The sequence below is a fragment of the Paenibacillus polysaccharolyticus genome, assembly GCF_023714295.1.
In the GTDB taxonomy this organism is placed as follows: Bacteria; Bacillota; Bacilli; order Paenibacillales; family Paenibacillaceae; genus Paenibacillus; species Paenibacillus polysaccharolyticus_A.
The window spans coordinates 288,357-346,027 of record NZ_JAMAUN010000004.1; the positions used below are offsets into that span (position 1 = coordinate 288,357).

General features: G+C 46.4%; 53 protein-coding genes and 1 other annotated feature (2 of these 54 cut by a window edge). Of the genes, 12 read left to right on the plus strand and 41 right to left on the minus strand.

Features of this window, described 5'->3' with window-relative positions:
• The 12 genes from dnaK to gpr form a co-directional block, all read right to left on the minus strand.
• On the minus strand, nucleotides 1-1,640 hold the 5' portion of the coding sequence (gene dnaK / locus M3629_RS13965) for a molecular chaperone DnaK (protein WP_251507272.1). 199 nt of this gene lie to the left of the window's left edge; the window shows 1,640 of its 1,839 coding nt (coding positions 1-1,640); the start codon lies at nucleotides 1,638-1,640; the stop codon falls past the left edge of the window.
• 130 nt (nucleotides 1,641-1,770) lie between these two features.
• Complete coding sequence (grpE, locus tag M3629_RS13970; protein WP_251507274.1) at nucleotides 1,771-2,334, minus strand: nucleotide exchange factor GrpE; 564 nt, start codon at nucleotides 2,332-2,334, stop codon at nucleotides 1,771-1,773.
• 42 nt (nucleotides 2,335-2,376) lie between these two features.
• Nucleotides 2,377-3,408, minus strand: a complete 1,032-nt coding sequence (hrcA, locus tag M3629_RS13975) for a heat-inducible transcriptional repressor HrcA (RefSeq protein ID WP_090914795.1) — start codon at nucleotides 3,406-3,408, stop codon at nucleotides 2,377-2,379.
• 173 nt (nucleotides 3,409-3,581) lie between these two features.
• Nucleotides 3,582-4,934 carry a sensor histidine kinase gene (locus tag M3629_RS13980; protein WP_251507277.1) on the minus strand — a complete coding sequence of 451 codons (1,353 nt, stop codon included), beginning with the start codon at nucleotides 4,932-4,934 and terminating at the stop codon, nucleotides 3,582-3,584.
• On the minus strand, nucleotides 4,931-5,659 hold the full coding sequence (locus M3629_RS13985; protein WP_251507280.1) for a response regulator transcription factor: 729 nt from the start codon (nucleotides 5,657-5,659) through the stop codon (nucleotides 4,931-4,933). The genes M3629_RS13980 and M3629_RS13985 overlap by 4 nt, the downstream gene beginning before the upstream one ends.
• Nucleotides 5,660-5,920: 261 nt before the next feature.
• Nucleotides 5,921-6,769, minus strand: a complete 849-nt coding sequence (locus M3629_RS13990) for a hypothetical protein (protein ID WP_251507283.1) — start codon at nucleotides 6,767-6,769, stop codon at nucleotides 5,921-5,923.
• Between the two features lie 277 nt (nucleotides 6,770-7,046).
• Nucleotides 7,047-7,517 (minus strand): N-acetyltransferase, encoded by a 471-nt coding sequence (locus M3629_RS13995; protein WP_154983214.1) that lies wholly within the window; start codon nucleotides 7,515-7,517, stop codon nucleotides 7,047-7,049.
• A gap of 117 nt (nucleotides 7,518-7,634) precedes the next feature.
• Complete coding sequence (gene hemW, locus M3629_RS14000; protein WP_145332173.1) at nucleotides 7,635-8,819, minus strand: radical SAM family heme chaperone HemW; 1,185 nt, start codon at nucleotides 8,817-8,819, stop codon at nucleotides 7,635-7,637.
• A gap of 414 nt (nucleotides 8,820-9,233) precedes the next feature.
• Nucleotides 9,234-11,048: a translation elongation factor 4 gene (gene lepA / locus M3629_RS14005; RefSeq protein ID WP_251507286.1), complete on the minus strand. Its 1,815-nt coding sequence runs from the start codon at nucleotides 11,046-11,048 to the stop codon at nucleotides 9,234-9,236.
• Nucleotides 11,049-11,194: 146 nt separating this feature from the next.
• A complete protein-coding gene (locus tag M3629_RS14010) occupies nucleotides 11,195-11,551 on the minus strand; it encodes a DUF3679 domain-containing protein (protein WP_251507310.1) in 357 nt (118 codons plus the stop codon).
• A 99-nt stretch (nucleotides 11,552-11,650) separates the two neighbouring features.
• On the minus strand, nucleotides 11,651-12,943 hold the full coding sequence (locus M3629_RS14015) for a stage II sporulation protein P (RefSeq protein ID WP_251507331.1): 1,293 nt from the start codon (nucleotides 12,941-12,943) through the stop codon (nucleotides 11,651-11,653).
• Between the two features lie 153 nt (nucleotides 12,944-13,096).
• Nucleotides 13,097-14,098, minus strand: coding sequence for a GPR endopeptidase (gene gpr, locus M3629_RS14020; RefSeq protein WP_251507333.1), 1,002 nt, complete (start codon nucleotides 14,096-14,098; stop codon nucleotides 13,097-13,099).
• 176 nt (nucleotides 14,099-14,274) lie between these two features.
• Between gpr and rpsT the strand changes: the two genes are divergently transcribed.
• A complete protein-coding gene (rpsT, locus tag M3629_RS14025; RefSeq protein ID WP_090914815.1) occupies nucleotides 14,275-14,547 on the plus strand; it encodes a 30S ribosomal protein S20 in 273 nt (90 codons plus the stop codon).
• A 183-nt stretch (nucleotides 14,548-14,730) separates the two neighbouring features.
• Here the strand turns inward: rpsT and holA are convergent, their stop codons facing one another.
• The 3 genes from holA to M3629_RS14040 all read right to left on the minus strand — a co-directional run bounded on the left by holA (nucleotide 14,731) and on the right by M3629_RS14040 (nucleotide 17,846).
• A complete protein-coding gene (holA, locus tag M3629_RS14030) occupies nucleotides 14,731-15,747 on the minus strand; it encodes a DNA polymerase III subunit delta (protein WP_251507335.1) in 1,017 nt (338 codons plus the stop codon).
• 258 nt (nucleotides 15,748-16,005) lie between these two features.
• Nucleotides 16,006-17,301, minus strand: a complete 1,296-nt coding sequence (locus M3629_RS14035) for an anti-sigma factor family protein (RefSeq protein WP_251507336.1) — start codon at nucleotides 17,299-17,301, stop codon at nucleotides 16,006-16,008.
• Nucleotides 17,298-17,846, minus strand: a complete 549-nt coding sequence (locus tag M3629_RS14040) for an RNA polymerase sigma factor (protein ID WP_154983218.1) — start codon at nucleotides 17,844-17,846, stop codon at nucleotides 17,298-17,300. The genes M3629_RS14035 and M3629_RS14040 overlap by 4 nt, the downstream gene beginning before the upstream one ends.
• Before the next feature lie 349 nt (nucleotides 17,847-18,195).
• Between M3629_RS14040 and M3629_RS14045 the strand changes: the two genes are divergently transcribed.
• Nucleotides 18,196-18,498 (plus strand): hypothetical protein, encoded by a 303-nt coding sequence (locus M3629_RS14045; RefSeq protein WP_123062602.1) that lies wholly within the window; start codon nucleotides 18,196-18,198, stop codon nucleotides 18,496-18,498.
• Nucleotides 18,499-18,701: 203 nt separating this feature from the next.
• Here M3629_RS14045 and M3629_RS14050 read toward each other — a convergent pair whose 3' ends face one another.
• The 3 genes from M3629_RS14050 to M3629_RS14060 form a co-directional block, all read right to left on the minus strand.
• Nucleotides 18,702-21,749 carry a ComEC/Rec2 family competence protein gene (locus M3629_RS14050; protein ID WP_251507338.1) on the minus strand — a complete coding sequence of 1,016 codons (3,048 nt, stop codon included), beginning with the start codon at nucleotides 21,747-21,749 and terminating at the stop codon, nucleotides 18,702-18,704.
• A gap of 184 nt (nucleotides 21,750-21,933) precedes the next feature.
• A complete protein-coding gene (locus tag M3629_RS14055) occupies nucleotides 21,934-22,455 on the minus strand; it encodes a deoxycytidylate deaminase (protein ID WP_251507340.1) in 522 nt (173 codons plus the stop codon).
• A 47-nt stretch (nucleotides 22,456-22,502) separates the two neighbouring features.
• Nucleotides 22,503-23,102, minus strand: coding sequence for a ComEA family DNA-binding protein (locus tag M3629_RS14060; protein WP_251507342.1), 600 nt, complete (start codon nucleotides 23,100-23,102; stop codon nucleotides 22,503-22,505).
• Between the two features lie 185 nt (nucleotides 23,103-23,287).
• Between M3629_RS14060 and comER the strand changes: the two genes are divergently transcribed.
• Entirely contained in the window at nucleotides 23,288-24,133 is an 846-nt protein-coding gene (gene comER / locus M3629_RS14065; protein WP_251507344.1) for a late competence protein ComER, read from the plus strand.
• Here comER and leuS read toward each other — a convergent pair.
• The 17 genes from leuS to spoVAC form a co-directional block, all read right to left on the minus strand.
• Entirely contained in the window at nucleotides 24,114-26,558 is a 2,445-nt protein-coding gene (gene leuS, locus M3629_RS14070) for a leucine--tRNA ligase (protein ID WP_251507346.1), read from the minus strand. The two genes, comER and leuS, sit on opposite strands and share 20 nt — an antisense overlap.
• A 73-nt stretch (nucleotides 26,559-26,631) precedes the next feature.
• Nucleotides 26,632-26,884: a binding site (T-box leader), on the minus strand.
• A 113-nt stretch (nucleotides 26,885-26,997) separates the two neighbouring features.
• Nucleotides 26,998-27,954 (minus strand): phosphotransferase family protein, encoded by a 957-nt coding sequence (locus M3629_RS14075; protein ID WP_251507348.1) that lies wholly within the window; start codon nucleotides 27,952-27,954, stop codon nucleotides 26,998-27,000.
• A 222-nt stretch (nucleotides 27,955-28,176) separates the two neighbouring features.
• Nucleotides 28,177-28,947 (minus strand): class I SAM-dependent DNA methyltransferase, encoded by a 771-nt coding sequence (locus M3629_RS14080; protein WP_251507350.1) that lies wholly within the window; start codon nucleotides 28,945-28,947, stop codon nucleotides 28,177-28,179.
• 212 nt (nucleotides 28,948-29,159) lie between these two features.
• The gene (locus M3629_RS14085; protein WP_251507352.1) at nucleotides 29,160-30,065 is read right to left on the minus strand and encodes a CvfB family protein; all 906 of its coding nucleotides are present in this window, start codon (nucleotides 30,063-30,065) and stop codon (nucleotides 29,160-29,162) included.
• Nucleotides 30,062-30,409 carry a ribosome silencing factor gene (rsfS, locus tag M3629_RS14090; protein WP_251507354.1) on the minus strand — a complete coding sequence of 116 codons (348 nt, stop codon included), beginning with the start codon at nucleotides 30,407-30,409 and terminating at the stop codon, nucleotides 30,062-30,064. The genes M3629_RS14085 and rsfS overlap by 4 nt, the downstream gene beginning before the upstream one ends.
• Nucleotides 30,410-30,426: 17 nt before the next feature.
• Nucleotides 30,427-30,993, minus strand: coding sequence for a bis(5'-nucleosyl)-tetraphosphatase (symmetrical) YqeK (gene yqeK / locus M3629_RS14095; RefSeq protein WP_251507355.1), 567 nt, complete (start codon nucleotides 30,991-30,993; stop codon nucleotides 30,427-30,429).
• Nucleotides 30,977-31,567, minus strand: a complete 591-nt coding sequence (locus tag M3629_RS14100) for a nicotinate-nucleotide adenylyltransferase (RefSeq protein ID WP_251507357.1) — start codon at nucleotides 31,565-31,567, stop codon at nucleotides 30,977-30,979. Before M3629_RS14100 ends, yqeK begins: the two co-directional genes overlap by 17 nt.
• A 14-nt stretch (nucleotides 31,568-31,581) precedes the next feature.
• The gene (yhbY, locus tag M3629_RS14105; protein WP_090914936.1) at nucleotides 31,582-31,875 is read right to left on the minus strand and encodes a ribosome assembly RNA-binding protein YhbY; all 294 of its coding nucleotides are present in this window, start codon (nucleotides 31,873-31,875) and stop codon (nucleotides 31,582-31,584) included.
• A gap of 76 nt (nucleotides 31,876-31,951) precedes the next feature.
• Entirely contained in the window at nucleotides 31,952-32,821 is an 870-nt protein-coding gene (aroE, locus tag M3629_RS14110; protein ID WP_251507359.1) for a shikimate dehydrogenase, read from the minus strand.
• A 51-nt stretch (nucleotides 32,822-32,872) separates the two neighbouring features.
• Nucleotides 32,873-34,000 (minus strand): ribosome biogenesis GTPase YqeH, encoded by a 1,128-nt coding sequence (yqeH, locus tag M3629_RS14115; protein ID WP_251507361.1) that lies wholly within the window; start codon nucleotides 33,998-34,000, stop codon nucleotides 32,873-32,875.
• Entirely contained in the window at nucleotides 33,997-34,524 is a 528-nt protein-coding gene (locus M3629_RS14120; protein ID WP_251507363.1) for a YqeG family HAD IIIA-type phosphatase, read from the minus strand. The genes yqeH and M3629_RS14120 overlap by 4 nt, the downstream gene beginning before the upstream one ends.
• Nucleotides 34,525-34,631: 107 nt before the next feature.
• Complete coding sequence (locus tag M3629_RS14125) at nucleotides 34,632-36,845, minus strand: DUF4129 domain-containing transglutaminase family protein (RefSeq protein ID WP_251507365.1); 2,214 nt, start codon at nucleotides 36,843-36,845, stop codon at nucleotides 34,632-34,634.
• The gene (locus M3629_RS14130; protein WP_435368227.1) at nucleotides 36,842-38,089 is read right to left on the minus strand and encodes a DUF58 domain-containing protein; all 1,248 of its coding nucleotides are present in this window, start codon (nucleotides 38,087-38,089) and stop codon (nucleotides 36,842-36,844) included. The genes M3629_RS14125 and M3629_RS14130 overlap by 4 nt, the downstream gene beginning before the upstream one ends.
• A gap of 3 nt (nucleotides 38,090-38,092) precedes the next feature.
• Nucleotides 38,093-39,049 carry an AAA family ATPase gene (locus M3629_RS14135; RefSeq protein WP_090914948.1) on the minus strand — a complete coding sequence of 319 codons (957 nt, stop codon included), beginning with the start codon at nucleotides 39,047-39,049 and terminating at the stop codon, nucleotides 38,093-38,095.
• Nucleotides 39,050-39,243: 194 nt separating this feature from the next.
• Nucleotides 39,244-39,594 carry a stage V sporulation protein AE gene (spoVAE, locus tag M3629_RS14140; protein WP_090914950.1) on the minus strand — a complete coding sequence of 117 codons (351 nt, stop codon included), beginning with the start codon at nucleotides 39,592-39,594 and terminating at the stop codon, nucleotides 39,244-39,246.
• A 5-nt stretch (nucleotides 39,595-39,599) separates the two neighbouring features.
• Nucleotides 39,600-40,616, minus strand: coding sequence for a stage V sporulation protein AD (spoVAD, locus tag M3629_RS14145; RefSeq protein WP_251507368.1), 1,017 nt, complete (start codon nucleotides 40,614-40,616; stop codon nucleotides 39,600-39,602).
• Nucleotides 40,613-41,065, minus strand: coding sequence for a stage V sporulation protein AC (gene spoVAC, locus M3629_RS14150; RefSeq protein ID WP_251507459.1), 453 nt, complete (start codon nucleotides 41,063-41,065; stop codon nucleotides 40,613-40,615). The genes spoVAD and spoVAC overlap by 4 nt, the downstream gene beginning before the upstream one ends.
• Before the next feature lie 649 nt (nucleotides 41,066-41,714).
• Here spoVAC and M3629_RS14155 point away from each other — a divergent pair.
• A complete protein-coding gene (locus tag M3629_RS14155) occupies nucleotides 41,715-42,788 on the plus strand; it encodes a M42 family metallopeptidase (protein WP_251507370.1) in 1,074 nt (357 codons plus the stop codon).
• 177 nt (nucleotides 42,789-42,965) lie between these two features.
• On the plus strand, nucleotides 42,966-43,295 hold the full coding sequence (locus M3629_RS14160) for a hypothetical protein (RefSeq protein WP_251507372.1): 330 nt from the start codon (nucleotides 42,966-42,968) through the stop codon (nucleotides 43,293-43,295).
• A gap of 279 nt (nucleotides 43,296-43,574) precedes the next feature.
• On the opposite strand, the gene M3629_RS14165 is transcribed toward M3629_RS14160, so the two are convergent.
• Nucleotides 43,575-44,282, minus strand: a complete 708-nt coding sequence (locus M3629_RS14165; RefSeq protein WP_251507373.1) for a metal-dependent hydrolase — start codon at nucleotides 44,280-44,282, stop codon at nucleotides 43,575-43,577.
• A 273-nt stretch (nucleotides 44,283-44,555) separates the two neighbouring features.
• Here M3629_RS14165 and nirB point away from each other — a divergent pair, with 273 nt between their 5' ends.
• The 4 genes from nirB (at nucleotide 44,556) to M3629_RS14185 (ending at nucleotide 49,094) form a co-directional block, all read left to right on the plus strand.
• Nucleotides 44,556-46,985, plus strand: coding sequence for a nitrite reductase large subunit NirB (nirB, locus tag M3629_RS14170; RefSeq protein WP_251507375.1), 2,430 nt, complete (start codon nucleotides 44,556-44,558; stop codon nucleotides 46,983-46,985).
• A gap of 63 nt (nucleotides 46,986-47,048) precedes the next feature.
• The gene (gene nirD / locus M3629_RS14175) at nucleotides 47,049-47,375 is read left to right on the plus strand and encodes a nitrite reductase small subunit NirD (RefSeq protein ID WP_154887965.1); all 327 of its coding nucleotides are present in this window, start codon (nucleotides 47,049-47,051) and stop codon (nucleotides 47,373-47,375) included.
• Between the two features lie 60 nt (nucleotides 47,376-47,435).
• Nucleotides 47,436-48,218: a formate/nitrite transporter family protein gene (locus M3629_RS14180; RefSeq protein WP_145332246.1), complete on the plus strand. Its 783-nt coding sequence runs from the start codon at nucleotides 47,436-47,438 to the stop codon at nucleotides 48,216-48,218.
• A gap of 246 nt (nucleotides 48,219-48,464) precedes the next feature.
• Nucleotides 48,465-49,094, plus strand: coding sequence for a YfbR-like 5'-deoxynucleotidase (locus M3629_RS14185; RefSeq protein WP_251507377.1), 630 nt, complete (start codon nucleotides 48,465-48,467; stop codon nucleotides 49,092-49,094).
• 5 nt (nucleotides 49,095-49,099) lie between these two features.
• On the opposite strand, the gene M3629_RS14190 is transcribed toward M3629_RS14185, so the two are convergent.
• Together M3629_RS14190 and M3629_RS14195 are read right to left on the minus strand one after the other, a co-directional pair.
• On the minus strand, nucleotides 49,100-49,909 hold the full coding sequence (locus M3629_RS14190) for a response regulator transcription factor (RefSeq protein WP_251507379.1): 810 nt from the start codon (nucleotides 49,907-49,909) through the stop codon (nucleotides 49,100-49,102).
• A gap of 10 nt (nucleotides 49,910-49,919) precedes the next feature.
• Nucleotides 49,920-51,809, minus strand: a complete 1,890-nt coding sequence (locus M3629_RS14195) for a cache domain-containing sensor histidine kinase (RefSeq protein ID WP_251507381.1) — start codon at nucleotides 51,807-51,809, stop codon at nucleotides 49,920-49,922.
• Between the two features lie 180 nt (nucleotides 51,810-51,989).
• On the opposite strand from M3629_RS14195, the gene M3629_RS14200 reads away from it, so the two are divergent.
• From M3629_RS14200 to M3629_RS14210, 3 genes are all read left to right on the plus strand, one after another.
• Nucleotides 51,990-53,291 carry an ABC transporter substrate-binding protein gene (locus tag M3629_RS14200; RefSeq protein WP_090914969.1) on the plus strand — a complete coding sequence of 434 codons (1,302 nt, stop codon included), beginning with the start codon at nucleotides 51,990-51,992 and terminating at the stop codon, nucleotides 53,289-53,291.
• A gap of 109 nt (nucleotides 53,292-53,400) precedes the next feature.
• Entirely contained in the window at nucleotides 53,401-54,273 is an 873-nt protein-coding gene (locus M3629_RS14205; protein WP_251507383.1) for a carbohydrate ABC transporter permease, read from the plus strand.
• A gap of 1 nt (nucleotide 54,274) precedes the next feature.
• Nucleotides 54,275-55,099: a carbohydrate ABC transporter permease gene (locus M3629_RS14210; RefSeq protein ID WP_154983235.1), complete on the plus strand. Its 825-nt coding sequence runs from the start codon at nucleotides 54,275-54,277 to the stop codon at nucleotides 55,097-55,099.
• Between the two features lie 124 nt (nucleotides 55,100-55,223).
• Here the strand turns inward: M3629_RS14210 and M3629_RS14215 are convergent, their stop codons facing one another.
• The 3 genes from M3629_RS14215 to M3629_RS14225 all read right to left on the minus strand — a co-directional run.
• Nucleotides 55,224-56,552 (minus strand): MFS transporter, encoded by a 1,329-nt coding sequence (locus tag M3629_RS14215; RefSeq protein WP_251507385.1) that lies wholly within the window; start codon nucleotides 56,550-56,552, stop codon nucleotides 55,224-55,226.
• Nucleotides 56,553-56,572: 20 nt separating this feature from the next.
• Complete coding sequence (locus tag M3629_RS14220) at nucleotides 56,573-57,208, minus strand: TetR/AcrR family transcriptional regulator (RefSeq protein ID WP_090914975.1); 636 nt, start codon at nucleotides 57,206-57,208, stop codon at nucleotides 56,573-56,575.
• Nucleotides 57,209-57,269: 61 nt separating this feature from the next.
• Nucleotides 57,270-57,671 carry the 3' portion of an ABC transporter ATP-binding protein gene (locus M3629_RS14225; protein ID WP_090914977.1) on the minus strand. It continues 366 nt past the right edge of the window, so only the last 402 of its 768 coding nucleotides appear in the window; its start codon lies beyond the right edge, outside the window — the gene reads right to left on this strand; it ends in the stop codon at nucleotides 57,270-57,272.

The window sequence follows — 57,671 nt, forward strand, 5'->3', positions numbered from 1 at the left end:
AGCACGCCTTGCAATTTTTCTTTGGCAGCATTTGCTTTTTCTACTTCGCCTGCATCTGCCTTTTCGCCAAGGTCTTTGATCGTTTTGTCTACAGAGTAGATCAATTGGTCTGCACTGTTTTTCGCTTCTACAAGCTCTTTACGTTTTCTGTCTTCCTCAGCATGAAGTTCAGCATCTTTCATCATTTGCTCAACTTCAGCATCGCTCAGACCGCTGGAAGAAGTGATCGTAATTTTTTGTGTTTTGTTTGTACCTTTGTCTGTTGCAGACACATTAACGATACCATTGGCATCGATATCGAAGCTAACTTCAATTTGCGGTACACCGCGTGGTGCTGGAGGGATATCTCCCAGCATGAAGCGACCAAGCGTTTTGTTGCCAGCAGCCATCTCGCGCTCACCTTGCAAGACATGAATCTCAACGCTAGGTTGATTGTCTGCATAAGTGGAGAACACTTGAGATTTGCTTGTAGGGATCGTCGTGTTACGCTCGATCATTTTCGTAAATACGCCACCTGCAGTTTCAATACCCAGGGACAGCGGAGTTACGTCCAGCAATACTACGTCTTTCACGTCACCAGTCAGTACGCCCGCTTGTACAGCTGCACCCAAAGCAACAACTTCGTCCGGGTTAACACCTTTGTGAGGCTCTTTACCTGTCAGTTTTTTGATTGCTTCTTGCACCGCTGGAATACGTGTGGAACCACCGACTAATACGATTTTGTCGATATCGTTAGGTGTCATGCCCGCATCGCTTAGCGCACGGCGAGTAGGTTCAAGCGTACGCTCAACCAAACCAGCAGAGAGCTCTTCGAATTTCGCACGGCTGAGGTTCAACTCCAAGTGCTGAGGAACGCCATCAGCAACTGTGATGAACGGCAGGGAAATCGTTGTAGTCAATACGCCGGAAAGCTCTTTCTTCGCTTTTTCAGCTGCATCTTTCAAACGTTGTACCGCTGCTTTATCTTTGCTCAGATCAATACCTTGATCTTTTTTGAATTCATTTACGAGATAGTCAATGATCACTTGGTCAAAGTCATCGCCGCCCAGTTGGTTGTCACCGCTAGTTGCTTTAACTTCGAAGAAACCATCGCCCAGTTCCAGGATAGATACGTCGAACGTACCGCCGCCCAGGTCATATACGAGAATGGTTTGGTCTTCGGATTTTTCCATACCATATGCCAAAGCTGCTGCTGTTGGCTCATTGACGATACGAAGTACTTCCAGACCAGCGATTTTACCCGCATCTTTAGTTGCTTGACGCTGGCTATCATTGAAATAAGCTGGAACAGTAATAACCGCTTGAGTTACCGTTTGACCCAGGTATGCCTCTGCATCAGCTTTCAGTTTTTGCAGGATGATCGCAGAGATTTCTTGTGGAGAATAATCTTTGCTGTCGATCGTTTCTTTGTGGGATGTACCCATGTGACGCTTGATGGAAATGATCGTGCGATCAGGGTTAGTGATCGCTTGACGTTTCGCTGTTTCACCAACGACACGCTCGCCATCTTTTTTGAAACCTACAACGGAAGGAGTAGTACGCGCACCCTCCGGGTTTGGAATAACTACAGCCTCGCCGCCTTCCATAACGGCTACGCATGAGTTGGTTGTTCCTAAGTCAATACCGATTACTTTGCTCATCCGAAAATTTCCTCCTCAACAATTTAAAATGTACAGGCACTTGTCAGCCTTATTGTGTTAGTTAGTAAGTGATCTGCTCTATGTGTATAAAAGCTGTATATTAAACTTCGTCCCTTAGTTCAGCCCCGGATTAAGAGCTTACTTTAACCATTGCCGGACGAAGTACTTTATCCTTCAGCATATAGCCTTTTTGAACTTCTTCCACAACGATGCCTTCTTCATGCTCATCGCTCTCCACTTGCATAATCGCTTGGTGGAATTCAGGATTAAACGGTTGTCCAACCGTTTCCATTGGAGTCAGCCCTTCGTTTGTCAGCACGGTTTCCAATTGACGCAAGATCATTTGGAATCCTTTGGCAAAAGATTCAGTTTCCGTACCTTCCGGTACCGTAGCCATAGCGCGCTCGAAATTATCCATCACTGGTATCAGTTCGGTGACCAGCTTCATCGAAGCGTATTTGGCAAGCTCTTCTTTTTCCTTCTGCGTGCGACGACGGAAGTTATCAAAATCAGCTTGCGCACGTACAAAGCGCTGCTGTGTTTCCTCAGCTTCTGCTCTCAAACGTGACAGCTCATTTTGCTCCTGGCCTGTTATCTCTTCAGCCTGTGCTTCTGCAGCTGCGGCCTCATTGACCGGTTCCTGTTCAGCGGCTGTTACTTCTTGCTCTTCTGTGAATGATTGCTCCTCTTTCAAGATGTTCACCTCCTTATAAGAATGAATCGTAATTCCCGTTGCTTATTTGAAGCGAGTCGTCAGCATCGTTGTAAGATCACGGGATAATGTATTTAGAATATGGATGACACGTGCATAATCCATACGGGTTGGTCCCAGAATTCCAATGGATCCAAGTGCCTCGCCGTCCAATGAATATGACGCTGTAATCAAGCTACAGTTCGCAAAGGCCTCATGATCATTTTCGGTACCGATTCGTACCTGAATTCCAGACCCGCCGGGCACTGGCATCATCAATTTCATTAATGTTGGTGTCTCATCTAACAAGTCCAGAATATCCTTAACCTTTTCCACATCTCTGAACTCAGGTTGTGTCAACATATTGGTAGCGCCGCTGAGGAATAGACGATTGTCATGCTCATTGTCAAACGCGCTATTAAGTACCTGCATAACTTCCTCATAACGTGTAATGTGACGCTCCATCTCTTGGCCCAGCTCGGTATAAAGACGTGACTTCAGCTTGTAGATTGGTACGCCTACCAATTTGCTGTTTAACAGACGAACCACATTCTCCATCTCAGCAACCGAAATCTCGGGTGGGATTTGAACTGTCTTGTTTTCCACCTGACCGGTGTTCGTCACAATAATCGCTACAGCTTCATTCTCATTCAGCGGGAGCAACTGGAAGTGACGCAGTGAGGTGTGGAACACCTCAGGTCCAAGCAGAATCGAAGTATAATTGGTCATATGAGACAAAATGTTGGAAGCATGCTGAATAACCTGTTCCATAACATTCAGCTTCTCTGCAAAAAATGACTTTAGATCATCCAGTTCCTGCGGCTCCACCTGATTCCAGGGAACCAAATGGTCGACATAATATCGATAACCCTTATGAGAAGGTATACGTCCAGCCGAAGTATGCGGCTGTTCGAGAAAACCCATCTCTTCAAGGTCGGCCATTTCATTACGAATCGTTGCCGGACTATATCCAACATCTCCTCTTTTGGAGATGCTTCGGGACCCTACGGGCTCAGCTGAACGGATATAGTCATCCACTATAGCGTTCAGAATCATTCGTTGACGCTCTGTTAACATGGTGAGTATTCCCTCCTTCTGACTGTACTGTCCCATGTCGTTAGCACTCCAGTTAGATGAGTGCTAATCGGTAATACAAAAATACCAAACTGACATGATCATTGTCAAGTCAGTTTGCGGAATGGGATCATCTATTTATAGTATAGGCCAATAACCTTCACTTATAACGTATATTATGCACCTTGATGCTGGATTTCTCGCTCCGCAGGATAATGTCTCAGACTGAAACGTGCCCCACCTAGCGGTGAGTCACTATACACCAAATCTGCATGGAGACGCGTTGCCAGTTGCTTGCTAATGGTTAGCCCCAATCCTGTCACACCATTATTTCCTGTATAAAAACGACGAAAAATATGCTGTCTGTCATGCTCATTCAAGCCTGGCCCATCATCATCGACATGAAAAATCCAGTCCGCGTGATCATCGGCAGAGAGTTCCAATGTTAATATCACTTGCGTTTCGGTATGGCGCACAGCATTTTGCAACAAGTTTAGCAGAATCTGAAACAATTGCTCACCTGCTGTTTCCACGATGAACGAATTGGCTTCCGCTGTCAAATGTATTCCTCGCTGAAGCGCAGTTGGCATAAGCAGATACACTGCTTCTTCCGCCATGTTTTTCAGGTCAATGACTGCCACAGGCCATTCCTCATCCACAGTTTCCAGTCTGGAGAGCTGAATCAGTTTTCCAACCATGTCAATAAGGCGTTGCGACTGGGTAGCAATAATATCAAGTCCCTGATCCGTGGAAACGACCTGATCCTGAATGGCATACACGTAACCTTGAATGGACATCAATGGTGTCTTAAGTTCATGGGATACATTTTGCAAAAACTCCAGCTGATGCCGGTGATGGTCATCAATTCTGTTACTCATTAATTGAAAGGTCTGGATCAATTCGCCGATTTCTGTATGGTCAGCCTGAAGGAATTGATCTCTGTCAGGCATGTTTGGCTCATACTTGTTAACAGCCTCTTTCAAGCGATTGAGTGGCTGTACCGTTCGCCACACGGCGAATAATCCTATCAACAGAATGACAACAAAACTTGCGGCAATCGACAGAAGGGTTGTTCGAAACAACGGAATGTACATTGCCCTGAGTGACGATAGCGGAGAATACAAGATCACTCGAAACTGTTTATGTGACAACTCAGCCTCACTGTATAGGACCTTTTTTCCATTTAAAATCATATAACCTTCGTGTGTACCTGGGAATCCTTCCAATTTCATCCCCACACGTCCCGCACTGCTTGAGGCGACAATTTTATCCTGCCCATCAATTACAAAATAGTCCGCATAAAAGAGAATATCTTTAATAAAAAAACGAAAACTGTCATTGTCCAGATCCTCCAGATCATCTACACGAATGATCTTGACAGCCTTCTTCGTTTGTCCATTTAATTGCTCTTTGACCTGATTGAGCAGAATATCATCAAAGAGGTGTATAAAAAACAGTACCGTAAACGCCACAGTAACCAGCATACTTGCAAACAAGGCGAGCAGCATTTTGCTGCGTATTGTCTTCATCGTGTATGTACAGCTGCTTTATAGCCGAACCCCCACACGGTATCAATGGTCAGTGTAGCTTGAACCTGTGCAAGCTTTTTACGAATCCGTTTCACGAGATCATCCACTACACGCACTTCACCGTAAAAATCATAATTCCAGACCTGTTGGATCAACTGTTCGCGGCTGAATGGACGATCCAGGTGTTGGGATAGAAATAACAAAAGCTCGTATTCCCTTCCGGTTAGTCCCAATTCTTCTCCACTAACATTGACACGTCGGAATTCTTCTGAAATCTGCACGTTGCCTATACTAAAATAAGACCCTTCCTTCGGCTGATGCCGCTCCGTTTCTTTTAGTTCAATCCCTTGTGATAAGCGACTGCTGTGTATCAAACGAAGCATGCCTTTCACTCTCGCAACCAGTTCACGAGGATTGAAAGGTTTGCTCAGAAAATCGTTACATCCCAATTCCAGCCCATTTAAACGATCGATTTCCTCTCCTCGAGCCGAGACCATAATAATGGGAATTTCAGTGAAGGTTCTCAGTTCCGTCAAGAGTGTAAGCCCATCAACCCCTGGCATCATAATGTCGAGAATCAAACAGTCCGGCTTTCTCAAGCGCACTTCCCCGACCAGCTCTCTGCCGTGTGCAAAGGAGGTCACTTCATATTGTTCCTTCTTCAAATAACCTGCAATAAGTTGCAAAATATACGGATCATCATCCACTACAAAAATATGCGGCATCGGCGTTCACCTCGGCATGAATATAACACTTCTGATATGTTTTTTATTAAATATGTTACTACTAATGTAACAGAGTCTGTACTCAGATTCCAAACTTCCATGAATGGCCTAAATGTAACGTTACAAACACCCAATTCAACATGAAAAAGACGGAGTTCCCTATAAGAGAGCTCCGCCTGTGTACGCCGTATATCATAATGTCACTGATGCGTTAAATTATGGACTGGATCTGGTACAGTGAGGGCATCAGAGCACAACTTCTTATTTATGGGATGAGCTTGATTTTGCTGCCTCGTTTTTGTTTGTAACATTTGTTTTGGCTGGTGCTTTCGTAGCAGATGTTGCAGCTTTATGAGTTGTCACGGTAGCTGTTTTATGAGTTGCTGTTTTTGGAGTTGTTGTTTTCACTCCAGTTTTTGGCGAAGTTGTTTTGTTTACAGTCGTCTTAGCTACTGGCGTTTTAGTTCCTACCGTTTTTTTAGCTGTTGCTTTGTGCGCTGCGATTTTGTGAGCGGCTTTTTTCGCTTTGTGTGCCGTTTGTTTTGCTTGATGCGCAGTAGCCTTTGCTGTTGCTGAAGCTTTGTGTGAAGCCTGTTTGGCGTTATGAGCCGCAGCTTTGGCTTTATGTGTCGTTGTTTTTGCTTTGTGTGTTACTGTTTTTGCTTTATGAGCAGTTTTTCTGCCCTTGTGATGCATTGCTGTTGTTTTATGAGAAGCCCTTTTTGCTTTGTGAGTCACTTTTGATTTGTGCACAGCTTTTTTCGCTTTATGCTTCGCCACTTTTGCTTTATGAGCAGCCTTTTTGGCTTTATGCGGTACTGCGCTCGCTTTGTGAGTTGTTGTTTCCTTCTTGGTTGTAGCTGTTGTTTTGGAAGGGGCCGCTTTAGCTCCTGTCGTTTTTGTCGGCGCTACAGTGGATTTGGCTGCTGGAGTGGTTGTTGATTTTGTTGTTGTAGATTTGCTCGTTGAGCTAGCCGATGCTCCAGCTTTTTGTGTTTCAGACGGTTTTACGGAATTCACAACAGGCGTTGCGGCAAAAGCACTACCTGCTCCACCAATTACACTCATCGCTGTTACCAAAGCTGCTACATGTTTTGTCCATTTTTTCATGATCGGTCACCTCATTCTTAAGATTGAGCTATCTGCATACTCCCTGCTTCGTACGTTGAAAACCTTGTTTTTATCCCTGTTCTTCAACTGTTCCACTGTGAAGTTTTTTGCAGATCGCTTATGTAAGTTCATCTTAACAAGAGGATGTGTGAGAATAATGGAATAAGTGTGTGAAAAGTATATGAAAAAACGAGCACCAAAAAAGACCACAAGCCCTTTGAAACCTTAAGTTCCTTGGGTTTGTGATCTTTATCTTTTTATTCATATAAACGTATAACTACGCTGACACATTCAGTTCTTTCAGAACCGCAATCTCGTCACAGCAATCCTGCTTGCTGCAATGAACGCAGTCCGTCCATACTTTCTCAGGGAAGATTTCTTTTTCCACAACAGCAAAACCATTTTTCAGAAAAAAGGAAACTTCATACGTGAGAGCCATCACCTTTGGAATCTGTTGTCTCTCCGCCTCTTCTACAAGCCGGTCAAGTAGACGGGACCCGATGCCAAGCCCTTTATACCCCTCTGAAATGCCCAGTGATCTTACTTCCACCAGGTCATTGCCCAGACGACATAATGAGCCGCAGCCTACGACAACTCCATCCACCTCAGCCACAATAAAATGCTCCAGCTGCCTTTGCAGTACTTCCCGTGAACGCGGAAGCATGATCCCACGCTCTGCATATCCCTTAATCATTTCAAACAGTGGTTCAACATCTTCCGGTACAGCTTTCCTGCATATAACCGACATCCAGCTCTCCTCCTATAACGACGCTTTCCGAGGAAAGCTAGCTTCGTAGTTGTTTAAATTAACACGCCCTGTAAAACAATATGAATAAATATACAACAGAGCGTATAGAATTTCAAGCTACGAATTTAGCGATATAGAGCCGATAAACTCCGCAAAAACGTCATTGCCGAACAGAATACCTTGTTCACTCAGTTTAAAGCCGTCTGCTGTCCGCTCAAGCAATCCTGCATGCAACATTTTGCCCAGCGGTTTCGCAAATACATCCTCCATGGATTCCCCGAACTGATTATGGAATCTTGAAGATGAAGCGCCCTCCAACATACGGAGTCCTACCATTAAGTAATCCTCCATCGCTTCCGCACGGCCAATCTCGAAATGATCCAAACGAGGCAGTCCCGCACGTGATGCTTCCACATAAGGATTAATCCCTTTAATGTTCATATGGCGTTCACGGCCCACGTAACCATGTGCACCTGCACCAAGTCCGTAATAATCCTCATTGCGCCAATAGGTGATATTATGACGGCTCTCGAAGCCAGGTTTGGCAAAGTTACTGATCTCATACTGTTCATAACCTGCTTCTTTCATGCGCTTCATTAATAGAAGATACATCTGCAACTCATCATCTTCATGCGGAAGAGGTAATTGATTTTTTTGGTACAGGGTATGGAAAAGGGTGTTCTCTTCTACCTTCAGGCTATAGATCGAATAGTGTTTCAGATCCAGTTCCAGCGCTTTGTCGATACTTTCATTCAACATCTCCACCGTCTGGTTTGGCAATCCAAACATCAGGTCAATCGACAGGTTATCCAGTCCCGCCTTACGTGCGTTCTCTAAACTGCGATATACATCATCTGTATTATGAATCCGGCCAATGCCCGTCAGCAGATCATTTTGAAAAGCCTGTACGCCAAAGCTGACACGGTTCACGCCGCCTTCTTTCATCGCGGCCAGCTTTTCGGCATCCGTCGTTCCCGGGTTGGCTTCCATCGAAAATTCAATATCGTCTGCCCAATTCGGGAAATAGGTTTTGACCGAACGCAGGAAATAAGCCATCTCGTCCGGTTTCAACGCGGTTGGCGTTCCGCCGCCGACAAAGATCGTTTTAATTTCGCCTGGCGGATTCGCCTTGACGGTATGCTCCATCTCCCGTTCCAGCGCCTCCAAGTATTGCATCACAGGCTGATCTTTCAGAACATAAGAATTAAAGTCACAGTAAAAACATTTATTTGTACAAAATGGAATGTGAAGGTACACCGCTTGGGGCGCACCTGTTTTCTGGTTGTGTGCTGCAAGTGTCACGGTAAGTCCCCCTTGATTTGAAAAAAGGAAAGCCAGTTGGCTTCCCTTTCAGCTAAAATGTTGATTTATATAAAGTGATCTAACAATTTACACATTCCACTCCAATGACAGAATAACCTTCCAATCGCTGTTATCCCCAGATTTTTTTGATTCCCTTTCCCAAAAGGGAAAAATCCGGTGATAAAGGCGAACGCTCCGCTTTTTCAGGTTTTTTCTGTCCTCTCCGTTAAGGTGTAAAAATAGTTCACTTTATATAGTTTGATTACCAGTAATTCGATACGCACAATCTGTGATGTACCTAAAATTAAATTATTAGAATGCATTATTAATACACACAATCTGTGATGTACCTAAAAATGCATTATTAATGCATTCTCTGATACGCAAGATCTTGATGTACCCAGAGATTGCATTTTAATCATCAATTTTCAGTACCGCCATAAATGCCTCTTGTGGCACCTCTACGTTACCCACCTGTTTCATCCGCTTCTTACCTTCCTTCTGCTTCTCCAGCAGTTTCCGTTTCCGCGAGATGTCACCGCCGTAACACTTGGCAAGTACGTTTTTACGCATCGCTTTAACTGTTTCACGAGCCACAACCTTGGTGCCCACAGACGCCTGAATCGGCACTTCAAACATTTGCCGCGGAATCAGTTCGCGCAGTTTCTCACAGATAATACGGCCGCGATTGTATGCACGATCTCTGTGAACAATAAAGGACAGAGCATCGACTTGTTCGCCGTTAAGTAGGATATCCATTTTCACCAGATTGGACTGGCGGTAACCGGACAGCTCATAGTCAAAGGAAGCATAACCTTTGGTGCTTGATTTCAACTGGTCGAAGAAGTCATATACGATCTCGGACAACGGGATCTGATATGTAATCGTAACCCGTGTTGTGTCCATATATTCCATATTGATAAATTCACCGCGTTTATTTTGGCACAGCTCCATTACCGTTCCGACGTAATCATTCGGTACGATGATTGAAGCCTTCACATAAGGCTCTTCAACGTAATCAATCCGTCCTACCTCTGGATAGTTGGATGGGTTATCAATTTGAATCTGCTCGCCGTTAGTTAGCGTTACGTGGTAAATTACGCTCGGAGCCGTTGTGATCAACGGAATGTTGAATTCACGCTCAATCCGCTCCTGAATAACGTCCATATGCAACAGTCCAAGGAATCCGCAACGGAATCCAAAGCCGAGTGCGCTGGAAGTCTCCGGCTCAAAACTGAGTGAGGCGTCGTTCAGTTGCAGCTTTTCCAATGCTTCACGCAGATCCACATAGTCCGATGTTTCAATCGGATACAGACCACAATATACCATTGGATTAATTTTACGATATCCAGGTAGTGGTTCAAGGGTTGGATTTTTCGCGTCAGTAACCGTGTCCCCGACTTGAGTATCGCCGACGTGACGGATACCCGCAACGATAAATCCTACATCCCCGACGTTCAGCTCGTCCACAATAGTCATGCGCGGCTTGAACGCTCCTACTTCGATCACTTCAAACGATTTGTTTGTGGCCATCATTTTGATTTTGGAACCCGCCTTGATTTTACCGTCAATAACACGCACATACACGATAACCCCTTTGTAAGGGTCGTAATGCGAGTCAAAAATCAGCGCTTTAAGCGGCTGGTCCGGATCACCTACAGGTGCGGGTACGCTCTGTACCACTTGCTCCAAAATTTCTTTGATCCCGATGCCGGCTTTGGCCGAAGCCAATACAGCGTTGCTGGTATCCAGTCCGATAACATCTTCAACTTCCTGCTTCACCCGATCTGGATCGGCACTTGGCAAGTCGATTTTGTTGATAACCGGCAAAATCTCAAGATTGTTGTCCAGCGCAAGATATACGTTAGCTAGTGTCTGCGCCTCGATCCCTTGTGCCGCGTCAACGACTAGCAACGCCCCTTCACATGCCGCAAGACTACGCGATACTTCATACGTAAAGTCTACGTGTCCTGGTGTGTCAATGAGATTCAACAGATACTCTTCACCGTCGTCTGCCTTGTAATTCAGGGCAACCGCTTGCAGTTTAATGGTAATTCCGCGTTCGCGTTCCAGATCCATCTGATCCAGCACTTGTTCCTGCATTTCACGCGATGTCAGCGCACCTGTGTACTCCAAGATCCGGTCCGCAAGTGTTGATTTACCGTGATCTATATGTGCAATAATTGAAAAGTTACGAATTTTACGTTGTCTTTCCCGAATGTCAGTCATTCCTTACCCCCAGAAACAGCCTAGTGTCAATCACTTCATTATAACAGTTGCTGCAAGGTGCATCAATCCCATGATGTTTTAACTTTATAATAAAGTGCACTGGATGAGTGCCTCGAAGGGTTAGTTTTCCTTTATTCCATCTGCTTCTATTCATCTACTCCGCCAAAAAGAGAGACAACCCACTTTATACCGCTGTTTGACAAGTTTTGCAGCAATCCCGCCGTTTTTTCCGCTAGCACGTCTACCGGAGCCTTGTGCTGATCTGCCCCAAGCACCTGGCTTGGGGTCTGGACAGGAACGAACGGCTTTTTAACCTCGGTCTGCGCAGGCTCAGCGGTTACAGGTTTATTTTCCTCAGGTGAGGGTTCTGTAGTCGCCACTACCGGGACATTGTTCACAGGGTTATTACGCTGAAAACCACTGCCTGCCAGCTGCATGCCAAGCAATACACCAAGTAACATAAGCACACTGACAGAGACCGCTTTTTTGCCAAATTTGGACATCTCAGGAATCTCCCTTCTTCTATAGATAGCTAACAAAACAGACCATCGCTTCATTACCTTCTGCAGTGCCTACGTAAGTTTTTCGAATCTTTCCTTCATTTATCCGCCCTTGGATACCGGTTTCGCGCTTGCTTTATCTACGTTTTGCTCGTTCCAATATACTTCCGCGATCATATGCGCCAGAATTTTGGACGTTCGTTTCAACTCATCTGCCGTATTGTCAATGCCACCAATTTCGATGAGAATGCTGTTCGGGGAAAGCGTTTGGTTATATTCTCCATTGTTACCTCCTCCGCCATTCTTCCCCCACACCCCTCGGGATACCCCCGGATACTTCGCTTCCAGCTTTTTGTGGATTTTCGCAGCAAAGGCTTCATTTTTGCGCCAATTTGGATTTTCGTGCCCGATAATAAAATATACCTTGGCATAACTCTGATCACCGATGGTAGTTGTCGTTTTTTTATGCCGCTGGGAATCCCGGTGAATATCAATGAGATATGTCAGATCATCATTCTGAGCAAGCGCCGCTTTGACAGTCTGTCTGGAGTATTTATAGGAAAAGTTCCAATTGTAATCTTTTATTTTCGTTTGATAATCTTCCTTCGCATGCTCTACTCCGACGCCCAGCTTCTCCAAGCTATCCGATAGATAGGTTCCCACTTGAAAAACATTACCTGTCGGTTTACCCGAGGAAGGATTATCGCTATCCGTGCCTAGCAGTGGATTATATCCTTCACGCGGATGAGAGTGATAGATAAGAACCGATTTTTTAGCAATGGACGGATTCCCCTTGCCTTGCCCGTCCCCTTTTACCGGTGGGTCCTCATCGACTGTACCCTTTCCCGGATCATCTTCACCGGAAACGTCTGGATCATCCTTGCCCGGAGGTACATGCAGTTCACTTCCTGGCTTACCTTCACCTGATGAGGTTGCTTCTGTCAGGCCTGGGCCCGGCTGATAATCTTCAGGTGCTTCTGCCTTGGTATTGCCAGAACCGGGACGGAGCAAAACAGGCTGATTCGCTCCCATGCCTGGCATTTCACGTGCGATTAAACTTTTGGGATCCTGAGGATTCACGTTCGTGAGCAATTGAAATACAAAAGAGGTTAGATTTTCACCGGAAATCTCTGTGTTCTGTTCCTTCTGAGTAAGATGAGGTACTTCCATACCCAACATGTCCACAAAAAAGCGGCTTGAGACTGAACCTGCAAATCCCTTCATGGAAGAAACAGGCGAACTATTTAACCGTTTCTCCGCCATGCCTCCAAGCCCGAGTGCAACAAAGAAGAGGGCAGATATGATCATAAGCAGCAACAGTGTACGGCCCATGGCCAGCACATGCAGACATCTTTTTTTCCACTTGCCAATGTTCCATGCCAATATCTTGTTCATTCTTATGTCTCCTTCCCTTGCAGAACAACTCTTATACTTCAACTCTATGAGAGTATTCAATTTGATAGAACAGGAAGTAGAAAGATGAAGGCAACAAAAAAGAAAGTCCGATAGATTCGGACCTTCTTCTCTGTTCCATATTAGGGGATTCGTCTAATGTGTGTAAGCCGCAACGTTATCTGGATTTACTGCTTCGTGAAGAGCCGCATTAAGTCCGGTTGCAATGACATTGGCGATGCCTTCAATGAACTCATCAATTTCTTTCGGGGTGACGATCAGGTCATGTCCGAGCGGTTCAAGCACCTCTTTTACCAGACTCAAGCGATCCTCTTCACCGATGTCATCGAGCATGCCCATGATTTGTTTTGTCTGATCGGTTTCCTGACGAAAGTGAGAACGCATCATTTCGATGACGTTGTTCACGATGGTCGAAGCATAACATACCGTTGGTACGCCGATGGCAATGCAGGGAACACCCAGAATTTCCTTCGTTAATCCACGGCGTTTGTTACCAATACCAGAACCAGGGTGAATCCCGATATCGGCTACCTGAATCGTTGTATTCACTCGTTCAAGAGAGCGGGAAGCGAGCGCATCAATGGCGATAATGGCATCAGGACGGGTACGCTCAACAATGCCCTGCACAATGTCACTCGACTCAATCCCTGTTGTACCAAGCACACCCGGAGCAATAGCACTGACCTCACGATATCCAGGCGCCACCTGATCCGGTACCAATTCAAAATACTGCCGGGTAACCATCAGATTCTCTACAACCAACGGACCAAGAGAATCTGGAGTTACTTTCAGGTTGCCGAGGCCTACAATCAGCACCTTGGAATCCTTGCCGATGCCTGCCTTGGTCATAAACGCTTCCATTTCTCGTGTAAATTCGGCAGCCACCCGTTCCTTCAGTTCAGTATCTCCGTTGCGAAGGGAAGGCACCTCAAGTGTGACATAATGGCCTTTTACACGCCCTATGGCTTTCGCTGCTTCATCATTCAACACATCAATCCGTGTGATCGTAATTCCGTCTTTCGTATCTACATCCTCACGTAATCCGGGAATCGTCTGTCTTTGGCTGCCTTGTGCCATTTCTTTGGAATCGATAGCCAAATCCGTGCGTACGATATAATTTTGCAAATCAAGTGTCATTTGTGTCCCTGCCTCCCTTATTACATTTGAGCATATTGTGTGGGAAAAAGGCAGGCTTTATGCAACATGCCAAACAACGATGCAAAATCTGTTGCAATTTACATGCTAGCGTGATAGAATATTTTAAGTTGTGAAACGTTTGTATTCATGCGAATGCCTTACAGGAGGTGAATGTAATGCCAAACATCAAATCCGCTGTTAAACGCGTAAAAACGAGCGACAAGCGCCGCGCACTCAACGCTTCTCAGAAGTCTGCACTCCGCACAGCTGTTAAAGCTGCTGATGCTGCTCTGGTAAGCAACGAAGTTGAAACTGCTAAAGCTGCGATTCAAGCTGCTTCCAAAAAGCTGGACAAGGCTGTAACTAAAGGTCTGGTTCACAAAAATGCAGCTGCACGCAAAAAGTCTCGCTTGGCGAAAAAACTGAACGCTCTTTCCGCACAAGCGTAAGAAGCGTTACTTATACGAACCAATGGAAAAATCCTGAACAGCATGGGCTTTCAGGATTTTTTAGCATCTGTTTCGCTAAGTAAGGAGAACATACCATAAAAAAACAACCTGAACATCTCGGATCGTACGTTGAAATATCAACACACGGAGACTTCAGGTTGTTTTTTTTGCTTTTGCCTAAGGCTATGCACCAAGTCTTAACAAAAATAACTCCAAGCCAAGAACCTTATCCACAGCTCCTGTTTTCATCTGATAATCCAGCTCACTCAAGTGACTCAGAATCTTCCGTAGACGGTCAGCATCAAACTTTCGAGCCTGCTCCCCGGCAATTTTGATCGCGTACGGATGCAAGCCAAGTTGACTGGCGATCTGCTGCTGTGAGTAACTTTGTTGCCCGAGTTCCTTGACCTGAATCATAATACGGAACTGCCGCGCAATCAGCGCTGCGATCTTGATCGGTTCTTCACGTTGTTTTAAAAGTTCATAAAAGAGTGCAAGTGCTTTTTCCAACCTCAGGTTGGCCAACTCCTCCACAAGTGCAAATACGTTCTGCTCCGTGCTACGAGCCACCAGTGACTCAATATCTGCACGACGAATCGTGCCTCCGCTCCCAGCAAACAAACAAAGCTTATCCACTTCGGCAGATAACCCTTGCAATCCCGTTCCAGCATAACTGACTAATGTATCTGCCGCCCCAGCTTCGAAGGTCACTTCTCTCTGTTTTGCAAGTTTTACAATCCATTGAATCAATTCTTCTCCACTTAGCGGTGCAAAGGCCAGAACAACGGCTTGTTTCTTGGCTGCTTTCACCAACTTTTTCCGTTCATCCAACTTGTCCCCTTGCGCTAAAAAAACGATCGTGCTGTAGTCAGCGGGATTATCCATATATGTAATCAAGCGATCTACCTGATGTTCTATTTTGGATTCCTTTCCTGCGGTAAACAAGCTGGTGTCCCTTACAATAATCAATTTGCGCGGAACAAGAAAGGGAACCGTTTCTGCTTCTTCCACAACAGCCTCAATCGGTGTTTCGGAGAGATCATAGGGAATAACTGCAAAATCCTGATGCTCCTCTTCAATAACATGGGTTTTTAACATCTCTGTAAACTGCTGTATCTGGTACTTTTCCGTTCCATACAGCACATAGATTGGCGCAGTTTCCCCGCTGCGTATTGCCTTTGTTGCGCTTTTCACATCCATCCACCGTGCCCCCTTATCCCTCTTATCCTACCAGAAAATACACAAGACAACAAAGGGACCTTCATCCATGTACGGATAAAGGCCCACTGTTCTGCATCTATATAAACGCAAGCACAGCCATTCTAGAAATAGCTGGCGTGCGGTCATACGACGTCAGTTGTTGGATCAGAAAAAGGACGTTCTTTAGTTATATCCAGTATATGCTTGTTCATTGGAAAAGGTTCTCTTAAAATGCCGTGCAGGAACCTTATACCAGAACTATTTTACAGGTGAAACATTAGATGATGTACTGACTTTGAAGGTATCCTTTGTAATCGCTCCGTCTTTGTCCATTTCATAATTAAACTGCAGGCTGTCTTTGGACCAGCTTCCCGACTTTAACGTACCTTCTACACTCCGTTGCTCTATCAGATTCAGTACATCCGGATCATTCGCAGATTTCGCATAAATACTTAACTGGTCACCAAGCAACATAACAACATAGGAACCGTCAGGTGATTTCCATTCCTTTGCTCCCGTTGGTGCAGCAATGCCTTGTTCAGGAGCCATCAATCCCTGCTGTGCTCCAGCAGCACCCGATTCCGTTCCGTTTCCTGCATTGTCAGTGTCACTGCCTTGAGCTGGGGTATCCTGGTTTGGAATGATTGTTTGAGCCGAAAATGTCTCGTCGAGCTGGTCATTTGAATCAGATGTACTTCTTCCATCCTTGTCATTAGGAGTGGAAGCACCGCCTTCGCTTGTATCCGGCTTTTTCTGCTCCGTTCCCTGAGCTGAATCCATGCTCTTCTGAGTATGACCAGAGTCAGAAGAAGGACTTGAATTCACCTCTTGTTTGCCTTTGTCCTGAGTAGACGGCCCCTCTGTGGAAGGCTTTGCTGACTCTTGTTCATTCGAAGCATCTGGAGTTTTCAGTTCTGTTCCGTTGCTCTCGTCAGGTTGATCCGCGTTCGGTTGCATAGAACCTTCCGTCACCGGATCATTTGACGAGTCAGGTGCAAACGTACTGCCTTCTGCTTGGTTCGTTATGTCTCCTTGATCGCTTCTCAGATACATCCTCTGTGCAGACTGCTCTTCACTGTTGCTATCTTGCGATGCCCCCGAGCTCATGAGCATCGAATCTGCATTCTCAATCTGCTCTGGCTGATATCCCCAGATAGCAAATCCTAATACAACAGCCGCGGCCGCTGCACCCACAGACATCCGTCCCACCATCGAATTAAACCATTTGGTCTTCGCTTTCTGCTCACTTGAACTTGAACGCTGTAGACTCTCAAATGCCGCAGGGACAGGACTCATTTCTTGCACGGTACTGCTTTGTTCTTTACGCGCTTCGTCAATCGCATCCAATTGAGGCATAATGGCATCAACCAGACTAAACTTCGGGCTTACTTGCGGCAAATCTTCCAGTTCCCTGGATAGAGCTCTGAGCATACTAAAATTTTCGGCGCATTCCGGACACTTGGCCACATGCTGTAGCATCTGCGTCGTTTCCGCCTCGCCCAGATCATGATCCAGATACCGGTGCATCCATTCCACCACCTCTTCGCATTTCATCCTGTCACACCACCTTTCTGATACTCCTGTAATAGATTTTGTAGCTGTTGTCTGGCTCTAAATAAGTAAGACTTCACCGTATTTAGCGGAAGATCGAGACAATCCGCAATTTCGTTATAGGATAAATCTTGCAAATATCTTAGAACAATGACGGTCCGATGATGCTCCGGCAGCTTGTTGATCGCTTCCTGAATGTCCTTGGCCACATAAGTCGACATCACTTCGAATTCTACATCCTGCTTATCCTGAAAAACCATTTCGTGTTCATCGATGGACACGGAAGGCTTGGTTCTTCTGAACTTGTCAATGCAGATGTTCGTTACGATGCGTTGCACCCAGGTTTTGAACTGGGCTTTTTCTTCATAAGAATTAATCTTGGTGTAAATACGGATCAACGCTTCCTGCGCAGCATCCAAGGCGTCCTGTTCATTATTTAGAATGTAATATGCGGTCCGATAAACATGCTGTTCAATCTCCCGCAATAGGGTAATTAGAGCGTCGCGATCGCCCGATTGAGCGGCTCTGATGAGTTCCGGCTCTACCACAAAGGATCCCCCTCTCCCTGCAACCTTACTGACGTAATCATCGATAAAATTGTTGCAAAGTTAAGTATATTTTAATTTTCCATCACAAAATAACGGCATATGTATAAGGGCCGCCGAATCTTATCTTAGAATAACAGAAAATGCAAACGTAGTCATCAAACGTCTGACATCACGGATTCCAGTACTTACACGACTCAAAATAAATGCAACGGCATACATTATGGTTAAGTACTTTTAAAGGCTTAAAAATAAAAAAAGTCGAAATTTGTCCAAATTTAAGCTTTTTTTAATGCATTTTTCATGAAAATGGTGTATTGTAAATTTACATTCATAAGACGAGGTGATGAGCATGCCAGCTCTAGCGAAAATTCAACAATTAAAAGAACAAATGCCAAAAGAATATCAAAGCATTTCCCACTTTGTGGAGCACGCTTTGGAATCAATCGACACCCTGGTTGAGGAGCATCGGAAATATGTAGCTGCACAAGCGTTGTACGGCGATAAAATCGTCGGATCGGAAGAACGCTTGTACAGAGAAACGGTTCTGGATGTCAGAGCACAACTACTGGCGACACTCGAAAAAACCGTTGAAGACATTCTGCACAAAGGTGACAAACATTGGAATAAACATTTCAAGGACGGCGTGGAATAAATAATACTATCATCTATATTCGATGAACAGACCGGATATGAAAAAGCCCCTACCATCATTGTTCTCTCTTCGAGAATCTAATGAGGAAAAGGGGCTTTTTTTATACTTATAACTAAAAATAAGCCCATTTTCAGGATCGGAGCAGTGCTTGCGGTTCTATAAAACCCAGTCTGGCCTATGTTGGGTTCGGAAATTTATTTTTCCTAGTCATCCTGGTTATCCCCCTTGTTCTGTATCAGCTTATGCCGCACATCTATCTTCCCATCGTTCACTCTCACCTGTACCTCGCCCATCTGGTCCGTCCGATAAATCTGTGAACCTGTCGCTTCCAAACGTTTCATCACACCTGGATTCGGATGACCGTAAGTATTGTTTACTCCTGCAGAGATCAGTGCAGATTTGGCATTCCAGTACTGAAGCCATGCTTCTGACGATGAAGTTTTGCTGCCATGATGAGCAACTTTAAGAACATCTATAGATATATGTGATTGTAGACGCGATATAGATGTAGCTGTTGAAGAACTATGATTTCTGCCATTGTCAGCTATACCGTCCATCCATTCAGGCACAACACCTATATTGGTTTCGCCGTTCGGAACAGTTCTCCCCGATTTTTGAACGCCCTGTTGAAAAGAGGCCAACATTGAACCATCCTGAATGTCATACAGGATGTTCTGTTCCGTTGCTGCTTCCATATCTCCGGTAAATAGCAGTGACGAGCCCGCCATATCCAGCAAAAAAACGACCGACTCACCGTTCTGATTCTCAAGAGTTGGCACACCTCCTGATGGATTAACCGGCCCATTCCGCTCTGGTGAAATAAAATATAAAGATGTCTCCCGATCCGGTTGATAAGTCATGCCCTGATGTATAGCGAATAGCGGGATTTGGCGTTGTATCGCTGTATTGAGGAGCTGGTCAAATTTCTCTTTTCCACTCGTCGTTCCGTTAAACATCAAGCGTTTTACTGGAATCTGGTCCAGGACAGCCTGTAGCCCACCAGCATGATCCTGATCCGCATGGGTCACAATGACTGCATCAAGCTGGTGAATACCTCTCTTTTTTAATAAAGGAACAACAATCTTTGCACCTACCTCATACGGATCACGCCTCGTTTTCCATGAATGCTCGCTGCCACCAAAATTAACTGTGCCTCCACCATCTACAAGGATATGTTTGCCCTCTGGCGTAGTAATCAGTGTACTGTCTCCCTGACCAATGTCCAGAAATTGCACTACACCTGTTCCCGCTGAACGCGGCGTCTGATACGCCCACCATAATCCGGCTATTAAACAGATCGCAAGTACAACGCATAAACCTCGCTGAACTTTGCTCATTCGCACCTCACTATAGAAGCCTGCACCCTTAGATGTAAATACGCTTGCATACTCTGGCCAGGCGATACTAGCGCCAAGAGTAGAGAGTGAACCATGATCTGATGTTGCTCTTCGAGTAGGCAAGGGATCGGGCGCTGAAAGTTGCAAGCGATTGTTCGCTTTCGCTGTGTAAAGTGATTGAGTGTCAGCAGACCGTGAAGAATTGAAGCCTAATGCTAGTGTAGAGCCCCTTTGTGTAGCACCTCGTGAAGACATATCAAGTGGCGCTGTATCCTCTTCTGCAACATGAATATTTTGGGGTATCTCACCGCCACTCCGCTGATAGAGCAAATAAAGCAACACATATAAAATCACATAATAGGTTGCAATCCATAATAAGGAAGGTGTAGGCCAGATCATCACAAAACCTGGCAAACTGTTCATCCATTCCACACTGAGAAAGGTAAGTTGATTCAACTGAATCGCAATCCATGCCAGAAGTTTCGCAAGCGGAAGCCACACAAATGATAGAATCATCGCAACCGTACCTAAGGGAAGCACTACAGCACTAATCAAAGACACCAGCAAAAAATTGGCTGCAAAAGACAACAACGAGAACTGATTGAAGTACAGAATCGTCACTGGGAAAGAAATCAGCTGCGCTGTCACCGTAACTGAAGCTGTGGCTGCTAAGGACTTGGGCCACTTGTAAAACAATCTGTTGATAAGTGGCATGTAAATCATCAGCCCGGCAGTCACCAGAAAAGAGAGTTGAAAACTGACATTTAATAAAAAATAGGGATTCCACCAGAGCATCAGCATAGCCGCTGCACTGATGATCTGAATTCCATCTCTGGCATATCCACGCTTCGCCATATACAGACCAATCATAGACATCATGCCTGCCCGAATGACCGATGGAGAACCGCCCGAAAGCAGTACATATGCCGGCACGAGAACCAGCACAATCGTTAGAGCTGTTTCTCTTGTTAGTCTCAACCATGATAAGAGCATGAGCAATGAAGCCACATACACTGCAACATGGGTACCTGATATGGCGAGGATATGAGTTAATCCGAGCTGAGAGAATTGACTGTACGTACCTGGATCAATATCCTTCGCCATGCCGATGATCAGCCCTTTCATGTAACCTGCCTGTGGCTCAGGAAACAACCGATCTACCGCCGAACCGAGCAGTTGTCTTGCCGAATCTGTCCACCGTAGGATGTTTATTTTCCCCAGCCCTTCAGGAGACGAAACATGAACCGAACTGGCCCCCTTCACTTTAACCATCCAATGAATATACTGCGTCCTTAAATAGCTGCGATAGTCAAATCCCCCAAAATTTCTGGCTTTACCAGGAAGAACTAGAGAGCCTGACAGTTTCAGCTTATCCCCTCGCCTCCAAGATGCTGCTGTCTGCTGTTCCTGTTCTTCCATTAATCGAACTTGCACAATGACTCGTTCATTTATTTTGTCTGAGGATCCTGGTGACTTTAGTGACTCCAAGGCAGGATCTGACGAGGAAACTTTATTCTCTTTCTCTACTTCCTGCTCCGTTTCTTCGGGCAGCCTCAGAGAAGAGATCTGCATCTCAAAACTTGCCCGATCTCCATCCACCTGCACATCCGATACAAGTTTCCCTTCAACCTGAGCATCTAACCCATCAATTACATCCGTAGAGCTATGTAAATATGCTGGCAAGGTACTGTAATTACGCGAATCATTCCATTCCCATTGTATTAAACCACCCGCAAAAGCGGTAACTAAAAGAAGACTTGACCACCCGCGAATATTCATGAAACGAAGTAAGACCGGAAGACATGCCATTGCCCCGACGACTCCCCAAAATAAAGCCCATCCCATCAATAAACACGCCATGCTACTACCGCTCAACCAAAAGATTGTAAAGCGAAGCAATGGTCTATCTTTCATTACATCCCTCTCCTCTCCGCTGATCTCCAAGACTATAAATACACAAAAAAAACCCCCGGAAGCCTGTTCAGGCTTGCCGGAGGTTCTTCCCCGTACGCATGAAACTTATATTGAAGAAAACATATCCCAGGTGTATATGCTCTGACGTGATCTGGGTCATTCAACCTGTTTTAACGCGTTCTTGTTAGTTGCTTACGGTCATCATTGTCTCCCGAGGAGGCTGGTAATTGTCCAGACTACGGAACAAAATGCCTTTCTGCTGCATCATGTTTTTCACTTTACTTGTATCTTTGGGATATGAGCGATGAAATACAATCTCCGTAACGCCGCTGTTCGCCAGCATGTTGGCACATGTCCAGCAAGGCTCATCGGTTACATATACAGAGGAACCTTCGCGGTCAATCCGATCCGTGAATAAAAGCAAGTTCTGCTCCGCATGAATGGTACGAATACAGCGCTGTTTTTTAATCATTTCCTCCTGTCCGTCCGTAACCACAAGCTCGTATTCTTCCGATATCATACAGCCTTCCTCGGAGCAATCTGCTACTCCCATCGGTGCCCCGTTATAGGCGGTACCCAGCAGTTTTTTCCCTTGAACCAGAACAGCTCCTACATGCCGTCGCGGACAACGGGAACGTGTCGATACCATATAAGCAATGTCCATAAAATACGTATCCCAGTCCTTGCGAAGCTCTATTGAACTCATGCCGTTTTCTCCTCCCGCCTTGAAGCTATTACTAATGTGCTGAACTTTTAGCGAATCTGTACATTGGGAGCCATCTTCTCCAGCATCTTCATGCCTATGCCCTTCACCTTGGTAAGATCACTAACTTTGGTAAAGGGACCATGTGCATTGCGATAATCCACAATGGCTTGAGCTTTCTTCTGTCCAATCCCCGGAAGCTCCGTTAGTTTGGTGACAGATGCTGTATTCACATCGATCTTGCCATCATCTGCCGTCTCACTGGTTGTTTTGTCAGCCGGTTTAGATGCCTTGTCAGATATAGATGTATGGATTTCACTTAACTGCATCTCTAGCTGAGCCGGTGGAATGCCTTGATTGCTTGATACAGTAGGAGCAACATTAGACTCCTGAATCTTCGAGCCCTGTGCCGAAGCTGCATCGTCCGATTGTCGCTCGCTCACATCACCTTTAGGCTTACCCTTAGCTGCATTCTCGGGTACCAAAGCAGCCGACTGTTTAGCAGAAGGATCCTGCTCACTTGTCGGCTGATTGGAGCCGAGCTGCATCGGTTCCCAGCCGCTAGGTGGCTGTTCACTTTTGCCCGACCATAATATCAGTATACATCCAACCACTGCCGCAGCAATGGAAAACGCTTTGTTCCATCTCATCTTCCGCACACTCCCTCATATTCAAAATATAGATCATTTCGAACACGGGCGGTGCTTCCGAACCGTTTCATGATTTCGCTTATCTAAGTTACATAATTTCATGTCATGTGAACCAGACCCTGATGCATACAATAGAGGGAAGAAACTGCGCCATTACCGTAAAGCATGAAAGGAGGCCTGAACCAATGAAGGTTGGATTTATCGGAACCGGCAGCATGGGCAGTCTGTTGATCTATGCCCTGATCCAATCCGGTGCACTGGAACCCCGTCAGATTGCAGCAAGCAATCGAACTCCATCCAAAGTACGTCAGCTTTCCCTCCGCTACCCAGGGCTGCATGAATCTCAGAACAATCGGGAAACAGTCATTCGCAGCAACATCATCTTCCTGTGCGTGAAACCGCTGGAATTCAGACATGTCATTGATGATATCCTGCCTGTTGTGAATTCCAATCACATAATTGTCTCGATCACCAGCCCCGTGCAGCTGCGCCATCTGGAATCTTCACTTCCTTGCAAAGTCTCCAAGGTTATCCCCAGTGTTACACATCAGGTTGGCAGCGGAGCAAGCCTATTCATCCATGGTGAACGCATGACGGCCGAAGATCGCTCTCTGCTCGAAGGCCTGATGAGTCATATCGGTAAACCGTATCAAGTGGATGAAGCCTGCACCCGAATCACATCTGACTTTTCGAGTTGCGGACCCGCATTCATATCCTTCTTTTTGGAGCAATGGATTGAAAGTGCAGTGCGCTTGACAGGTATCAAGCGCGCCGACGCTTGTGCTCTTGCTGGTGAGATGCTTCTAGGAACAGGCAAATTGCTTACCGAGGGAGGTTATACTCCACAGGAACTTCAGGCCCGTGTCGCTGTACCTGGCGGAATAACCGCTCAGGCACTTGCACTGCTGAGAAACAACCTCGATGGTGTTTTTGATAGTCTGATCCATACAACACATGAAAAATACGATGAAGATTTAGTCAAACTGGATGAGGTATTCCGTGCCAGCGAGATTAACCGGCAACAATATTAACCAGTTTGCCTGGAACGGCAATGACTTTGCGAATAGTCTTGCCTTCCAGCGCCTGTTTCACAGGTGCAAGTTCCATCGTGTAGTCCTGCATTCCCTGTGCATCCAGATCCTTCGCGATCGTCGCACGAGTTACAATTTTGCCGTTCACTTGAACTACGATTTCCACTTCTGCATCCACAGTCATGGACTCATCGTATGCAGGCCAAGCTACGTAAGAGATTCCACCCTCATGTCCAAGACGACTCCACAGTTCCTCTGCCATATGCGGTGCCAGAGGTGACAGCAATTGAACAAAGTTCTCCATCGCTTCGCGAGGCAGCGTCTCTGCTTTGTACGCGTCGTTGATGAAGATCATCAATTGGCTGATCGCCGTGTTGAAGCGCAGATGCTCCAGATCTTCCGTGACTTTTTTGATCGTTTTGTGTGCTGTGCGTTTGAACTCATCGGTTCCACCGTCAGCTGTGATTTTTTCATTAATCGCACCAGTATCTTCGTTAATGAACAGGCGCCATACGCGTGACAGGAAACGATGCATTCCCTCTACCCCGTTTGCGTTCCAAGGTTTAGTCGCTTCAAGCGGCCCCATAAACATCTCATAGAGACGCAGTGTATCCGCTCCGAATTCGTTAACAATCTCATCTGGATTGATGACATTACCGCGAGATTTACTCATTTTCTCATTGTTGGTTCCCAGAATCATACCTTGGTTAACCAGCTTATGGAAAGGCTCTTTCGTGTGTACGACACCCAGATCATACAGCACTTTGTGCCAGAAACGAGCATACAACAAGTGCAGTACTGCATGTTCTGCTCCACCGATGTACAGATCAACGGGCAACCACTGCTGTTGTTTCTCCTGTGAAATCAGTTCTTTGTCATTGTGAGGATCGATAAACCGCAGGTAATACCAGCAACTTCCCGCCCATTGTGGCATCGTGTTGGTTTCGCGGCGAGCTTTCATTCCCGTCTCCGGATCAACCGTATTTACCCAATCCGTGACGTTAGCCAGTGGGGACTCCCCTGTGCCTGAAGGTTTAATCTGGTCAATGTCAGGCAGCAACAGCGGCAATTGATCTTCTGGTACAGTCTTCATCGTTCCGTCTTCCAGATGCAGAATCGGAATCGGTTCTCCCCAATAACGTTGACGGCTGAACAACCAGTCGCGCAGACGATAAGTCGTTTTCCCTTGTCCTTTACCGTTCTCTTCGAGCCAAGCGATCATTTTCGCCGCGGCTTCTTCATTGTTCAATCCGTTCAGGAAATCGGAGTTCACATGTGCACCGTCACCTGTGTACGCCTCTTTTGTAACATCTCCGCCCTCAATAACTTCAATGATATTCAGGTCAAACTGCTTCGCGAATTCCCAGTCACGTGCATCGTGACCCGGAACAGCCATGACAGCTCCCGTTCCGTAACCAGCCAGTACATAGTCAGCAATCCAGATCGGCAGCTTCGCTCCGTTAACCGGATTGATCGCGTATGCACCTGTGAACACACCTGTTTTGTCTTTTGCCAAGTCCGTACGTTCCAGATCACTCTTACGCGCAGCCTGCTCCTGATAAGCTTTTACTGCCTCACGCTGTTCTTCGGATGTAATCGCGTCAACCAATTCGTGCTCTGGAGCCAGAACGGCAAAGCTTGCGCCGAACAATGTATCTGCACGGGTTGTGAATACTTTGATCACTTTTTCACGGCCTTCGATGGCAAAAACCACTTCAGCCCCGGTCGATTTGCCGATCCAGTTACGCTGCATATCCTTAATGCTTTCCGACCAGTCCAGCTCTTCCAGATCTTCCAGCAAACGCTCCGCGTATTCCGTAATTTTCAGTACCCATTGACGCATCGGTTTACGTACAACCGGGTGTCCGCCACGTTCACTCTTACCGTCAATAACCTCTTCGTTCGCCAGAACCGTGCCCAATGCCTCACACCAGTTCACCGGCACTTCATCGACATAGGCCAAACCTTTATTGTACAGCTGAATAAAGATCCACTGTGTCCATTTGTAATACTCAGGGTCTGTTGTACTGATCTCACGATCCCAGTCATATGAGAATCCGAGAGACTTGATCTGACGACGGAAATTGTCGATGTTGCGGAATGTGATATGACGCGGGTGCTCCCCCGTATCTAGTGCGTGCTGCTCTGCTGGCAGACCAAAAGCGTCCCAGCCCATTGGATGCAGCACATTGTATCCACGCATCCGTTTGTAACGGGATACGATATCCGTTGCCGTATATCCTTCCGGGTGACCTACGTGCAGTCCTGAACCGGACGGATATGGGAACATATCCAATGCATAAAACTTCGGCTTGGACGGGTCCTCACCTGTTTTAAACGTTTTGTTGTCATCCCAATATTGTTGCCAGCTTTTCTCCATCACTTGCGGCTGATAGCCGTGCTTCGGCTGATGATTCTCACTCATCTATAATTCCTCCTTCAGGTTATACGCGCTTGATAACAACAAAAAAACCTCAGCATCCCATAGCGTTTGCAGCGCTAGGGACGAGAGGTTGAATTCCCGTGGTACCACCCTAGTTAGCGGACGAACGTGCTTCGTCATCCACTCCCTTTAGACCTGTAACGGCGGTTAACCGATGCGGATTTCCAGTCCTGCACACCAGGCATAGAACTTTGTAATCACCGCATTTCTCCAAGGCGAGTTCGCAAAATACTGTCAATCGGCTTGCACCAACCGCCGACTCTCTGTCATGTACAGCACCTACTACTGATCCTTATCATCGAAATATGTATACAATATAGGAAGCATTATATAAAAATGCAAGCTCAAAGTCAATATGACATGTCACAATCCCTTTTTCAGAGTCAGACTTTATTGCCCTTCACATGCATACTGGTCTTGCTCACATTGTTCTAAACCGTTCGATGCCTTCCTGCAAATTACGAATCGTCCAGTCGATATGCTCCTTGTTATCATACTGACGGTAATCACATTCAATCCGTAACGCAAGATCAAAATACAAATCGTACAAACTTCTGCGCTTCCGCTCATGATCCGTCTCAAGCTCACGTCCATATCCTTTGAGGAAACCCGGAGTATAGTTAAAATGACTGAAATAATGCTCCATGAGCGGATCGCCCCATAACGAGCGTTCAAAATCAATAATGGCCGTAATTTGCTTATCCTGGACCAGCACATTGCCATCCCACAGATCCCAGCTGATCAGAGAAGACTCTGTCACCTCATCCAATGCATCTGATTTCGCATCAATTAAACGTCTCAGCTCATTGTAATCCATGGCGATGTCTACTCCCGCCTCTTCACCATCCGCAAGCATATCATGCATAAGCATCAAGAAAGCTTCTCTCCACGTCGCACGTTGTCTGTCCTTTCCGGAAAAATAACCAAACCGCTCTCCCTTAATCTCGTTAATTCGCTGGTTATACCAGCCTAACTGCTGTTCAACCGCTTCCTGCTCTTTGGCAGTAAACTGTGCTTTCACATGGTTGTATGGAATCCCGGTCATAAACTCCATAATGAAATACTGAGCGGGAGCCATGGATAGTGAGGCATCGTATGCAAGTACCAAAGGCACAGGAACATCCTTAAGCTTGGCAACAAGCTGGAGCGCTTCCACTTCGGCCGTCATTAAATCCTGTTCACAACGCATTAGATTGGTCGTAGCCGCAGGTGCAATTTTAAGGACAACTTTCCGTCCATCGTCAAGCAAAATTTTATAAGCATGGTTAGCCCAGCCATCGATCATTTCCTCGTAATCTTGAATTGTTACAGCAAGGTGATGCTTAATGATTTGATCCAACTGTTCTTTGGACAATCTCGTTTTATATGTACTTTCCATCTCTACAAATCCCCCTGTGATTAGAATATGGTTCTCATGTTTAGAAAACGCTTTCCGATTTCCATTCATTATGTATCTCTTTGCTTCAAGCGGCAATACTTTTTATCATATCTGTTCAAAAAAAACTGCCTCTAGCAACATACTTACGCGCTGCACAAGGACAGTTTCTTTTCAAATTCATATAAATTAGTTAAGCATCGCTATTCGTATCTTCTTAAACATTCATTTTACAGCCACGTAAAACAATCGCTGTGCGTGGTCTCCAGCTTCTTTCCACTCAAAGTCTGCATACACCTTCACATCCCGGAAGCCCGCTTTACTTAATTCAAGCTTCATCCAGTCCGGATCATAAGCGCGTTGCGTATGAACTTCTTCGAATCGCTGATAGGTATCTCTGTTGCCCTCATCCAATCTAGAAAAAATGCTCAGATGATGCTCTATCTCACACCGCTCCTGATCAAAATCACACGTCCAGATATATGAGACCGAGCGTTCATCTAACACAAAAGGCTGCTCCTCATCATACCGAATCAATGTATTTGGATGGTGTACGTCAAACAGAAATGTACCTCCCAGCTTCAGCATTTCATACGTCCGCTCGAATGTTCGAATGACATCTTTTGATTCCAGCAAATAGTTCACACAATCGCAGAACGAAATGACCGAGTCTACAGGTTCAGGCACTCTCCAATCCCGCATATCTTGCTGTACCCACCGTACACTACCTTCCCTGTACAGACGGTGTCCCTGCGGTGTCGCTTCCATTTTGCTACGTGCAACAGATAACATATCCGCGGAGAGATCAATACCCGTGACTTCAAAGCCAGAATTCACCAGCGGGATCGTAATGGATCCCGTTCCACAGCCAAGCTCAGCCACACTTTTGGGCATGCCATGCTGTTCCCAGGCTGTTCTTGCAAACCTTATCCAGTCCGGATAAGGCATATCTTCCATTAATTCATCGTAAACATAGGCAAATTTCCGGTAAGACATGTCGGCACCGCGCTTTCAATTTCATTTTCCTCATCGGATTGGATCAAAATTTCAAACTAAAAAGCAGGGCTTCCGGTGTTTACCCAGTCTGGCCCTGCCTTACTTAAACCGCTGCATAAAGCATCGGCTCCATGATACATACAGTATTTCATGCAAAATGAATGCTCTAACTCAAAACACCCATGCCGTACTCGGCTATGCTTTACCTGTGTCTACTTCTCTTCCTGCTGTGATTTTGGCGCAGATTCAGACAAGTACGTCCAGTTTTCCTTTTGTAGCACCAAGCCATCTTTCATCAGCTTACCGAGAGCACGTTTGAACGCGGATTTACTAATGCCAAAACGTTGTTTGATAATATCCGGCGGTGTTGCATCGGAATAAGGCATGCCACCCATAGGGCGCTCTTTCATAAATGCAAGCAACTTGTCTGCGTCTTCGTTACGCCCAACTTCTTTACGCTGCGTCATAGCCAGATTTACACGACCGTCTTCACGCACCAGCGTAACCCGGCACTTCACCTTTTCACCCAAACGCAACATATGGCTACGCTCCGAGGAATGGATCATACCAATCGCTCCAAAGCCAAGCACACCGCCATCTACGAGGACAAACGTGCCCATCTGAAGTGGCTTGTACACCAAAGCTTCAACCCACTCATTCACCCATGTTGTTGGAGCGTGGAAAGCAAGCGGAGCAAGTTCACGTTCTCCGGCCAATTTGGCACGCAGACGTCCTTGCTTGTCATGCTCCATGATCACGAACACCGCATCCCCAACTTGGGGACGAAGTTCTTCAAGCTCAGGCAGTTCGCGGATGGGAAGCAACAACTGGCGACCAAGGCCCATTTCCAGGAAGCAGCCGAGGCGCGGATGCACATCAGCTACGACCAGTCTAGCCATTTCACCCAGCGTAAGGTAAGGCTTTTTCATCGTAACAGCAAGGCGGTCTTCTGTATCAAAGAATACAAAAACCTCCAGCGTTTCACCAATCTTAATATCCCGAGTCAGCTCGGTATAGTGAAGCAATACATCTTCCGATCCTGTCGTCAAAAAGTAGCCGAATGGTGACACTTCACGTGAAACCGGCAGCGAGACGACTGTTCCTGCAATCAAACTCATACCGTTTCCACCACTTTGGCGTCAGACCAGAGACGCTCGATATTGTAATATTCACGCTCATCGCGGTGGAATACGTGAACCACGACATCGCCAAGATCCATCAGCACCCAGCGTGCAGAGTCCATGCCTTCAATACCTTTAATGGTTACACCGGCTGTATGCGCCTGTTTACGAATCTCTGTAGCAATGGCCTGCACCTGTGTATCCGAGTTACCGTGGCAGATAACAAAATAATCGGCAACCAGTGAAATATTGTTCAGGTCAAGTGCTACAATGTTTGATGCTTTTTTATCGTCAGCGGCAGCAACCACCATGCTCATAAGTTCTTTCGATGATACCGTCATGAACCAACCTCCATAATCTATAATTGTGTAATCAAGTCATTACGTGAGAGCACCGTAAGCGGGTAGATGACACGGCGCTGGGAGAGCAATAGGGTGATCGTCGAATCAAACCCGGCGATCAACCCTTCCTCCAAACTACGCTGTGCCTGCTCGCGAATGTACTCTACACCCGGGAAATCACGTCCCGGCTCAATATAATCGGCAAGGCATACCACTTTGTCCAGCAGACTCATCCCTACCCTACCAGAAGTATGCCACCGAATGGCGTTAATAATCTCGGAATCGGACACACCATAATCCCGTTCAGCTACAAAGGCACCCACTTCCGAATGCCAAAGCTGCTTATCATGATGTAAAAGTTCTATATTTAGTCCGTTATCACGAATAACGGCTTCCATCTCGGCTACCGGCCAATATTTGGCCACGTCATGTAAAATCGCCGCTATATCCGCTTTTACCGGATCAGCACCATACTTTTCAGCCAAGACAACGGCTGATTCCATGACACCCTGAGTGTGTTTCCAGCGTTTGGCCGGCATCTGTGCAGAGACAGCCTCGATTAACTCCTCACGGCTTGGTGCCATATAAACCGCTCCTTACAATGTATTGATGAACCGCATCCGGGATCATAAACCGCACCGAATGCCCCTTCGCAAGTCGTCTGCGTATCGCCGTAGATGAAATATCAACAAGAGGCATCTCGGCCAGCAGAACCCGTCCCTGCAATGCATCCGGTAAATCGTCCAGATGTAGCTGGAAGCCCGGACGTCCAACCCCGATAAAAGTCAATCTGGATGCCAGCTCTTCAATCTCTTCCCATTTGGGAAGGTAGTTCACCATATCCGCCCCAATGATAAAATAAAACTCATGCTCAGGGAAGCGGCGCCATAATTCACGCATCGTGTCAATCGTATAAGATACGCCGCCAAGTTCCATTTCAATTCCTAGTACCTCATATTGAGGAGCTTGCTTCACAGCTGCCTCAGTCATTTCCAGGCGTTGTTGCCCCGTCGCACCTGCACTGGGTTTGTGAGGCGGGACATGGGACGGCATAAACCAGATTTCATCCAGTGCATGCGAATCCCTTGCCGCTTCCGCTGCCAGCAGATGCCCCATGTGGATCGGATCAAACGTACCGCCCATGAGGCCGATCTTCACCCGCGCCACGCTCCTTATCTTGGAAGTTCGATTTGTTTATTGTCGCGTGATTCTTTGTACAAGATAATTGTACTGCCAATCACTTGTACAAGTTCACTGCCTGTTTCGCGAGCTACTTCTGCAGCAATTTCATTTTTATCATCAAGGTTATTGTTGAGCACTTGAACTTTCATCAGTTCGCGCTTCTCAATGGCCTCTTCGATGTGGCGGAACAAATGCTCATTCGTGCCCCCTTTACCAATTTGGAACACAGGGGTCAGATGATGAGCTTGTGACCGCAAAAAGCGCTTTTGTTTACCAGTTAACATGAATACTTCATACTCCTTATGTTGAGCAGGCCCTGCACATAGCACGAGGCTGATTCAGGGCCTGGCCGTTCAATTATTATTTTTCAAAACTTTCCAGTACTGCACGTCGCATCGTATCGACAGGGGCAGGGACGCCAAGCCAGTGTTCAAATGCGACTGCTCCTTGATAAACAAACATCCCTAGTCCGCCATGCACGGTGCATCCGCGCAAACGGGACTCACGCAGCAGACGGGTCTCTAGCGGGTTGTATATCAGATCACTGACAGCTGCTCCTTCACGGATCCATGCAGGATCAACGGGCACATCATCCACATGTGGGTGCATGCCCGCTGCTGTCGTATTGATAACGATATCTGCCGTTGCGAGTACCGCCTGAGCATCCTGCATTCCGTTGCCGGAGATGTCTCCCAGAGCATGACCTCGTAAATCCGTAGCAAGAGCAAGTGCTCTGTCAGCCGTGCGGTTCAGAATGCTGATCTGTTCAGGCTTTTCGAGTGCAAGCGCATAGATAACACCTCTTGCCGCGCCTCCTGCACCAAGAACAGCAATCCGTTTCCCTTCAAGCTGAGGAACAGCCTCTTCTTTCAACGAGCGCACATATCCGATTCCGTCGGTATTGTACCCTGTCAGCTTGCCATTTTCGTTCACGATCGTATTTACTGCTCCAATCAAGCGAGCACTGTCATCGATCACATCGAGGTATTGCATCACCTGCTCCTTATGTGGAATCGTGACATTAACACCACGATAACCCAAGGCAACAATGCCACGAATCGCAGCTTCGAGCTGATCAGGCTGCACATGTAGCGGCATGTACATTCCGTGCACACCGGCTGCTTGCAAAGCAGCATTATGCATGGCCGGGGATTTGGAATGAGCAATCGGATCACCCATTACACCCAGCAGTACGGGAAGTGAAGAATTGAACTTATTTTCTGCCGACATCGATACGCCTCCGATCTGATCCGTTGTTGGAATTAGGTCCCGCCATCCAAACTAGATCAGGGAAGGACGAATCTGCACCCGAATGCCTTTTGGAACATGGACAGCCACTAAAGCACCCTTATCTCCGTTAACCTTGATCCAGCCCAGACCAGAGATGAATATGTCCGACTGACTGCCACGTTTAATCCGGAATTCATGTCTCGTCCATTCCGGCATCTCAGCGGCATTCTCAAGGGTTGGCGGAGAAAGCAATTCTCCGAGGTGATCACGGTACAGATCATCTGCCCGTTCCAATTTTGTCCGATGAATATCCAGCGCAGTGCTGATAAAACAAGTGAACGATTGGCGATCCCCTTCAATAAAATCAAACCGGGCCATCCCACCGAAGAACAGTGTCTGACCGGAATTCAATTGATATACCGCAGGTTTAAGCGGTTTCTCAGGCATAATTGCAGCCAGATCCTTACGGGATACAATTTCACTGAAGCGCCAAGGATACACAATTCCCGGCGTATCAATAATATATTTTCCATCGTCTAGCGGAATGTTCACCATATCCAGTGTCGTTCCCGGATAACGCGAGGTCGTCAGTTCCTGTTCCAGATCGCTGTAGTCTCGGATCAAACGGTTAATCAGTGTCGATTTACCGACATTGGTTCCACCGACAACGTACACATCCCGATCTCCACGGTACGTGCCTACGAGCTCAAGCAAACGATCGAACCCTTGGTTTTGCTTCGCACTGCAGAGCACAACATCTACTGTTCGCAAGCCTTGTTCTTTGGCTTGCTTTTGCACCCAGTTCCGAACTTTGTTCCAGTTGGTGACTTTAGGAAGCAAGTCCGTTTTGTTCACGGCAAGCAATACCGGATTGTTTCCAACAAAGCGTTGCAAGCCGGAGATAATACTGCCATCAAAATCAAACAAATCAACGATATGAATGACGAGCGCATCCTTATCCCCGATTTTGCTGAGCAGTGCCAAGAACTCGTCCTGATCCACCGTAACAGATGATGACTCATTATAATTTTTGATACGGAAACAGCGCTGGCAGATGACCGGTTCACGGTCAAGTGCTTTTTCTGGAAGATATCCGGGCATATCCGGATTTTCCGTTTGTAAATTCACGCCGCATCCACTGCATCTTACGGCAATGTTGCCGTTATGCGGTTCTGTCATTTCTTCTTTTCCTCCTCAAGCCATAAGCCTTTCTTACGCAGATTCGACAGAGCAATCCGTTCTACTCTCCGATTAAAGCGAGTCATAAAGCCCTCGTCCCCGATGGAAATCGGCAGCACCAGAACTGTATATAGTCCAAGTCTGTTCCCTCCATAAACATCGGTAAGCATCTGGTCCCCTACAACAATTGTTTTTTCGGAAGTAAGCTCCATCATTTTCATTGCTTTACGAAACGGTACATTCGATGGTTTGCGTGCACTATGCACAAACTGGATATCCAGCGGAGTCGCAAACAGGGAAACCCGATTCAGATTGTTATTGGACACAATCATGAGCTTGAATCCCACCTCTTTTACACGCGCGAACCATTCGATCAATTCCGGTGTAGCATCAGGTGCTTTGGCTCCAACAAGCGTATTATCCAGGTCAGTTATGATTCCACGATACCCTTGAGCGTACAGTTCTTCCAGATCAATATCAAAAACTGTGTCTACACGCAGCTTGGGCATTAACATTTTAAACAAAGAAGTCACCTCAGTTTCATACGACACACTATATCACAAATCTGTCTTTCCTGAAAATGCAAACACCCTATATCACGTTAAAAAAAGGAAAACGGGACGGGCATGATCTATGCCCGTTCCGCTTTCAGTTCCTTCCGCAGCTTCAAAGCTGCCTGATAGACAACCTTCCAATCATCGGCGGTTACGGTTGCCGGACTGTAGCGGGTCTGTTCAAATTTCATAAGCAACTCTTCCAGAGTGCCTTGAGCAGATGGGATAATCTGACTCCAGCGAGTTACAGACTCGCGAAGCGTTTCGTCCCCACTTCGCGTCAGGCCTCGTCTTCTTGCATACCGAATCCAGCGTTCGGTCTCAGCAAGCACCTTCTGTTCAGGGGTCAGCGGTCTGCCTGTCCGCAGGCGAAGTAACAAGAATCGCAGCGAAAGGCGGTTGCGCCAGAACATATAAGCAACCCACAGTACGATAATTGCAACTGCAATCCAGATCACAAAGGTTGGAATCGCAGCCGCAGTCTGTTCAGGAGCCGGTGTCTGCTCTTCTTCTTGGACTGGTTCTTCCTCTGGTTGATCTTCCGGTTGATCAGCCGGCTGAACTTCCGGTGCTTCGGTCAGCAACGGCATATCGAATCCCGGTGTTGCTTCAACCGGAATCCATCCGTACTCACCAAAATACACTTCCGCCCACGAATGAGCATCTGCATTCGTTACTGTGTAAGTCGTTTCAATGGGGGCGCCTGGCTGACGAGGAGCCTGCATGTCCGAGTTCAGCGACATCTGTCCAGGTGCATAGCCCTTTACCCATCGGGCTGGAATGCCTTCCGCCCTTGCCATCATCACAAGCGCAGTGGAAAAGTAGTCACAATACCCTTCACGAATATCAAACAAGAAACCTTCAACAAAATCATTGCTCACTTTCCGGGACAGATCCGGATTGTTGGTGTAGTTGAAGTTTTGTTGTAAATAGTCTTGCAGTAATGCTACTTTTTCATACGGTGTTTTTGCAGACGCAGTAACCTCGGCAGCGAGATCCTTTACCCTATCAGGAAATCGGGAAGGTAATTGTAAATACTTGTCCTCTGCCGGATTGCCGGTATACAGAGCATCTGCTGATTTGGTACGAAGCTCGTCTTCCACGATAATCGGCACTTCGGATACAACCGTATAGTTTTTGGGATATTGCGGTTGCTGACGCGATGTGACCACGTGCAACTCCGCCCGCTCTGTATTCCAAAGCATACGATCCGCTCTTTCTTCACCATTCACCAAGCTCACTTGTGATATGGCATACGCACCAAACAAAATGGGATATACCGTGTCATTCAACATCGTTACTTTCTGCGTGACTTTTTTCGTTTTTACTTTACCAGCCTCTTCATTTTCCAGCGTTTGACTGGCTGACACATTCTCCATAGAAGCACGTCCAGGCTCATCCCAGCCCGTACCCGTATATTCAGAACGTGTTTCCCCTCGCCAGTAGCTTCGGTCACTGGTCGTGATTGACATGACTGGGGTGTAATCAAAGTTAAATCCTCCGCCAAGCTGACTGTCCTCGCGGCTGTATCCTGACTCCGTCGCTGTAGGAATATCCAGTACTCCATTCCCGGATTGATTTGCGGATGTTCCCGTGTAATTCCGCCAAGCGGTGTACGGATCGGTCAAGGTTGGCGGAATTTCCGGCATGTTCACACTGGCAACAATAATTAATGAGAAAATGATAGCAATATTCGCCAGTATTTTATAAGGATACCGAATCATTCGTTTCCAGCCCTGCGGGTACTGCAGCTGATAATTACGGAAGTGCTGACATACGAGCCACCCCATACCTGCAAACATTACCCAAGCGATCTCAACCCAGAGCGGAATTTGAGTAAAGGAATCCAATATGCCTAGAGATATAATATTAACTCCCAGAAACACCAGAATACGGCGGGTTGAGTTTACAAGGCGAAGTGCAGCCTCCAACATTACCCATGCACACAAGGAAAACCAGACATACGGAGGCATGTGCAAGATAAATTGCTCCACACGCTCTGTTAGCGTTCCATAAGGGATGTAAACCATGTAATCAATCAACGTTTTATGCAAAATATATAAGAGAACAACAGCCTTGATTATCGTTCGATACAGCATTCTAAAGGGAAGAATGACCTCCAGAATACTTACAGCCGCCAGAGTCCACAGAACCAGCGAAGTCGTCTCGGTATACCATGACTCTTGGGTGAACGATATCCATTGCAGCGCAATGAGAAATATCCAGAGCAACGATGCCGCATGATACCAGGATCTTTTCAATCCCAAACTTTCATTTTTTATGGCATTCATACCGAACCTCCCCCCATAACCGTTGGAAGCTCCTGCAGATGAGCAACGGTGAATGATCTCGTGCCCCTGCCACGCAACATGGCGTTCCATTCCTTACTTTGGCGGGATTCATTGGAATCAATCAAAATGTGACATGGAGTCATGCCACGTGTATCTGCCCAACGAAGTAGCTCAATTATCTTTTCATCTTTTTGTGGAGAAACGACAACAAAATAAGCTCCCTGTGGGAACTGACGCGCTATTTTCTCAACTCCAGGCAACAAGGTAGCATCTTTGCCGTTATCCTGGATATCCACAAGATGATGCATCATCTTCTGCCGTTCAATCAGACTTTCACTTGGAGGCATGAAGGATGACTTATCAGCCAAGGTTAACAACCCCATGCCCATGCGTTCCCTACTACCATAGTCTAGCAGAGAAGCTGTAGTAGAAACGGCCAGTTCGAATGCTTCACCGTGCGGATAACTTCCGGCGAGCGCATCGAGTACAAGAATGGTTTTAGGCACAGACTCATGTTCAAATTCTTTAGATTTCCAGTTGCCTGTTTTGGCTGTGGCATTCCAGTGAATGCGAGAAAGACGGTCCCCATAAACGTAGTCACGCACACCGTTGATCTGGGTTGTTTCCCTGCGAGAACGTGTTAAGGCAGTCTGTGGTCCTGATAAGCGCGACTTGCGATCATACAGTTGCCAATAAGGAATAAATACCGTACGAGGCAAAACACGGAATTCTCCACTGGCCTTGAATGTTCCACGATGTTCGATCAGTCCAAAAATATCTTCGCTAGCACATTCCGTTTCGGAAAAAACATATTTTCCGCGCTCAAGCGGAGGTGTTTGGAAGGACAGTTCTCCACCCCCCCGCATACTCGGAATCAGACTTTCCTTAAACGACCACGATTCTCCATTGTGTCGGTGCAGCATCTCACGAACAACAACATATGGCAGCGGGAGAAACCCCGGGATGGTCAAACTAAGCTTCACCTGGACCTGATCACCGGCATGAAGCAGTTCTTCATGATCTAGTCCGGAAGACAGCCTCCGTACGCCCTGAGCCCGTTTCACACCGCTGAATCCAGCAATCGCAAGATACAGGCAAAGTAGCGTCACCATGGACAAAAGCATAAGTGAGGTCTTTCCTCCTTGAAATAAAACGTACGCAAGGCAGCACATCCACACCACGGCGATGCCCCATACGCGAGGGTGGCGTAAGCCTCGATGGACTGTAGTCAAAAGCGGTCTCATCAACTATTGTCCCATCGATACAGGCACACGAACCTGCTGTAATACAGCGTTCAGAACGGCCTCTGAGCTCATGCTGTCCAATCTGGATTCGGGACGAAGTACAATACGATGAGAGATGACATACGGAGCCATCGTTTTCACATCATCCGGTAACACGTAGTCTCTTTCTTGCAAGAAGGCAAAAGCTTTTACGGCCATCATGAAGGAAATCGCAGCCCTTGGGCTAGCTCCTAATAAAACAGAAGGGTGTGTGCGCGTGTGGCGAACAACATCCAGCAGATAGTCCATCACAGGATCTCCGATGAACACTTCTTTAATCTCTTGCTGGATAGCCGAGATCTGATCCATGTGAGTCACGGATTCAAGCCGATCTACCGGTTGGCCCGACTGATGTTGCTTCAGCAACGTCTTTTCAATATCCTTGTCGGGATAACCGAGACTGATTTTTAACATAAAGCGGTCGAGTTGTGCTTCGGGTAACGTATACGTCCCCTCAAAGTCAATCGGATTCTGTGTAGCACAGAGCATAAAAGGATGCGGGAGATCATACGTGTCACCGTCTACGGTCACACTGCGCTCTTCCATGACCTCCAGCAATGCAGATTGCGTTTTCGTCGTTGCACGGTTTATCTCGTCTGCGAGCAAAATATTGGTCATAACCGGACCCGGTCGGAAATAAAAACGCTCATCCTTCGGATGGAAAACAGAAACTCCTGTAATATCACTTGGCAGGATATCAGGATTACATTGAATACGCCGGTATTCCCCGCGCATGGATTTCGATAGTGCTTTGATCAGCTGTGTTTTGCCCGTTCCCGGTACGTCTTCAATCAGAACGTGTCCACCTGCTAGCAAAGCTGTGAGTAAAAGTTGAATTTCAAAGGATTTCCCCATAATGCAGGATTCCAGATTTGAACGAACTGCAGAGATGATTTGGATCGACTCTTTGCGCACAGGCATGTGGTCTAACCTCCTAAAAAAGCATACAGATTTCCTTTTATTGTACATGATCCAACGTCACGAGTACACTCGAAGGAACTCACAATTTGTTTCCAGTCGTCAGCTTCACCGCATTTACCGCATCGGTACGACAAAAAAAAGCCACGGATCATATAGATCCGAAGCCTTTGCTTATCACAGTATATATTTTAAATTTAACCTTTTGGACGAACAACCAGTGCCGCGAGAAAAGAAAAGATAATCGCCGACGATATCCCTGCCGCGGTGAGGTCAAAAATACCGGTGATTACGCCAATCCATCCCTCTTTTTCCAGTTCGGTTAAAGCTCCGTGCACCAAAGAATTTCCAAAGCTTGTAATCGGAACCGATGCCCCTGCACCAGCGAATTTCACCAGAGGGTCGTACAAACCAAAGGCATCTGCTACCGCGCCAGCCACCACCAGTGTACTCATTGTATGCGCGGGTGTTAGCTTCGCACCATCCATCAACAGCTGTCCAATTACACAGATCAGACCACCTACGATAAAAGCCCATAGAAATTGCATATCCCTTACCCCTCCTGTTCAATTGCGACAGCATGTGCTATACAAGGAATACTTTCACCCTGCTGGTATGAGAGTGGAGACAGGAGCGCTCCTGTTGCAACTACAAGCACACGCTTCAGATCCCCTTTTTGCATCCGGTTCAGGATGTGACCATAAGTAACTGTAGCAGAACATCCGCAGCCGCTTCCTCCAGCAACGACTTGAGGCTGATTTTCCCGATCATAGATCATGAGTCCGCAATCGTTAAAAACAGTCTGCTCCATCGGAATCCCTTCTTTATGCAAAAGTTCCTTCGTTATAGGCAAACCTACTGAAGCCAGATCGCCTGTAACGATAAGATCATAATATCCTGGCTCCAGCCCGGTATCTCTAAAATGAGAAATAATGGTATCTGCGGCTGCCGGTGCCATTGCTGCACCCATATTAAAAGGATCTTTGATGCCGAGATCCATAATCCGGCCAATCGTGGCTTTCGCTACAAACGGGCCTTGTCCTGTGCGGGAAACGACACCACAGCCAGAACCCGTGACGGTGTACTGTGCATACGGCGGTTTCTGGGAACCATATTCCGTCGGATATCGAAACTGTTTTTCCACCGTACAGTTATGACTCACTGTTCCGGCAAGCACGTAATCCCCGGCACCAGAATCGACAATCATGGAAGCTAGCGCTAACGTTTCCATTGAGGTTGAGCAGGCTCCGAATACACCAAGATAGGGTGCACCCAGCTGCCTTGCCGAAAATGAACTGCTGATAATCTGGTTCATCAGATCCCCGCCGACAAAATAATGCAGTTCTTCCTTGGTAATATTGGCATTCACCAATGCGAGCTGGGATGCCTGTTCCAGCAGTTTACGCTCTGCTTTTTCCCATGTTTTTTCACCGATCTCTAAGTTGTCATATACGTAATCAAAATCAGAAGATAACGGCCCCTTACCTTCATCAGGGCCTACAACGGTAGCTCTGCCTATAATTCGCGGCTGATGTTCATACTCCCAAGTCTGGCGGCCCAGCCTTTTCATAGATGTCCACCTCCAAAACCCAAAAAGGCATACACAATCCCAATAATAAATGCTGCTACAACCCCAAAAACAATGACAGAACCCGCCAGTTTGAACATATTTGCTCCAACACCGAGCACCAGGCCTTCAGCACGATGCTCCAAGGCAGCCGAACACATGGAATTGGCAAACCCTGTGACAGGCACCCCCGTACCCGCTCCCGCCCACTGCGCAATTTTGTCGTATACACCGAGACATGTCAGAATAACCGAAATCAGAATCATGACAGCCACCGTAGGACTTGCGGCCTCCTTAGATGTCATGTCCATTCCAGCCATAAACGCTTCCTGGATCGCTTGTCCAATCAAACAGACGGTTCCCCCCACCAGAAAAGCTTTGATACAATTTTTAAAAATCGGACGTGAAGGTTCATGTTTTTTGGCGACTTTTTTATATTCCTTCTCATCCATCGACAGCGATGAAGTTTTCTTCTTTCCAGTTGCAGATTGTTCTGGCAAGCACAGGACCTCCTTTATGTGAATGGTTTGCAGTTATAGCTGAATGGCGATTGTGGAGCACGTCTATACATTGTTTGTTATTATCGGGAAGGTTATGTATCCGGCGAGAAACAGCAGATGTTTCCAAAATGAAAGAGATGGGGAAGTTATATAAATCACGCCGCTTAGTTGTAGTTCACAACCTGTTTGGTCTATAAATAAAGAAGAATGATGACGAGTAAAATAAAGAGTACAATGAACAGCACCTTCTCATTTCCTTCTTCAGGAGGCTTCATCTTGTATCCCGGCTCCTTCCTACGCTTAAAACGTCGTTTAACAGGACAGCCTGATTACAAAGAATATGGCTCCCTTTTATAATCATATGCATGAAGACAACTCTAAGATTGAGACAACAGCGGACAGAAAAACGGAAAATCCAGACTAAACACGCAAAATCATGCCTTAAAAACGTAACATAAACATGGACATTCACTTGTGCAAGGTTCATACTATAATGTGACCAGTGGTTAATAACGAGTCCTTTGTACGAAAAAAAGGACAGCAGGACAGCAACCGTTTTATTGTGACCTGATATACATATCAACAGAGGAGTTGTTAACACATGAATGAAAAAACGTTGGACATGTTTCGCACGTTAACGGAATTCCCCTCCGCCTCCGGCTTCGAACGTGAACTGCGCGGCTGGATGAAGGAGCAACTGTCCGCATATACTGATGAATTTGTACAAGATCGTTTGGGAAGTCTCTTTGGTGTTCTTCGCGGAGATGAATCTGGCCCAAAAGTCATGGTGGCCGGACATTTTGATGAAGTTGGTTTTATGACAACTGGCATTACGGAGACAGGTATGATCAAATTCCGTCCATTAGGTGGGTGGTGGAGTCAGGCTGTACTGTCACAGCGCCTTCAGATCATTACTCCTGAGCGCCGCATTACTGGTGTGGTCGGATCTACGCCTACCCACTTGCTGGATGAATCACAGCGCAGCAAGCCAGTAGACTTGAACTCGATGTATCTGGATATTGGCGCAGATGATCGTGCGGAAGCAGAATCATGGGGGATTCATCCGGGAATGCAGATCGTACCGATCTGTGAATTCACACCGATGGCAAACCCTAAGAAAATTATGGCTAAAGCCTGGGATAACCGTTACGGTGTCGGTCTAGCTCTTGAACTGATGGAAGAACTGCATAAAGAGAAGTTACCGAATATCCTCTATTCCGGTGCGACGGTTCAGGAGGAATTGGGACTACGCGGAGCACGTACAGCAGCCAATCTCATTCAACCGGACATTTTCTTTGCTCTGGACTGTAGTGCGGCTAATGACATGACGGGTGACAAACAGTCCTTTGGTCATATCGGCCAAGGTGCATTGCTTCGCATCTTTGACCCAGGAATGTTCACGCATCGTGGAATGGTGGAGTATGTTAAGGACACTGCCGCTTCCAATAAGATTAAGACACAATACTTCATCTCGCCGGGCGGTACGGACGCAGGTCAGGTTCATTTGAGTGGTACCGGTGTACCTTCTACCGTAATTGGTATCTGCGGCCGATATATTCACACCTCTTCTTCCATTATTCATACCGATGATTATGATGCGGCTAAAGAATTAATTGTGAAGCTTGTGAAAGGTCTCGATCGTACAACGATGGAAACCATTATTAATAACGCCTAATAAAAAGATAACTCAAAAATGTTGAGTCAAAGAACAAAGGGATACTTATCGAATGAATTTCGAGAGTATCTCTTTTCTTTTTCTTTTTTCGTTGATCCGTCATGCGATTAATTCTTTCGAACATATGGAGTAACAGATACATAGGATATTAAACAATTGATCAGCGGGGGACTTTGTATGGCAATGGGCAGGAACGGAAAATCAAATAAAGGTTCCAGAAAATCAAATGCCGCAAATGCCGCAAATAGCCTTCTGAGTGGCAATCTCAAAGGTAAAAAACTTGAACTGATTGTTGCCGCGTTATTGGTTAGCGGGAAATTAAGAGTAGATGCGGTCACGCTGTTTAGAGAAGCCACATTAGTTGTAGAATTAGTGGGCCAGTATAAAACACTGCAAAAGGTTGAACCTTCTAATTCAGATAAACTCGTACAATTTCTAGATGAAACGGGCCGAGATATGACCCTGAACGATGTGATCCAGGCTTTTCAACAGCGTATAAATTCCTAAATGCCAAGCAGGAAAAGAGGTGCTGTGATGTCTGAGTTTGACGGAGTCGGTTTTGCCGAAATGCTAATTGTACTAATTCTTATTGTTTTATTAGCATTTGGTTCTACAGATATCGATACACTTAGCGGTACACCTACTAAAGTCTAATTTACTTATTTCTCGATATGTAACCAAACAACAGCCATTCCGAGGCAGTAGAGGCTTAGCGCGACTATTAAAGCTATGCTCTTGATTTCAGAACGCCAGTCCATAATAAACGGGCTGGCGTTTGTGGTTGTACTACAGAAATAAAGGCGAGAATGCAAACCAAGCCAAAATCAGTGTCAGGATCACGCAGACATTTTCTACAACAGCTCCATGTTTGGTTCCCGTACTCATCAGATTAGCCCGAATACGCAGCTTTAATGGCGGCAATGGACGAATCCCCCGATTCGTCAAGGAATCGGCAAGCAGATGAAGTGCATAAGCGGATCCTCCAGCGACCCAAATTTCTGGGCCTTGCTGCTGCGTCGTACTATACAGTAGACTTGTCCAAACAGCTGTCCCGTACAAGGTATGCGTCAATCCCCTGTGTGTAAGTGTCGTACACAACATAAGCAGGCTGCCTGCAATCAGATTCCACGGAGCAAAAGCATGACCATAAAAGACCAAGCCCAATCCAATGGCAAACATTAATACTTTACGCAGTGATCGCGAAGGCAGGAACGACACAAGCCCAATGAATACAGCAAGTAGCAGATTCCACGGTTTGGCCGGAACGTAAAAATACACAAACACAGCCGCAGGCAAAAGAATCGTCTGCAACAGTCGAATCAAACTGCTCGGCAATGCTTTCGATACCAGCAATGAATTAGGCTCATCAATATCTGGCAACAACGAGCCTATTAGTGCAACGGTTACAGCCGGAGCAGTAACCTGCATGCCAAGGAGTTGCAACACTGAAAGTGAAACGCCTGTACCGATAATCAGGTGGGATCTTCCCATCATGATGCAAAAACGTCCTTTCGAGAAAATAGGGAACGTAACCGACCCCACTATGATCATACCTCGAACCAAAAATAAGAACAATAGTTCGTATTTCTCATTTCTAAAAAATATTTTTGTTTTCGTGACGGTCATCACACTTATTTTAATATGAATGATCTATCGTAATTAGTGAAATAAATCACATTATGATTGAGTTAGCCGATGTATAATTCAAATATAAGCCATTAAAAATGTTGGTAAATGTACAGGTTTATCCAAGGGAGGGCTACACACATGAACGGAAATAAAGAAAAATTAGTCGTCATCGGTAATGGTATGGCCGGAATCAGCACGGTGGAACAAATTCTAAAATTAACTTCACGCTTTGATATTACGGTTTTTGGTACAGAACCTTATCCTAACTACAATCGGATTATGTTGTCCTACGTACTTGAAGGTAGTAAAACGCTGGATGACATTGTCCTTAATGATCTCCACTGGTACGAGGACTACGGCATTACGCTTCACACAGGAACCACGGTTGCCCGCATTGATGCCGAGACTCGTGAAGTAGTAACCGAAGATGGATACCGTGCTCCGTATGACAAAATTATCATTGCAACAGGGTCAAATTCTTTCATCCTCCCTGTACCCGGACATGACAAGCAGGGTGTCGTTGGTTTCCGCGATATCGCCGATTGCAATATCATGCTGGAAGCTGCAAAAGCATACAAAAAAGCAGCTGTCATCGGGGGCGGACTGCTAGGCCTGGAAGCTGCCAAAGGACTTGTGCAACTCGGTATGGACGTTACTGTTGTGCATCTTATGGATGATCTGATGGAACGCCAGCTCGATCCTCAGGCTTCTGCCATGTTGAAAGCTGAACTGGAACGTCAGGGAATCAAGTTCAAAATGGGCGCTCAAACTTCCGAACTACTGGGTGGTGAACGGGTTGAAGGTATACGTTTTGCCGACGAATCTGTGCTGAATGTTGATTTTGTGGTCATGGCGGTTGGTATTAAACCGAATATAGCGGTAGCTCGGGAGAGTGGGATCGAAGTCAACCGAGGTATCATCGTGGATGACTACATGCAGACTTCACTGAAAGACGTTTACTCTGTCGGAGAATGTAATGAACATCGCGGTGTGTGTTACGGACTTGTGGCGCCACTGTTTGAACAAGGAATGATTCTTGCGAAACATATTTGCGGAGTCGAAACAGCTCCGTATGAAGGCTCGGTTGTATCCACCAAATTGAAAATTTCGGGTGTAGACGTCTTCTCTACTGGCGAATTCATTGATAGCCCGCAACATAACGTAATTTCGCAAAAAGACGACTGGAAACGAACGTACAAAAAAATCCTGCTTCGTGACAACAAAATGGTGGGTGCTGTACTCTTTGGTGACATTACGGATTCCGCTGAACTGCAGAAACTGATCAAAAACCAGACGGAAATGACAGATGAATTGTACAGTTCCCTTATGGGTACAGGTTGCGGCGGTCATAAAAAAACAACTTCTGTTGAAACGATGCCGGTGGATGAAATCGTATGTGGATGTAACGGCGTAACCAAAGGCGCCATCGTGGATGTCATCACCAATCAGGGTCTAACTACAGTTGACGAGATTAAAGCCTGTACAGGTGCAACCCGCTCTTGCGGAGGATGCAAACCAGTGGTTGAACAGATTTTACAATACGTGCTTGGAGATAATTTCACTGCTGGTGGCAAACAGGGAATCTGCAGCTGTACAACTCTCGGACGGGATGAGATTGTAGCTGAAATCCGGGAAAAAGGCTTGCAAACGAGCAAGGAAGTCATGAATGTACTTGGTTGGAGCCAGCCTGAGGGTTGCTCGAAATGTCGTCCGGCCATCAACTACTATCTGGGCATGATCTATCCGGACACACACGAAGATGAAAAAGAATCCCGGTTTGTTAACGAACGTATGAACGCCAACATTCAAAAAGACGGAACATACACCGTTGTACCTCGGATGTACGGCGGGGTAACGACACCAGCCGATCTGAAAAAGATCGCTGACGTTTCGGTTAAATATGATATCAAAGCGGTTAAAGTGACAGGCGGTCAGCGTCTTGATCTCATCGGCGTCAAAAAAGAAGATTTGACTAAAGTGTGGGCTGAGCTGGATATGCCTTCGGGTTACGCTTACGCGAAATCGCTTCGTACGGTTAAGACATGTGTTGGCTCCCAATTCTGCCGCTTCGGTACACAGGATTCGATGGCCATGGGTGCGAGAATCGAACGTAAATTTGAACGTCTCGATCTGCCAGCCAAATTCAAATATGCCGTGAACGGCTGTCCACGGAACTGTGCAGAGGCATGCACGAAGGATATCGGGATCGTCGGCAATGATGGCGGCTGGGAAATCTTCATCGGTGGTAACGGCGGGATCAAAGCAAGGCTCGCTGACTCGCTGTGCAAAGTCAAAACCGATGATGAACTGATCGAATTGTGCGGAGCTATCATGCAGTATTACCGCGAGACAGGTAACTATCTGGAGCGTACTTCGGAATGGGTAGAACGCATGGGTCTGGAGCACATCCGCTCGGTTGTTGTGGATAACGTTGAGGAACGTAAAGCGTTGATGGAACGGATCGAGTTTGCCCTTGCACAGGTAGAAGAACCATGGCAAAAAGCGATTCGTGATGAAGAAGGCCAAAGCAAAATGTTCCATAGCATTGAAGTTACGGCTCGCCCGTAAACCAAAGTAGATTATATGAGATTCAAGTAGAGAAACAAATTGATACAAAAGGAGTGGTTTACGATGACAACCAAACAAACAGGCACGTATTTCCCGGCTGGAGCTATAGATGAATTCCTGCCACGCATTGGCAGAGTTGTCGAGATCGAAGATCTGCAGCTTGCGGTATTCCGTGCTTCGGATGGCACCATCTTTGCTGCTGACAACCACAACCCCCACCCTAAGGGTGGGCCGCTGGCGGAAGGCATAGTCTCTGGACACTATCTCTATGATCCGCTGTACGACTGGAAAATTGATTTGACAACAGGTCAGGTGCAAGCACCAGACAACGGTCAAGTGCAGATGTATCCGGTCAAGGTAGAGAATGACCAGGTCTGGATTGCTGTATAACCTCTGCTCTACCGTAACAAAGGGGATTGCGATTGATGTTGACTAATGGGGGAAACCGTGATGTATACACCAAGTGTTGAAGGAATTATTGAAGCTGCCGTCAAAAAGAGAGACCAGATGAATGCAAGTTTGCCACGTTACATGGTCGCTGCCTTAATGGCAGGCGCATATGTGGGGCTCGGCATTATCCTGATTTTTAGTATCGGGGCTCCGCTGCTTGCCGCACACTCACCACTGCAAACGATGCTGATGGGCATGTCCTTCGGACTCGCCCTGACGCTGGTAATCTTTGCCGGGTCAGAACTGTTCACAGGGAACAACATGTTTTTTACGATGAGCACACTCGCCGGACGAACCACAGTGAATGATACGCTAAAAAACTGGGGACTTGTTTTTCTCGGCAACTTGATCGGTGCCGTCCTGCTCAGCCTGCTGATTGTAGGGAGTGGTCTGTTCAAAGCAGCCACCCCGGAGCATCTTCTGTTCGTTGTTTCTGCCAAAAAAATGAGTGCTCCAGTAACTGAGCTTTTCTTCCGCGGCATTCTCTGTAACTGGCTCGTATGTCTGGCCATCTGGATGTCTGCCCGCTCCAAAGAAGATATCGCCAAACTGGTTCTCATCTGGTGGTGTCTGTATGCCTTTATCGCAAGCGGTTATGAGCACAGTGTAGCCAACATGACCCTCCTGTCCCTGGCGTGGCTGTTGCCTAACCACCCGGATACGATCTCGCTGGCTGGTTGGTTCCACAATATGATTCCGGTCACACTTGGTAACATCATCGGTGGCGCCCTGTTTGTTGGTATGGCCTACTGGTACACTTCACCGGTACGCAAAAAAGCATAATACACCTCCTGCAGACTATGTTCCTGATAGTATTACTATTAATAGTTTCATGAATACAAGATATCCTTACTTTCACATATACTCAAAGCCATGTGAGATACTGAATCTGATTCAGCATCCCCCATGGCTTTTTGATCTTCCTTTTACAAATTTACATAGGGTGTATAGATCGTTAATCTTCGGTTAACATAACCACAGTATAGTCGGTGTATCGACCACCCAAACTAGCAAAGGATGATCACATTTATGGGAATCCATACGTACTTCCGATCACTGAACGATCTTGAACGTATCATTCGTACCCCTGGCAAATTCAAATTCGAAGAACATTGTGTATCCGCCCACTCCTGGAAAGTCGTGCAATACGCCAAAACACTCGCCGATATCGAAGAACAGCAAGGTGTAAGTATCGATTGGAAGAAGCTATACGAGATCACCAGTAGCCATGATTATGGCGAAATTTTCATTGGTGATATCAAAACACCGGTCAAACACTACTCGCTGGAGCTTCGTTCCATGCTGCAACAGGTGGAAGAAGGCATGGTATCCCATTTTATTAATGAGAATATCCCATCTGAGTTTCAAGATATTTTCCGCAGACAACTGCGCGAAGGTAAAGACAACTCCGTTGAAGGGCTTATCCTTGAAGTAGCTGATAAAATGGATCAAGTGTATGAAGCATTTGCGGAGCTACAACGCGGCAATACGGAAAAAGAATTCATTGTCATGTACCGCTACGCATTGATCAAGATCAAAAATATAGACCTCCACTGTGTTCGTTATTTCCTCAATCACATTCTGCCTGACATCATTGAAGAAGGTAATCGTTCCCCGTTTGATATCCGCAAAATTACGGAAGAAGCATTATCCCAATAATCAGCTCAGCCCTCCGGATTGTCTTGATCCATGGACAGAGCTTTTTTTTGTTCCTGCCACTGTTGCCGATACTCGCTCGGATACAAGCCCGTTTTGTTTTTGAAAATCCTGCTAAAATAATGTGAATCCGCATACCCTACCGCTCCGCCAATGGTCTTGATATCCATATGCTCATACGCTGCAAGCAGACGTTTTGCCTCGTTTAGTCTCAGACCCGTCAGGTATTTCAATGGTGTCTCCCCTGTTACCTTTTTAAAACATTTCCCCAGATAGTCTACGCTGAAATGCATCTGTGCTGCCATATCCTGCAATGTAATCTCATGCATGTAGTTTTGTTTGAGATAGAGCTTGACCGACGCTGCAATATCTTCCGTTTTCACCTGATCCTCCAGCACGACACTTACATGTGACAGTGAATCCACAGCGCTTCCCAGCTTCAGCTCCATCGCATCCAGCAGCGCACGAAGCTGTTCTTCCGACAACGGTTTAAGTAAATAATCTTCGACTTTATAATGGATCGCCTGCCGTGCATATTCGAACTCATGATACCCGCTAAGGATAACAATTTTAACATGCGGGTAAGCAAAATAAAGATATTTCGCTAGTTCAAGCCCGTTCATCACGGGCATCTGAATGTCGGTAATGACCAGATCAGGTACACTCTGTTCGATAAGTTGCAACGCCTCCTGACCATTTCTCGCCTCCCCGATGACTTCAAACCGTGTATTCAGCTCTTTGAACTTTCGTGACACATTACGACGAATTAAAGCCTCATCCTCTACAATTATGGTTCTGTATTTCATCATCATATTCATACGTTCAACCCTACTCCTTTCGAATGGAACCTCTTATACGAATGCTGACACCGCCGGTAGATTTATTTTCGATACACATCCTGGCTGCCGGACCATACCATAACTTCAAGCGAGCCCAGATATTTTTGAGTCCCATCCCGTTAATCTCAAGCTGAGGCATTTGATCCCATTCCTGAGATTCATCGATATAATGCACAAGTTGTGCGAGCGTTTCAGGCTCCATGCCTGGGCCATTATCTTCAACGTGAATCTGCCAGCTCTCCTGATCGATATGCAATTCACCTGTGATATGCAATTTCCATGGCAGTGTATCACTCAAACCGTATTTCATCGTATTTTCGAGCAAAGGCTGAATGATCAGCATCGGAACCCGGATATTTTTCATCTCATCAGGGATCGAGAACTCGTAGTGCAAATCATCCTCAAAGCGAATTTTCATACATTCAAGATACCGTTCACAATACTCAAGTTCGTGAGATAACGGGACGCCGTTTTTGCCAGAAGTAGAGATATAACGAAGCATAGAAGCGATATGATCGCAGAACACCACGATCTGTTTATTCATGCCCTCCTCCGCCATGATGCTTATATTGGTAATGTTGTTGTATAGAAAATGCGGGTTCATCTGCGACTGCAATGCCAGCAACCTCGCCTCTGTTTCCCGGGATTTGATGGCCATCTGGTCCTGAAAAGACTGCACAAGCTGCTGATTCAACCGGATGAAGGTATCATTCAGCTCTGCCAATTCCCGGATGGACGCAGGATGGTCCAGCTTGAATAACAACTGACCAGCCTCCTGACCTGACATCAGGTCGTTTTCACCTGTTTTCTGGATAATGCGCTGCAACCGATGAAGCGGCAAAGTAACCCTTTTCGAGATCAGATACGAAAACATCAAAATAATCAACAGGGTAGCTAGCGTAGCACCTGCAAAGAACAATGCCATCCGGTTCAGATTGGCGAAAAGGGACTGCTTGGACTGCATGACAACAACAGTCCATCCGGTTTCCTGCGATGTCATATACGTCATCATCTGCCTTGACCCCGTAGGCGAATGGGTGACTTCCTGCATCGTTTCAGGCGGAGATGTACGATGTTGAATCAGTTTCATATCTTCCGAATAGCCAGCTGAAGAGGAATCAGCATCTATCGTGGCTGAAGGAAGCGGGTACAACAAGGTATCCTGCTCATCCAGCACATAAACTCGAAGTTCCTTATTACCTGCTTGCAGTTCGTGCAAATACTGGAATAGGTCTTCGGCAAGCTGCAAAATTTCAACGACACCCTGACTGACGTAATTGCCATCCTTGTAAACCCGTGTAAGCGAGATATAAGGTTGATCCGTTCTCCCTTCCCCGGTGGGCATGGGCAATGCGCCACCTTGTAACAGACGAATGACACGCCAGCCGCTCCGTTCCCAGGTTTCCTTATACCAGGGGCGCTGCTTCAGATCTACCGGAAGCTGTCCGTTGAATACTCCCGCCCCCAGCATCTTTCCATTCACATCGTAAATGTTAGCCTGTTTGGCCGTATTGGAGCTGCTAATAATCGCCATAATGACATCAATGAGTGTAGTCGTGTCCTTATACAGCGAGGGGTCACTTGTCATCGTTCGTTCAAACCCCTCTGCCGGAGCCAAGTAATGACTGAAATGCTCCTTGACCAGATTGGAATATACGATGTTCATGGAGAAATTGTTCATTTTCACAACTTCCTGATCCAGATGACTAACAATGGACAACCCCAATTGTTTTTGCTGCTCTTCACTTCGATGACGAATATCACTGGTGAGATACACATATAACAGGCCAGCCACAATAAGGGAAAACGTAATAAATACCGCTGAATAATACGCAAACAAACTCTGTTGTAATGTTCTGAATCGATACCGCAATTCCATACCCCCGTCTTCATTATCAACATCTGCGTATCTTCGATGACTTCGAAAATGTCCACCTCGAAGAACGCTTTTGTCTATTGAGCCTACTCGTTATTCAAAGTAAAGTTATCCACATAAGAATACGCTTACATAAAGCGTTTCGGCAAGTGCATAAATGATTGAATTTTAGGGAGGTTCAAAATGAGAAAACGATTTCTTTTTTCAATGACAAGTATGCTGCTTCTCTCTGTCCTGCTGCTTGCTGGCTGTAACTCGAACAAAAACGCGGAAGGCACAGGCAAGGTCACACTGACCTTCGGCACAAGCCAATCCGGTATTCCACGAACGGGGATTATGCAGACGATGGCGAAGGAATACGAGCAGGAAACCGGGGTCAAAATTGATTTCCAGGTGGTTCCTGACGCGCAGTGGCGTGATCTGATCAAGGTAAAACTGGCTTCCGGTGAGGCTCCTGATATTTTCAATGTAGATGTGGACCCGCTGAGCATGCCAGCCAATGTCAGACCAGAAGAAAATGCAATTGATCTGACCAATGAGGAGTTTACGGGACGGATGTCAGAAGAGATCTTGCCTACCGTCAGTCATAATGACAAGGTATACGGGGTTTCTTTTGCCCCTACGAAAATCTGGTATGTGTACTATAACAAACGTATCTTTGCTGACCTAGGTATTGAGCCTCCTACGACCTATGCCGAATTCAAAGCGATTAGCCAGAAAATTAAGGATAAAGATATTATTCCATTCTATCAAGCTCCAGCAAGCGGCTGGTATCAGGTGCTGCCGTTGTTCGAGACCGGGCCAAACTATGAGCAGAAGGCCGCAGGAACCTATGAAAAGCTGAACAATAATGAGATGAAGGTCGCAGACTTGACCCAATTGAAGACCGTTATCGAGCAATTGAAAGAATTTGCTGATCTTGGCTATTTCGGCAAAGACTTCTTATCCAATACAGTAGAAGCGGGCATTGAAGCATTTGGACAGGAAAAAGCTGCAATGCTGCTGCGTGTTCCAGGCACGGAAAAGGAAGTCTCTGAAGCCTATCCGGCGATGAAAGATAATATGGGATTCTTCGTGATGCCTTGGGGAGACAATCAGACGATTGGTGTGAACCCCGGCGGTTCAGCAGCCATGTTTGGCAACAAAAACAGCAAACATCCCGAAGAAGTGTTGAAGTTTTTCCGCTGGATTACCGAGCATGATCATCTGCAACAGGTGTTTGATGGAGGCGAAGGAAATCTGACGATCTGCTGGCCCGAGATCGAACCGAAGCTGACACAGGACTACATTGATTATGAGAAAAATCATGAGAAGGGCACCGTCATGCAGGCTGCCGTAAAATATATCGATCCACAATGGATGGATATCGGTAAAGACTTGTCAGGTATGTTTGCGGGAGCGATGACCCCTGATCAGATTCTGCAAAATATTGATAAACGCCGCGCCGAACAAGCCAAAGTGCTGAAGGATGAGAAGTGGCAGTAACAGCCGGAGGTTATTTCGGAAACAAATGCATAACTGGAATGGAGTTACTCCATCGGTCAAAGCTGGGGTGCTTCTTCCCGTTTGGCAGGAAGGATTGGTGTTACGGGTTATGAATACGAACAAAATCTACCCTTGGTATTTCTCATCCGGAGCGATTTTACTATATCTGTTGTTCATCGTTGCTCCTGCCCTGCTGGGTATCTATTATTCTTTCACCGATTGGAACAGCTACAGTTCGGAGAAAAACTTTGTTGGTTTGGAGCATTTCCGCACGATTCTGGCAGGTGATCCAACCTATCTGCTTTTCATTAAAAATACAGTGCTGTTTACGGTGGTTACCTCCATCGCCAAAACCGTTCTGGGCTTGTTCCTTGCCCTGCTGCTGGTCAGCGGTGTAAAAGCTGCCAATTGGCATCGGATGATTATCTTTTCGCCCCAAGTCCTCTCCTTCCTGATTGTAGGTCTGGTGTTCAAAAGCCTGCTTGATCCGAACAACGGGTTCGTTAATGTTACACTGCGTTCCATCGGTTTGGATGCACTCGCCCAGAACTGGTTGGGCTCTCTCACTTGGGCGATGCCATCGATTATGGCTGTCGATACGTGGAAAGGCATGGGGTATATCATGGTGCTTTTTATCGCAGGACTGCTCGCCATTCCACGGGATTATTATGAAGCTGCATCCATCGATGGTGCGGGTTTTATTCAAAAGCTGTTCCGTATTACCATACCGATGCTGTTGCCTACCGTCACCATTGCCACCGTGCTCAATATTACGTATGGCCTGCGTGTCTTTGATGCGGTATATGTGCTGACCAACGGCGGCCCGGGCAATGCTACGGATGTGATCAATACGGCCGTTTATTCATCTTTTGCCAAAGGGTACTGGGGGCTCGGGAGCGCGCTATCTACCATTCTTTTTGTCATCATGGCGATCATCTCTTTCTTCATCATTCGTTTGATGAATCGAAAGGTGGAATATTAATATGCGGTTTCGAAAAAAAATCATGTCTCTGACGTTAAATGTACTCGCCTGGCTATTAAGTCTGGTTGTACTGATTCCATTTGCCGTTATCCTATTGAATTCATTCAAGTCAGACGCCGAAGCCAAGGTACTGAGGCTTACGCTTCCCGAGAAATTTATGTTTGAAAATTATAAAATCGTCTATGAGCAAGGACACTTGGGAGGTTCCTTTTTCAACAGTCTGCTGCACTCGGGCGTGTCATCTCTGCTGCTGGTGTTTGTCGTGGCATTCTCTGCGTTCACGTTATCCCGCAATCATTCGAAACTGAGCAAGTTTTTATACTTTTTTCTGATTCTGGGCATCACACTGCCACTAAACTATATTCCGCTCATGGAAGTGATGAAATCACTCGGGATGATCAACTCCCACGCAGGCATGATTCTGCTCTATACCGCGATGGGCATTCCCATCTCCCTGTTCATCACGTATGCGTTTGTGGGCAACATTCCGAAAGAGCTGGATGAAGCTGCAATTATGGATGGTTGCAATGGAATCAAGCTGTTCCTTCGAATCATTGTACCTTTGTTAACCTCAGTGCTGGTTACCGTATTTGTTCTGAATTTTCTGAGTGTCTGGAATGAGTTCACTGCGCCGCTCTATATGCTGAACACCGTAGAGATGTGGCCAATGACGCTGGCGGTTTACAATTTTTTCGGACAATTCAGCGCCAAATGGAATCTAGTCAGCGCCGATATCGTACTCACCTCGCTGCCAGTTCTGATCGTATTCCTCATCGGGCAAAAGTATATTGTAGGAGGTCTCACTTCCGGTGCAGTGAAAGGTTAGACCGGATTGTAGCTTTTATACAAAAAAGCCCTCGTCTGAACCAACTGTACGCCGTTTAAGGTTAAGAACGGTATACACGGATCAGACGGAGGGCTATCTCGTTTCCTACAACACTATAAATGTATTAATCATGCGCAAGACCGCCCACATCGGGAGGTGAAGCGATATCACTGCTCTGCTCCAGTGATTTGATCATTTTCAAACGTGACGTGATAATCGCAATCAGAATAACGAACAGGCCCGCAATGATAAACAGCAACGCTATGCCTCTGCCAGGTCCGGTTCCAATGATCTGACCCACGGAGGATGCCAGCGCTCCCCCCTCCACTAGCAGTGGGTTAAACACATGGTCCGCCAGAAATCCAGCCAAACTGTACGCGATAATGAAACCAAGCTGGGACAGGATACCGATAATCCCCCACACTCTGCCCTGCTTTTCATTGGCAATATTGTTCCGCACCAACACATCTGCACTCATATTAACAAATGGCAGGGAGGACAGGAACAGAAAACCCGCAAAGATAATAAAGTAAATGTTCGTCGATACACCCAGTAAGGAGAACGCCAGACCACACATGACCAAACCTGCAACCAGCACACTCGCATATTTCTTCGTCATGGTAAAAATACCGATGCACAAGCTGCTGATCAGCATACCGATCGCACTAACGGACTGAAACGTTCCGAGTGTTTTGGCATCGGTGAATGAGAGCAACATTGGGCCAATGAGTGTTTCCAGGAACCCGAGATAGAAGGTAACCAGAGAAATGATAATAACGAGTAGCAACACGCCTTTGTTGGTGACAACCTCTCTCCAACCTTCCTGAATATCGGTCGTCCAGTTGCGATCGTCCTTTTCCTCTCGCTCCACCTTCATGCTCTTGCGAATAACGAGTACGGCCAGAATGGCAATCAGGAATGTCGCAATGTTAATGATCATAATAACTTCAATCGTTGTCACGCTAAGCAGAATACCTGCGATAATCGGTGAAAACAAAAACTTGGAAGATTCAGCAAGTTGCACTAGGCCACTGCCCTTGGAGAACTGATCCTTATCCAGCAAGTCAGTTGCTGACGCTTTATATGCCGGACTTTGCAGCGCCGAGAACACCGAGCTGAACGCCACACCCACATAGATATGCCATAACTGGATATCACCCGTGAGCATGATCGACAGAATAAAGACCAGACCAGCCGCAGAGCCAAGGTCACCAATAATCATCATCGTACGGCGGTCAAATCGGTCAGCCATCACCCCTCCGATCGGGCGAAGCAAGATGTTGGGCAAAAACGTAAATAGCGTAATCAGCGCAACGCTGGTTGCAGTATTTGTTTTTTCGAAGGCATATACCCCCAGAGAGAACGCGGTCAGTCCGATACCAATCATCGAGATCAATTGACCAAACCAGACAATCAGAAATTTACCAAATGATTTGTGAGCAGTTTGTTCCATGGTTACGACTCCTTTACTTGTTAAGCTTGATGTGGGAAATATAGTCCCGTGACATAGGCAAAACTTCCATGTTCAGCACCCAGAACCCGTTCCATAATCTGACTGAATGCTCTAACCTTCTTCTGAAACTCTTCTTCCTGCCAATGAAAAATGCCCTGATCCAGCAAAAACTGCGAGGAAACGAGTAAAAACTCAATGCTCTCCTGAGGAGCAGGGGTATGAAATACCCCCTCCTGAATGCCCTGTTCTACGACTTCTGCCAGAATGGGGCTGAGACGAAGAACCGTTTCAACCAGACTTTTTTGATGCATTTCTACATTTTGCACGCTGTGCAATTGCTCGATCACGCCAAGCTTGCGATCATCAGGCTGATTCTGGGTCATAATGATGCGGAAAATTTTATCATGCGCGCTGAGCTCGGGATCTGCCACGACACGCCTCGCCGCAGCTTCGCCGCTCATAATAAAACGCATAACGATGGCATGCATAACCTCCTCTTTGGACTGGAAGTAGTAATAGAATGTGCCTTTGGCAATATCACAAGCCTGGAGGATATCCATAATCGTTGCTTTGGTATACCCTTTGGTCACGAACAGAATTTCGGCCGCATCCAAAATTTCATTTCTGCGTTCCTCCGGATTTTTCATCAATCTCATGTTCTGTCCTCCATTACCTCTCGACCGACTGTCGGTCTATTCTAGTCATGAAGCTCTAAGTTTAGAACCCCATTTCCGTCAACCATTGTCCTAACCGACTTTCTCTCGCCTTCAAATCCTGTTTGTCCCGGTCATACTTTCCGATGTTTTTGTCTGCAACCAGATTGCCGTCCATCATAAACAGTACTCGTTCCGAGCGGGCTGCAACTTTAACATCATGAGTCACGAGCAAAATCGTCGTTCCTGTGGCATTAATATCACCAAGAATGTCCATGATCTCATGTGTTGATTTTGAATTCAGCGCTCCAGTAGGTTCATCCCCGAACAAAATATCCGGATTGTTGATCAAAGCCCGGCATATTGCGATCCGTTGAAGTTGTCCCCCTGAAGCTTGGGTAATGTTATGCTCAGCCAGTTCGTCGATTCCCATTTTTTTCATTAATGACATTGCACGGTTGTTAAT

What these genes read in the sequence shown, in the direction of transcription:
- nirD (WP_154887965.1), top strand. Translation starts at nt 47,049, where the DNA reads ATGACAACCAAACAAACAGGCACGTATTTCCCGGCTGGAGCTATAGAT.
- spoVAE (WP_090914950.1), bottom strand. Translation starts at nt 39,594, where the DNA reads ATGCAATTTCTATGGGCTTTTATCGTAGGTGGTCTGATCTGTGTAATT.
- lepA (WP_251507286.1), bottom strand. Translation starts at nt 11,048, where the DNA reads ATGACTGACATTCGGGAAAGACAACGTAAAATTCGTAACTTTTCAATT.
- M3629_RS13980 (WP_251507277.1), bottom strand. Translation starts at nt 4,934, where the DNA reads ATGAAGACAATACGCAGCAAAATGCTGCTCGCCTTGTTTGCAAGTATG.
- yqeH (WP_251507361.1), bottom strand. Translation starts at nt 34,000, where the DNA reads ATGACAGAACCGCATAACGGCAACATTGCCGTAAGATGCAGTGGATGC.
- M3629_RS13990 (WP_251507283.1), bottom strand. Translation starts at nt 6,769, where the DNA reads ATGAAAAAATGGACAAAACATGTAGCAGCTTTGGTAACAGCGATGAGT.
- M3629_RS14200 (WP_090914969.1), top strand. Translation starts at nt 51,990, where the DNA reads ATGAGAAAACGATTTCTTTTTTCAATGACAAGTATGCTGCTTCTCTCT.
- M3629_RS14205 (WP_251507383.1), top strand. Translation starts at nt 53,401, where the DNA reads ATGAATACGAACAAAATCTACCCTTGGTATTTCTCATCCGGAGCGATT.
- M3629_RS14190 (WP_251507379.1), bottom strand. Translation starts at nt 49,909, where the DNA reads ATGAATATGATGATGAAATACAGAACCATAATTGTAGAGGATGAGGCT.
- M3629_RS13995 (WP_154983214.1), bottom strand. Translation starts at nt 7,517, where the DNA reads ATGTCGGTTATATGCAGGAAAGCTGTACCGGAAGATGTTGAACCACTG.
- M3629_RS14195 (WP_251507381.1), bottom strand. Translation starts at nt 51,809, where the DNA reads ATGGAATTGCGGTATCGATTCAGAACATTACAACAGAGTTTGTTTGCG.
- M3629_RS14185 (WP_251507377.1), top strand. Translation starts at nt 48,465, where the DNA reads ATGGGAATCCATACGTACTTCCGATCACTGAACGATCTTGAACGTATC.
- M3629_RS14215 (WP_251507385.1), bottom strand. Translation starts at nt 56,552, where the DNA reads ATGGAACAAACTGCTCACAAATCATTTGGTAAATTTCTGATTGTCTGG.
- M3629_RS14165 (WP_251507373.1), bottom strand. Translation starts at nt 44,282, where the DNA reads ATGATGGGAAGATCCCACCTGATTATCGGTACAGGCGTTTCACTTTCA.
- M3629_RS14015 (WP_251507331.1), bottom strand. Translation starts at nt 12,943, where the DNA reads ATGAACAAGATATTGGCATGGAACATTGGCAAGTGGAAAAAAAGATGT.
- M3629_RS14130 (WP_435368227.1), bottom strand. Translation starts at nt 38,089, where the DNA reads ATGAGACCGCTTTTGACTACAGTCCATCGAGGCTTACGCCACCCTCGC.
- yqeK (WP_251507355.1), bottom strand. Translation starts at nt 30,993, where the DNA reads ATGGCACCAAGCCGTGAGGAGTTAATCGAGGCTGTCTCTGCACAGATG.
- M3629_RS14085 (WP_251507352.1), bottom strand. Translation starts at nt 30,065, where the DNA reads ATGAGTTTGATTGCAGGAACAGTCGTCTCGCTGCCGGTTTCACGTGAA.
- M3629_RS14045 (WP_123062602.1), top strand. Translation starts at nt 18,196, where the DNA reads ATGCCAGCTCTAGCGAAAATTCAACAATTAAAAGAACAAATGCCAAAA.
- nirB (WP_251507375.1), top strand. Translation starts at nt 44,556, where the DNA reads ATGAACGGAAATAAAGAAAAATTAGTCGTCATCGGTAATGGTATGGCC.
- M3629_RS14035 (WP_251507336.1), bottom strand. Translation starts at nt 17,301, where the DNA reads ATGAAATGCGAAGAGGTGGTGGAATGGATGCACCGGTATCTGGATCAT.
- M3629_RS14180 (WP_145332246.1), top strand. Translation starts at nt 47,436, where the DNA reads ATGTATACACCAAGTGTTGAAGGAATTATTGAAGCTGCCGTCAAAAAG.
- rsfS (WP_251507354.1), bottom strand. Translation starts at nt 30,409, where the DNA reads ATGACGGTATCATCGAAAGAACTTATGAGCATGGTGGTTGCTGCCGCT.
- M3629_RS14210 (WP_154983235.1), top strand. Translation starts at nt 54,275, where the DNA reads ATGCGGTTTCGAAAAAAAATCATGTCTCTGACGTTAAATGTACTCGCC.
- gpr (WP_251507333.1), bottom strand. Translation starts at nt 14,098, where the DNA reads ATGACACTTGATTTGCAAAATTATATCGTACGCACGGATTTGGCTATC.
- spoVAC (WP_251507459.1), bottom strand. Translation starts at nt 41,065, where the DNA reads ATGGATGAGAAGGAATATAAAAAAGTCGCCAAAAAACATGAACCTTCA.
- aroE (WP_251507359.1), bottom strand. Translation starts at nt 32,821, where the DNA reads ATGTCGGCAGAAAATAAGTTCAATTCTTCACTTCCCGTACTGCTGGGT.
- M3629_RS14135 (WP_090914948.1), bottom strand. Translation starts at nt 39,049, where the DNA reads ATGCCTGTGCGCAAAGAGTCGATCCAAATCATCTCTGCAGTTCGTTCA.
- M3629_RS14160 (WP_251507372.1), top strand. Translation starts at nt 42,966, where the DNA reads ATGGCAATGGGCAGGAACGGAAAATCAAATAAAGGTTCCAGAAAATCA.
- M3629_RS14155 (WP_251507370.1), top strand. Translation starts at nt 41,715, where the DNA reads ATGAATGAAAAAACGTTGGACATGTTTCGCACGTTAACGGAATTCCCC.
- M3629_RS14080 (WP_251507350.1), bottom strand. Translation starts at nt 28,947, where the DNA reads ATGTCTTACCGGAAATTTGCCTATGTTTACGATGAATTAATGGAAGAT.
- comER (WP_251507344.1), top strand. Translation starts at nt 23,288, where the DNA reads ATGAAGGTTGGATTTATCGGAACCGGCAGCATGGGCAGTCTGTTGATC.
- M3629_RS14060 (WP_251507342.1), bottom strand. Translation starts at nt 23,102, where the DNA reads ATGAGATGGAACAAAGCGTTTTCCATTGCTGCGGCAGTGGTTGGATGT.
- M3629_RS14125 (WP_251507365.1), bottom strand. Translation starts at nt 36,845, where the DNA reads ATGAATGCCATAAAAAATGAAAGTTTGGGATTGAAAAGATCCTGGTAT.
- yhbY (WP_090914936.1), bottom strand. Translation starts at nt 31,875, where the DNA reads ATGTTAACTGGTAAACAAAAGCGCTTTTTGCGGTCACAAGCTCATCAT.
- M3629_RS13985 (WP_251507280.1), bottom strand. Translation starts at nt 5,659, where the DNA reads ATGCCGCATATTTTTGTAGTGGATGATGATCCGTATATTTTGCAACTT.
- spoVAD (WP_251507368.1), bottom strand. Translation starts at nt 40,616, where the DNA reads ATGAAAAGGCTGGGCCGCCAGACTTGGGAGTATGAACATCAGCCGCGA.
- hrcA (WP_090914795.1), bottom strand. Translation starts at nt 3,408, where the DNA reads ATGTTAACAGAGCGTCAACGAATGATTCTGAACGCTATAGTGGATGAC.
- M3629_RS14050 (WP_251507338.1), bottom strand. Translation starts at nt 21,749, where the DNA reads ATGAAAGATAGACCATTGCTTCGCTTTACAATCTTTTGGTTGAGCGGT.
- leuS (WP_251507346.1), bottom strand. Translation starts at nt 26,558, where the DNA reads ATGAGTGAGAATCATCAGCCGAAGCACGGCTATCAGCCGCAAGTGATG.
- holA (WP_251507335.1), bottom strand. Translation starts at nt 15,747, where the DNA reads ATGGATGTGAAAAGCGCAACAAAGGCAATACGCAGCGGGGAAACTGCG.
- M3629_RS14075 (WP_251507348.1), bottom strand. Translation starts at nt 27,954, where the DNA reads ATGGAAAGTACATATAAAACGAGATTGTCCAAAGAACAGTTGGATCAA.
- M3629_RS14220 (WP_090914975.1), bottom strand. Translation starts at nt 57,208, where the DNA reads ATGAGATTGATGAAAAATCCGGAGGAACGCAGAAATGAAATTTTGGAT.
- M3629_RS14055 (WP_251507340.1), bottom strand. Translation starts at nt 22,455, where the DNA reads ATGAGTTCAATAGAGCTTCGCAAGGACTGGGATACGTATTTTATGGAC.
- M3629_RS14010 (WP_251507310.1), bottom strand. Translation starts at nt 11,551, where the DNA reads ATGTCCAAATTTGGCAAAAAAGCGGTCTCTGTCAGTGTGCTTATGTTA.
- rpsT (WP_090914815.1), top strand. Translation starts at nt 14,275, where the DNA reads ATGCCAAACATCAAATCCGCTGTTAAACGCGTAAAAACGAGCGACAAG.